General features: G+C 59.3%; 61 protein-coding genes (2 of these 61 running past the window's edge). 36 read left to right on the plus strand and 25 right to left on the minus strand.

Annotation, left to right across the window (positions count from 1 at the left end; translation table 11 throughout):
- Positions 1–1,592, plus strand: partial view of a DNA gyrase subunit A gene (gene gyrA, locus G359_RS14390; RefSeq protein ID WP_045836687.1) — the 3' portion only. Its footprint begins 1,144 nt before the window's first position; the window shows 1,592 of its 2,736 coding nt (coding positions 1,145–2,736); the start codon falls outside the window, past its left edge; it ends in the stop codon at positions 1,590–1,592.
- A gap of 72 nt (positions 1,593–1,664) precedes the next feature.
- Complete coding sequence (locus G359_RS14395; protein WP_045836688.1) at positions 1,665–2,681, plus strand: cation diffusion facilitator family transporter; 1,017 nt, start codon at positions 1,665–1,667, stop codon at positions 2,679–2,681.
- A gap of 436 nt (positions 2,682–3,117) precedes the next feature.
- Here the strand turns inward: G359_RS14395 and G359_RS14400 are convergent, their stop codons facing one another.
- Positions 3,118–3,639: a single-stranded DNA-binding protein gene (locus G359_RS14400; RefSeq protein WP_045836689.1), complete on the minus strand. Its 522-nt coding sequence runs from the start codon at positions 3,637–3,639 to the stop codon at positions 3,118–3,120.
- 448 nt (positions 3,640–4,087) lie between these two features.
- On the opposite strand from G359_RS14400, the gene G359_RS14405 reads away from it, so the two are divergent.
- From G359_RS14405 to G359_RS14415, 3 genes are all read left to right on the plus strand, one after another.
- Positions 4,088–4,456 carry a YkgJ family cysteine cluster protein gene (locus tag G359_RS14405; RefSeq protein WP_045836690.1) on the plus strand — a complete coding sequence of 123 codons (369 nt, stop codon included), beginning with the start codon at positions 4,088–4,090 and terminating at the stop codon, positions 4,454–4,456.
- A 183-nt stretch (positions 4,457–4,639) separates the two neighbouring features.
- Positions 4,640–5,488, plus strand: coding sequence for a glycosyltransferase family 17 protein (locus tag G359_RS19755; protein ID WP_052699395.1), 849 nt, complete (start codon positions 4,640–4,642; stop codon positions 5,486–5,488).
- A gap of 686 nt (positions 5,489–6,174) precedes the next feature.
- Positions 6,175–6,567: a GFA family protein gene (locus G359_RS14415; protein WP_045836691.1), complete on the plus strand. Its 393-nt coding sequence runs from the start codon at positions 6,175–6,177 to the stop codon at positions 6,565–6,567.
- A gap of 33 nt (positions 6,568–6,600) precedes the next feature.
- Here G359_RS14415 and G359_RS14420 read toward each other — a convergent pair whose 3' ends face one another.
- The gene (locus G359_RS14420) at positions 6,601–6,801 is read right to left on the minus strand and encodes a hypothetical protein (protein ID WP_045836692.1); all 201 of its coding nucleotides are present in this window, start codon (positions 6,799–6,801) and stop codon (positions 6,601–6,603) included.
- A gap of 297 nt (positions 6,802–7,098) precedes the next feature.
- Between G359_RS14420 and G359_RS14425 the strand changes: the two genes are divergently transcribed.
- Complete coding sequence (locus G359_RS14425; RefSeq protein ID WP_156150786.1) at positions 7,099–7,509, plus strand: hypothetical protein; 411 nt, start codon at positions 7,099–7,101, stop codon at positions 7,507–7,509.
- Here G359_RS14425 and G359_RS14430 read toward each other — a convergent pair.
- Complete coding sequence (locus G359_RS14430; protein WP_045836694.1) at positions 7,502–8,119, minus strand: hypothetical protein; 618 nt, start codon at positions 8,117–8,119, stop codon at positions 7,502–7,504. The two genes, G359_RS14425 and G359_RS14430, sit on opposite strands and share 8 nt — an antisense overlap.
- Positions 8,120–8,407: 288 nt before the next feature.
- Between G359_RS14430 and uvrA the strand changes: the two genes are divergently transcribed.
- From uvrA to G359_RS14460, 7 genes are all read left to right on the plus strand, one after another.
- Positions 8,408–11,374 carry an excinuclease ABC subunit UvrA gene (gene uvrA / locus G359_RS14435; protein ID WP_045836695.1) on the plus strand — a complete coding sequence of 989 codons (2,967 nt, stop codon included), beginning with the start codon at positions 8,408–8,410 and terminating at the stop codon, positions 11,372–11,374.
- A gap of 2 nt (positions 11,375–11,376) precedes the next feature.
- Positions 11,377–11,862, plus strand: coding sequence for a cupin domain-containing protein (locus G359_RS14440; RefSeq protein WP_045836696.1), 486 nt, complete (start codon positions 11,377–11,379; stop codon positions 11,860–11,862).
- Positions 11,846–11,995 (plus strand): hypothetical protein, encoded by a 150-nt coding sequence (locus G359_RS20570; protein WP_156150788.1) that lies wholly within the window; start codon positions 11,846–11,848, stop codon positions 11,993–11,995. Before G359_RS14440 ends, G359_RS20570 begins: the two co-directional genes overlap by 17 nt.
- Before the next feature lie 24 nt (positions 11,996–12,019).
- Entirely contained in the window at positions 12,020–12,181 is a 162-nt protein-coding gene (locus tag G359_RS20120; RefSeq protein WP_245280042.1) for an ester cyclase, read from the plus strand.
- 298 nt (positions 12,182–12,479) lie between these two features.
- Positions 12,480–12,878: a hypothetical protein gene (locus tag G359_RS14450; RefSeq protein ID WP_045836697.1), complete on the plus strand. Its 399-nt coding sequence runs from the start codon at positions 12,480–12,482 to the stop codon at positions 12,876–12,878.
- A complete protein-coding gene (locus G359_RS14455) occupies positions 12,847–13,881 on the plus strand; it encodes a toll/interleukin-1 receptor domain-containing protein (RefSeq protein WP_052699396.1) in 1,035 nt (344 codons plus the stop codon). The genes G359_RS14450 and G359_RS14455 overlap by 32 nt, the downstream gene beginning before the upstream one ends.
- 702 nt (positions 13,882–14,583) lie before the next feature.
- Positions 14,584–14,928, plus strand: a complete 345-nt coding sequence (locus G359_RS14460) for a zinc ribbon domain-containing protein YjdM (protein WP_045836698.1) — start codon at positions 14,584–14,586, stop codon at positions 14,926–14,928.
- Positions 14,929–15,229: 301 nt separating this feature from the next.
- On the opposite strand, the gene G359_RS14470 is transcribed toward G359_RS14460, so the two are convergent.
- Complete coding sequence (locus G359_RS14470; protein ID WP_245280043.1) at positions 15,230–15,511, minus strand: hypothetical protein; 282 nt, start codon at positions 15,509–15,511, stop codon at positions 15,230–15,232.
- A gap of 746 nt (positions 15,512–16,257) precedes the next feature.
- On the opposite strand from G359_RS14470, the gene G359_RS14480 reads away from it, so the two are divergent.
- From G359_RS14480 to G359_RS14490, 3 genes are all read left to right on the plus strand, one after another.
- Complete coding sequence (locus G359_RS14480) at positions 16,258–16,638, plus strand: heme-copper oxidase family protein (protein WP_045836701.1); 381 nt, start codon at positions 16,258–16,260, stop codon at positions 16,636–16,638.
- Positions 16,639–16,730: 92 nt separating this feature from the next.
- Positions 16,731–17,897 (plus strand): serine hydrolase domain-containing protein, encoded by a 1,167-nt coding sequence (locus G359_RS14485; RefSeq protein ID WP_045838048.1) that lies wholly within the window; start codon positions 16,731–16,733, stop codon positions 17,895–17,897.
- A 71-nt stretch (positions 17,898–17,968) separates the two neighbouring features.
- The gene (locus tag G359_RS14490; RefSeq protein ID WP_045836702.1) at positions 17,969–18,163 is read left to right on the plus strand and encodes a hypothetical protein; all 195 of its coding nucleotides are present in this window, start codon (positions 17,969–17,971) and stop codon (positions 18,161–18,163) included.
- A 76-nt stretch (positions 18,164–18,239) separates the two neighbouring features.
- Here G359_RS14490 and G359_RS14495 read toward each other — a convergent pair whose 3' ends face one another.
- Positions 18,240–18,527, minus strand: a complete 288-nt coding sequence (locus tag G359_RS14495; protein WP_045838049.1) for a hypothetical protein — start codon at positions 18,525–18,527, stop codon at positions 18,240–18,242.
- 218 nt (positions 18,528–18,745) lie between these two features.
- Between G359_RS14495 and G359_RS14500 the strand changes: the two genes are divergently transcribed.
- The 3 genes from G359_RS14500 (at position 18,746) to G359_RS14510 (ending at position 21,122) form a co-directional block, all read left to right on the plus strand.
- Positions 18,746–19,099, plus strand: coding sequence for a bactofilin family protein (locus tag G359_RS14500; RefSeq protein WP_045838050.1), 354 nt, complete (start codon positions 18,746–18,748; stop codon positions 19,097–19,099).
- A gap of 157 nt (positions 19,100–19,256) precedes the next feature.
- Positions 19,257–19,964, plus strand: coding sequence for a carbonic anhydrase family protein (locus G359_RS14505; RefSeq protein WP_082072948.1), 708 nt, complete (start codon positions 19,257–19,259; stop codon positions 19,962–19,964).
- A 312-nt stretch (positions 19,965–20,276) separates the two neighbouring features.
- Complete coding sequence (locus G359_RS14510; protein ID WP_045836703.1) at positions 20,277–21,122, plus strand: SDR family NAD(P)-dependent oxidoreductase; 846 nt, start codon at positions 20,277–20,279, stop codon at positions 21,120–21,122.
- A gap of 90 nt (positions 21,123–21,212) precedes the next feature.
- On the opposite strand, the gene G359_RS14515 is transcribed toward G359_RS14510, so the two are convergent.
- The 5 genes from G359_RS14515 to G359_RS14535 form a co-directional block, all read right to left on the minus strand.
- The gene (locus tag G359_RS14515; RefSeq protein WP_045836704.1) at positions 21,213–21,473 is read right to left on the minus strand and encodes a hypothetical protein; all 261 of its coding nucleotides are present in this window, start codon (positions 21,471–21,473) and stop codon (positions 21,213–21,215) included.
- A gap of 317 nt (positions 21,474–21,790) precedes the next feature.
- On the minus strand, positions 21,791–23,035 hold the full coding sequence (locus G359_RS14520; RefSeq protein WP_045836705.1) for a GGDEF domain-containing protein: 1,245 nt from the start codon (positions 23,033–23,035) through the stop codon (positions 21,791–21,793).
- Positions 23,036–23,361: 326 nt separating this feature from the next.
- Positions 23,362–24,633, minus strand: coding sequence for an MFS transporter (locus tag G359_RS14525; protein ID WP_045836706.1), 1,272 nt, complete (start codon positions 24,631–24,633; stop codon positions 23,362–23,364).
- Positions 24,634–24,680: 47 nt separating this feature from the next.
- On the minus strand, positions 24,681–24,965 hold the full coding sequence (locus tag G359_RS14530) for a hypothetical protein (RefSeq protein WP_045838052.1): 285 nt from the start codon (positions 24,963–24,965) through the stop codon (positions 24,681–24,683).
- A gap of 23 nt (positions 24,966–24,988) precedes the next feature.
- Complete coding sequence (locus tag G359_RS14535) at positions 24,989–25,576, minus strand: hypothetical protein (RefSeq protein WP_045836707.1); 588 nt, start codon at positions 25,574–25,576, stop codon at positions 24,989–24,991.
- 188 nt (positions 25,577–25,764) lie between these two features.
- Between G359_RS14535 and G359_RS21025 the strand changes: the two genes are divergently transcribed.
- Positions 25,765–25,896: a hypothetical protein gene (locus G359_RS21025; RefSeq protein ID WP_256363861.1), complete on the plus strand. Its 132-nt coding sequence runs from the start codon at positions 25,765–25,767 to the stop codon at positions 25,894–25,896.
- Between the two features lie 401 nt (positions 25,897–26,297).
- On the opposite strand, the gene G359_RS14540 is transcribed toward G359_RS21025, so the two are convergent.
- Positions 26,298–27,335, minus strand: a complete 1,038-nt coding sequence (locus G359_RS14540) for an energy transducer TonB family protein (protein ID WP_045836708.1) — start codon at positions 27,333–27,335, stop codon at positions 26,298–26,300.
- Positions 27,336–27,544: 209 nt separating this feature from the next.
- On the opposite strand from G359_RS14540, the gene G359_RS14545 reads away from it, so the two are divergent.
- Positions 27,545–28,366, plus strand: a complete 822-nt coding sequence (locus tag G359_RS14545) for a DUF72 domain-containing protein (RefSeq protein ID WP_045836709.1) — start codon at positions 27,545–27,547, stop codon at positions 28,364–28,366.
- Positions 28,367–28,391: 25 nt separating this feature from the next.
- Here G359_RS14545 and msrB read toward each other — a convergent pair whose 3' ends face one another.
- On the minus strand, positions 28,392–28,808 hold the full coding sequence (gene msrB / locus G359_RS14550; protein ID WP_045836710.1) for a peptide-methionine (R)-S-oxide reductase MsrB: 417 nt from the start codon (positions 28,806–28,808) through the stop codon (positions 28,392–28,394).
- Positions 28,809–29,405: 597 nt separating this feature from the next.
- Between msrB and G359_RS14555 the strand changes: the two genes are divergently transcribed.
- Entirely contained in the window at positions 29,406–29,690 is a 285-nt protein-coding gene (locus G359_RS14555) for a hypothetical protein (RefSeq protein ID WP_045836711.1), read from the plus strand.
- A gap of 102 nt (positions 29,691–29,792) precedes the next feature.
- Here the strand turns inward: G359_RS14555 and G359_RS14560 are convergent, their stop codons facing one another.
- Positions 29,793–30,224, minus strand: coding sequence for a hypothetical protein (locus G359_RS14560; protein ID WP_045836712.1), 432 nt, complete (start codon positions 30,222–30,224; stop codon positions 29,793–29,795).
- A 308-nt stretch (positions 30,225–30,532) separates the two neighbouring features.
- On the opposite strand from G359_RS14560, the gene G359_RS14565 reads away from it, so the two are divergent.
- A complete protein-coding gene (locus G359_RS14565) occupies positions 30,533–30,922 on the plus strand; it encodes a hypothetical protein (RefSeq protein WP_156150789.1) in 390 nt (129 codons plus the stop codon).
- A gap of 4 nt (positions 30,923–30,926) precedes the next feature.
- On the opposite strand, the gene G359_RS14570 is transcribed toward G359_RS14565, so the two are convergent.
- A complete protein-coding gene (locus tag G359_RS14570) occupies positions 30,927–31,208 on the minus strand; it encodes a hypothetical protein (protein ID WP_156150790.1) in 282 nt (93 codons plus the stop codon).
- Positions 31,209–31,391: 183 nt separating this feature from the next.
- Here G359_RS14570 and G359_RS14575 point away from each other — a divergent pair, with 183 nt between their 5' ends.
- Positions 31,392–31,802, plus strand: a complete 411-nt coding sequence (locus G359_RS14575) for a thioesterase family protein (protein ID WP_045836714.1) — start codon at positions 31,392–31,394, stop codon at positions 31,800–31,802.
- 81 nt (positions 31,803–31,883) lie between these two features.
- Entirely contained in the window at positions 31,884–33,104 is a 1,221-nt protein-coding gene (locus tag G359_RS14580; protein ID WP_045836715.1) for a DUF1134 domain-containing protein, read from the plus strand.
- Positions 33,105–33,198: 94 nt separating this feature from the next.
- Here G359_RS14580 and G359_RS14585 read toward each other — a convergent pair whose 3' ends face one another.
- The 3 genes from G359_RS14585 to G359_RS14595 all read right to left on the minus strand — a co-directional run bounded on the left by G359_RS14585 (position 33,199) and on the right by G359_RS14595 (position 37,501).
- Entirely contained in the window at positions 33,199–34,065 is an 867-nt protein-coding gene (locus G359_RS14585) for a L,D-transpeptidase (RefSeq protein WP_045836716.1), read from the minus strand.
- A 204-nt stretch (positions 34,066–34,269) separates the two neighbouring features.
- Positions 34,270–35,733 (minus strand): cryptochrome/photolyase family protein, encoded by a 1,464-nt coding sequence (locus tag G359_RS14590; RefSeq protein ID WP_045836717.1) that lies wholly within the window; start codon positions 35,731–35,733, stop codon positions 34,270–34,272.
- Between the two features lie 37 nt (positions 35,734–35,770).
- Positions 35,771–37,501 (minus strand): tetratricopeptide repeat protein, encoded by a 1,731-nt coding sequence (locus G359_RS14595; protein ID WP_045836718.1) that lies wholly within the window; start codon positions 37,499–37,501, stop codon positions 35,771–35,773.
- Positions 37,502–37,682: 181 nt separating this feature from the next.
- On the opposite strand from G359_RS14595, the gene G359_RS14600 reads away from it, so the two are divergent.
- Positions 37,683–38,243 (plus strand): thioesterase family protein, encoded by a 561-nt coding sequence (locus G359_RS14600; RefSeq protein WP_045836719.1) that lies wholly within the window; start codon positions 37,683–37,685, stop codon positions 38,241–38,243.
- Here G359_RS14600 and G359_RS14605 read toward each other — a convergent pair.
- Positions 38,240–39,808 (minus strand): NAD(P)H-hydrate dehydratase, encoded by a 1,569-nt coding sequence (locus G359_RS14605; RefSeq protein ID WP_045836720.1) that lies wholly within the window; start codon positions 39,806–39,808, stop codon positions 38,240–38,242. The two genes, G359_RS14600 and G359_RS14605, sit on opposite strands and share 4 nt — an antisense overlap.
- 304 nt (positions 39,809–40,112) lie before the next feature.
- On the opposite strand from G359_RS14605, the gene G359_RS14610 reads away from it, so the two are divergent.
- Both G359_RS14610 and glnA read left to right on the plus strand, forming a co-directional pair.
- Positions 40,113–40,451 carry a P-II family nitrogen regulator gene (locus tag G359_RS14610; RefSeq protein ID WP_045838054.1) on the plus strand — a complete coding sequence of 113 codons (339 nt, stop codon included), beginning with the start codon at positions 40,113–40,115 and terminating at the stop codon, positions 40,449–40,451.
- Between the two features lie 104 nt (positions 40,452–40,555).
- A complete protein-coding gene (glnA, locus tag G359_RS14615) occupies positions 40,556–41,965 on the plus strand; it encodes a type I glutamate--ammonia ligase (RefSeq protein WP_045836721.1) in 1,410 nt (469 codons plus the stop codon).
- A gap of 65 nt (positions 41,966–42,030) precedes the next feature.
- Here the strand turns inward: glnA and G359_RS14620 are convergent, their stop codons facing one another.
- Both G359_RS14620 and G359_RS14625 read right to left on the minus strand, forming a co-directional pair.
- Positions 42,031–42,339, minus strand: coding sequence for a hypothetical protein (locus G359_RS14620; protein WP_045836722.1), 309 nt, complete (start codon positions 42,337–42,339; stop codon positions 42,031–42,033).
- 79 nt (positions 42,340–42,418) lie between these two features.
- A complete protein-coding gene (locus G359_RS14625) occupies positions 42,419–43,606 on the minus strand; it encodes an MFS transporter (protein ID WP_045836723.1) in 1,188 nt (395 codons plus the stop codon).
- Between the two features lie 79 nt (positions 43,607–43,685).
- On the opposite strand from G359_RS14625, the gene G359_RS14630 reads away from it, so the two are divergent.
- Complete coding sequence (locus tag G359_RS14630; protein ID WP_052699398.1) at positions 43,686–44,399, plus strand: TetR/AcrR family transcriptional regulator C-terminal domain-containing protein; 714 nt, start codon at positions 43,686–43,688, stop codon at positions 44,397–44,399.
- On the opposite strand, the gene G359_RS14635 is transcribed toward G359_RS14630, so the two are convergent.
- Genes G359_RS14635 through G359_RS14645 form a run of 3 tightly spaced genes read right to left on the minus strand, consistent with a single transcriptional unit; the run spans position 44,390 to position 46,456 of the window.
- Complete coding sequence (locus tag G359_RS14635; protein WP_045836724.1) at positions 44,390–45,496, minus strand: pyridoxal phosphate-dependent aminotransferase; 1,107 nt, start codon at positions 45,494–45,496, stop codon at positions 44,390–44,392. The two genes, G359_RS14630 and G359_RS14635, sit on opposite strands and share 10 nt — an antisense overlap.
- Before the next feature lie 27 nt (positions 45,497–45,523).
- Positions 45,524–45,961, minus strand: coding sequence for a DUF1489 family protein (locus G359_RS14640; protein WP_045838056.1), 438 nt, complete (start codon positions 45,959–45,961; stop codon positions 45,524–45,526).
- Positions 45,962–46,015: 54 nt separating this feature from the next.
- Positions 46,016–46,456 (minus strand): hypothetical protein, encoded by a 441-nt coding sequence (locus tag G359_RS14645; RefSeq protein ID WP_045836725.1) that lies wholly within the window; start codon positions 46,454–46,456, stop codon positions 46,016–46,018.
- A 183-nt stretch (positions 46,457–46,639) separates the two neighbouring features.
- On the opposite strand from G359_RS14645, the gene G359_RS14650 reads away from it, so the two are divergent.
- The 5 genes from G359_RS14650 (at position 46,640) to G359_RS14670 (ending at position 50,890) form a co-directional block, all read left to right on the plus strand.
- Positions 46,640–47,089, plus strand: a complete 450-nt coding sequence (locus G359_RS14650) for a hypothetical protein (RefSeq protein ID WP_045836726.1) — start codon at positions 46,640–46,642, stop codon at positions 47,087–47,089.
- A 59-nt stretch (positions 47,090–47,148) separates the two neighbouring features.
- A complete protein-coding gene (locus G359_RS14655; RefSeq protein ID WP_045836727.1) occupies positions 47,149–47,640 on the plus strand; it encodes a methyltransferase family protein in 492 nt (163 codons plus the stop codon).
- A 12-nt stretch (positions 47,641–47,652) separates the two neighbouring features.
- Positions 47,653–48,354: a hypothetical protein gene (locus G359_RS14660; protein ID WP_045836728.1), complete on the plus strand. Its 702-nt coding sequence runs from the start codon at positions 47,653–47,655 to the stop codon at positions 48,352–48,354.
- Positions 48,355–48,448: 94 nt separating this feature from the next.
- Positions 48,449–49,786, plus strand: coding sequence for a hypothetical protein (locus G359_RS14665; protein ID WP_045838057.1), 1,338 nt, complete (start codon positions 48,449–48,451; stop codon positions 49,784–49,786).
- A gap of 81 nt (positions 49,787–49,867) precedes the next feature.
- Positions 49,868–50,890 (plus strand): DUF6232 family protein, encoded by a 1,023-nt coding sequence (locus G359_RS14670; RefSeq protein ID WP_245280044.1) that lies wholly within the window; start codon positions 49,868–49,870, stop codon positions 50,888–50,890.
- Positions 50,891–50,896: 6 nt separating this feature from the next.
- Here the strand turns inward: G359_RS14670 and G359_RS14675 are convergent, their stop codons facing one another.
- Positions 50,897–51,337 (minus strand): GNAT family N-acetyltransferase, encoded by a 441-nt coding sequence (locus G359_RS14675; RefSeq protein ID WP_045836729.1) that lies wholly within the window; start codon positions 51,335–51,337, stop codon positions 50,897–50,899.
- A 213-nt stretch (positions 51,338–51,550) separates the two neighbouring features.
- On the opposite strand from G359_RS14675, the gene G359_RS14680 reads away from it, so the two are divergent.
- On the plus strand, positions 51,551–52,663 hold the full coding sequence (locus G359_RS14680) for a polysaccharide deacetylase family protein (RefSeq protein ID WP_045836730.1): 1,113 nt from the start codon (positions 51,551–51,553) through the stop codon (positions 52,661–52,663).
- Positions 52,664–52,683: 20 nt separating this feature from the next.
- On the opposite strand, the gene G359_RS14685 is transcribed toward G359_RS14680, so the two are convergent.
- Positions 52,684–53,262, minus strand: coding sequence for a DUF1269 domain-containing protein (locus G359_RS14685; RefSeq protein WP_045836731.1), 579 nt, complete (start codon positions 53,260–53,262; stop codon positions 52,684–52,686).
- A gap of 293 nt (positions 53,263–53,555) precedes the next feature.
- Between G359_RS14685 and G359_RS14690 the strand changes: the two genes are divergently transcribed.
- Positions 53,556–54,440, plus strand: the 5' portion of a protein-coding gene (locus G359_RS14690) for a Do family serine endopeptidase (protein WP_045836732.1). It continues 651 nt past the right edge of the window; the window shows 885 of its 1,536 coding nt (coding positions 1–885); its start codon is at positions 53,556–53,558; its stop codon lies off the right edge, out of view.

Below are 54,440 nucleotides of genomic sequence, written 5' to 3' on the forward strand. Positions count from 1 at the left end.
CACGCGATCGCGCCCACGTCCTCGTCGGCTTGGCGATCGCCGTCGCCAACATCGACGAAGTCATCCGGCTCATCCGTTACTCGGCGTCTCCCGCCGAGGCGAAAGAGCAGTTGATGGCTCGCGATTGGCCCGCGAAGGACATGACTTCGCTGATCCTGCTCATCGCCGATCCGCGTCATACCGTTTCGTCCGAAGGCTCGTACCGCCTGTCGGAAGAGCAGGCGAAGGCCATCCTCGAATTGCGCCTTGCACGCCTCACCGCTCTCGGCCGCGACGAGATCGCCGATGAATTGAACAAGATCGCGACCGAGATCAGGGACTACCTGGAAATCCTCGCATCGCGCGCCCGCGTCGTCGAAATCGTCAAGGGCGAGCTCACATCGATCAGGGACGAATTCGCGACACCGCGCAAAACCGAGATCATGGACTTCGACGGCGACGTCGAGGACGAAGATCTGATCCAGCGCGAAGACTGCGTCGTCACCGTCAGCCATAAGGGCTACATCAAGCGCGTGCCGCTTGCTGCCTATCGCGCCCAGAAGCGCGGCGGCAAGGGACGTTCCGGCATGTCGACGCGTGAGGAGGATTTCGTCACGCAGCTCTTCGTAACGTCCACGCACACGCCCGTACTGTTCTTCTCATCGCGCGGCATGTGCTACCGCATGAAGGTCTGGCGCTTGCCACCGGCTTCTCCGCAGTCACCGGGCAAGGCACTGGTCAACCTGCTGCCGCTTGCGGAAGGCGAAGTCATCACCTCGATCCTGCCGCTGCCGGAAGATTCCTCCACCTGGGCCGATCTCGAGCTGATCTTCGCAACCCTCTCGGGCAACGTGCGCCGTAACGCGCTCACCGATTTCGAGAGCATCAATCGGAACGGCAAGATCGCAATGAAGCTCGACGAGGGCGACCGCATCGTACAGGTCGCAATCGCCAAGCCCGACCAGGATGTCTTGCTGACGAGCGCGGAAGGCCAGTGCATCCGCTTCCTCATCGGCGACGAGATCCGTCTCTTCAAGGGACGCGACTCGACCGGCGTCCGCGGCGTCAGGCTCGCAGACGGCGACGAAGTGATCTCAATGGCGATCCTCAACCACTTCGACGCGACGGCGGAAGAGCGGGCCGCGTATCTGAAGCAAGCGAGCGCGCTGCGCCGTTCCGACGAGGCCGAAGACGCCGAGACCGTGCCGGATGCCGACGCGGAGGAAGTGAACGCCGACGCCGTAACCCTCAGCCCCGAGCGCTTCACCGAGATGCAATCGGCCGAGCAGTTCGTGTTGACGGTCTCGAGCAGAGGCTTCGGCAAACGCTCGTCATCCTTCGAGTTCCGCACATCGGGACGCGGCGGCAAAGGCATCGTCGCGATGGTTGTCAACGATCGCAATGGGCGCCTACTCGCGTCGTTCCCGATCGGCGGAAACGATCAGATCATGCTCGTCACCGACGGCGGTCAGCTGATCCGTTGCCCGGTGCACGACATCCGCATCGCCGGACGCAACACGCAGGGCGTTCGCATCTTCAAAACCGACGCCGACGAAAAAGTCGTGTCCGTCGAGCGCATCCCTGAGGACGAGGAAGAAGTCGTCACCGAATAAGTGCCGATCATTCCCATCGCCCGATCGTAAAATGATCGGCTAACATCAACATACCTTCGCGGCGCTTCGTGCATGAAAGCCGCGGAGGCGGGGGACAGGAAAAGAGTGGAAACGGGCGGTTCTAAAAGCGTTATTTTCGTCGCCTTCGCGTGCAACCTCGGAATCGCGGTCGCAAAATTCCTCGCTGCGTTTTGGACCCAGTCCTCAGCGATGCTCTCTGAAGCGATCCACTCTCTCGTCGATACCTCGAACCAGCTGCTGCTCCTTCTCGGCATCAGCCGCGGGAACCTGCCGCCCGATGCCCAGCATCCGTTCGGACACGGCAAGGAAATCTACTTCTGGAGCTTCATCGTCGCGATGGTGCTCTTCTCTCTTGGTGCAGGCGTCGCGATCTACGAAGGCATCGAAAAAGTCCTTCATCCGCAGCCGCTGCAGCACGTATTCGTGCTGTACGTGGTGCTGCTCGTCGCCATGACGCTCGAAGGCTATTCAACCGTGAAGGCGGTCGGTGAATTCAACAGAAGACGCCAATCGTCCGGGCAGGGATTCATCACAGCGCTCCGCGCCTCGAAGGACCCGACGCTCTTCGCAATCGTGCTCGAAGACTTGGCGGCGATGGTCGGCTTGACGATTGCGCTTCTCGGGACCATGGCGGCCCATCTCGGCGGCTATGATTGGGCTGACGGCGTCGCCTCGATCCTGATCGGCTGCGTCCTGGCGTTTGTCGCGATCTTCATGTCGAGCGAAATTCGCTCGCTGATCGTCGGCGAAGCGGCGTCGCACCCCGTTCAAACCGGAATACGCAAAATCATCGAAGCAGAAACGGGCGCCGACAAACCGATCCGCAAAATAAACGAGATTCGCACGATGCACCTCGGCCCCCAGGACATCCTGGTGACGGCGAGCGTCGATTTCGATGATTGGGTGAGCGCCCGGACTGTCGAGGATGTGACGGCTCGACTGCAGAAGGCGATCAAATCACGCTACCCGGACGTGCATAATCTCTTCATTGAAGTGCAGTCCGAGCAGACGTTTGCGGCCAGCAAGAACGCGTCTCAGATCCAAGTCGTTGGCAGCGCCGCCCACTGATACGCAGAACGCTTGCGATTCCGCCAACGACCGTCCCTCTAGCCGAAACATTCGCCCGTCGCGGCCCGCGCCGCGGGGAATTAAATGGCCAGCCGATTAGAGACCCACACGCGCGCCAATTCAAAACACACCCGCGTGACGTAACGGCTCTTCAACGAGAGTTCGCCAGCCAATCGCCGGCGCCAACTGAAAACTGATGTCGCAGCAAGGCCGCGCATGGCGGCCAGCTCCGCGTAGCGGAGTCGCCGAGCCCAATTAGAATTCTGGCGTTGCCTCAAGGCCGCGCATGGCGGCCAGCTCCGCGTAGCGGAGTCGCCATGCGCAAACCAACAAAGCGTCGCCACGAGCAATCAGACTTCCGCACTTGGCGGCCGGCTCCCCGAACCATTTCCCGCTCGTGGCGGCCGGCTCGCGGAACGCGTGTCGCCACGAGCAATCAAAAAGGAATCTCGTCGTCGATGGCCTTGTCGAAGCCGCCCTTCGGACCACCGGTCTTGGCGACGCGACGCGGCTCGCTTGAACTCGAAGAACTTCCGAAGCCGCCATCCGAAGAACCGTAATCGGCGCCGCTCTCTTGCATCCCGACCGACGCCCCGCGTCCGCCGCCCGCGCCATCAAGCATGGTCAGCGTGCCGTTGAAGCCCTGAATGACAACTTCAGTCGAATACTTCTCGGCGCCGCTCTGATCGGTCCACTTGCGCGTCTGCAGCGCGCCTTCGATGTAGACCTTCGCGCCCTTCTTCACGTACTGCTCGATGACCTTGCAAAGCGGCTCGCTGAAGACGACGACGCGGTGCCACTCGGTCTTTTCCTTGCGCTCGCCCGTCGCCTTGTCGCGCCACGTATCGCTCGTCGCGACGCTCAAGTTGGCGATCGGACGCCCGTCCTGCGTGCGGCGGATCTCAGGGTCCTTGCCGACATTGCCAACCAGAATGACCTTATTGACCGACCCTGCCATTCGCTCGTCTCCTTACATGAATTGCGATGGCCACCTGATCGCAAGATGCGATGGCCGCCAGACCGCGATGCCGGCGGAGGTTTCACACGCTAGCACCAATTGAGTTGCATCAACAAACCGCTCGATCGAACGGAATCGCTGCGGCCAACCTAAAGCCTCGTCCGCCAGCCTTCTCCAACCATTTGACCTTTGTCCACGACCTTGGCGCAGCAGGCCGAGCTTGCGCCTCGGCGGATAGCCGTTCTCTAATTGTTCTATACATGCAATCGCCCGCCCTCCGCAAGTCCGTTCGAGCGCAGCCTGACGGTGGGACCGCAAAACACCACTGCTCCTCCGTCTCCAAATTGTTGTTGCGTCACCACGAATGTCGTCTTGACTGACGAGCAGCATCGTCTAGGCCGTTGTAGATAATAGCGCGAGCGCGCGCACTCGGAGCACCACGCCGCAAATGGCTCACTTCAATTGCCTCAACTGTCCGGGATATTGCTGTTCGTACCCGGTTATCGCGCTCAACAAGCGCGACGTCGAACGCCTCGCCAAGCATTTCACACTGAAATACGAAACGGCGAAGCGGCGCTTCACGCGCGAAGGCCACGGCCACAAATATCTGATGCGCCGCAAGGGCGATAAGATCTACGGCCGCATCTGCCAGTTCTTCGACACCAAGAAGCGCTGCTGCACGATCTATAAGGCGCGCCCGACAGCCTGCCGCGATTACCCCGGCCCCGGCCGCTGCGGCTACTATGATTTTCTGATGCACGAGCGCCGCTGCCAGAACGACCCGACGTTCGCCGCGATCACCAATCACAAAGATTGATGCACCTCGAACCGATCGTCACCGGTCGGTTTGTCGGCTGAGGGCGCCCGCTTGGAAGCCGCCCTCCCGTGACTTCTGCCCAGCCGAATAGGATGTGTACGCCGAAAAATATTGATCCGTACACGAAAGCGATGCTACCCCCGTTATATTCGCAATGAGTAATATTCCGGGGGGAATGCAGGAATGATCTACGACTGTTTCACCTTCTATAATGAACTCGATATTCTCGAAATCAGACTCCACGAGCTTTACGAAGTTGTTGATCGTTTCGTCCTCGTCGAAGCCAACTGGACCTTTCAAGGCAATCCGAAGCCTCTCTATTTCGCAGAAAACAAATCTGCCTTCAGCCGCTACGCCGATAAGATCATCTACGTCCGCGTAGACTTCCCCGACTGCAATCTGCAATCCCGTCTCACCACTGGCCCGCGCGATGCAATCTGGGCCCGGGAACATTTTCAACGGGAACAGATTTCGCAAGGCCTGAAGGACGCATCGCCCGAAGACCTGATTATTGTTGGAGACGTCGATGAGATCATATCGGCGGCGAAGCTACGCGAAGCCATCGCAAAGAGACGCCCCCGCGAACTGACAATTTTCGAGATGCCGATCTACACCGGTTCCGTCAACCGGCGCCTCACCGGCAGCATTTGGGAAAAAGGCCCAAGAATGATTGAATTCTCGGATTTTCCAGGCGCCCAACACCTTCGATTGACAAAGGTGGTCGCGGCCAAGCACTTGGGTAATACTTTTATCGGCCGTTTCTACACGAGATATCAGAACTACATACTACGCGGGATGGCTATTCGGCTTTGCGTCATTTCGGATAGTGGTTGGCACATGACGTCCATCGGTGATTGGACGAGGTATCGCGACAAAATTCTCGCATATTCCCACATGGATCGCGCCGACCGAGAAGACTTCAAGTATCGAGAGGCCTTCGAGCGGCGGTTGTCCGAAACGACAACGCCTGTAGACCTCGCCCAGCTTCCTAAATTTGTTCAGGAAAATTCGGAGCGCTTTGCGGTCTCGTGATCGCTGTCCCACCGCGCAGTCCCACCGCGCATTGCTGCCGGCTCGCGGGAACCTCCGCGCGTGGCGGCCAGCGCGGGGGAAAACGTCCTGCGCTTGCGGCCGGCTCCGCGACAGCGGAGTCGCAAGCGCCAACAAACATGCGCAAAAAAAACGAACCCCGCCGGATCCTCGGATCGCGCGCGGGGTTCTGACCTTCGATGGATAGCCCAGATTAAAACCGGACTTTGATTGAGGCTGTGGGACCGGCTAGGTCGCCACCCTCATAAAAAATTCAAATTGTTGGTGGGGACAGCTGATTGAGCGCGGCCAGTTCTCGAGAGCGCTCATTTAAGCTGCTGACCTCGCGAACAAGTCCCGAGGTCCCGATGATAACCCGGCGGAGTCATCTCATCTCCTTAACTCGGTTGCTCCGTCACGCCTACCGCCTCCCATGCCAGCTCACTTACACGCTCATGAACGGACGTGGCTCGCTTTCCAATCCGCAGCTCATCGGCCCATCGACCGAGACGCATTTACCGGAACCGTCAACGAGAGCGGTATCGTCACAATAGAAATGTGTGCCTCAAAACAGCTGTCGTCAACCCGTTACAAAGACGAAATCGATCACATTATCGCCCATCTCCATTTCGTCTGCTAAGAGCCGAGCTACGCAAGCGATCGAAAATCAGCAACGAAAGACGATAGTTATGACGGTACAAAAGACGGGCGGCTGCCTTTGCCAGAGCGTACGTTACGAAATTAACGGACCTCTCAATCCCATTCTGGCATGTCACTGCTCGCAATGCGCCAGAACGAGCGGCAACTTCGCGACCATGACGAGTACCGCCGCCGCCAACGTCACCATGTTGTCAGACGAAACGTTGCGCTGGTTTCAATCATCGGAAAACGTGAACCGCGGCTTCTGCTCGCGCTGCGGCAGCAATCTTTTTTGGAAGCAGACCGGCAGCCCCGACATCTACATTACCGCCGGCACGATCGATAAACCGACGGGCCTTAGAATTATCGGGCACATCTACGTCGCCTCTAAATCCGACTACTACGACATCACCGACGGCTTGCCGCAAAAAGACGAATGGTGATGTGAACAATCGGACAAGCCCAAGGACGACTCGCTAATCTCCTTCAACCGTCATCCCGGCGAAGGCCGGGATCCAGCCAACGTGCAGCGCATTCGCAATTGCTGTCCGCTCACAGCGAACGGGCTCGCTCTTCTCGACCGAGCCGCGGAAGATCGAAACCGTTTCCTTCACGCATTGCCGGCCCGACTGAACCACGCGCACGATGTCGTCACCCGCCTTGCCCTGGCAAAGCACGGCGGCGTCCTGCGCGACCTCAAACGGCGGTGCACAGAACTCGGCGGCCGTCTTGACCCAAGACGAAACTTAGGAGCAAACCTGAAAGCCATGCCTCTATTCCTAATCACGGGCCACAGCGGAACAGGTAAATCGACGCTCGCCGCCGAGTTGTCCCGGCGCGGATTCCGCGCGATCGACGCCGACATCGATTATACCCTTATGCAGTGGAGATGCCTGAAAACAAAGAAGGCCATCCCAATGCCGGAGCGCCCCTTCGATTTCAGCGAGCACGCGACTTTTTGGAATGAGGAGATAATGGAACGATGGCTTCGCTCATCGAAGCCGAGATTCATCTGCGGGATTAGCGGCAACGTAGAAACGTACCTGCCGCGCTTCGAGAAGATTTTTGTGCTTGAAGCATCCGAAGCCACGACGCGAGGACGCATCCTTTCCAGGGCCGACAACGCTTTCGGGAAAAACGCGCTGGAATGGAAAGCGATTGTCGCTACGCGGAAGAAATGGAACCCCTGGTATGCCCATAGGCACACGGTATTGAACGCCGAAAGTCCCGTTGACGATCTTGCCGAAAAGATCATCGAAACGCTTCCGGCATTGGCGCGTTTCGATGCTTATTTCAGGCGGTCGAAAGCCGCGTCGCTAGAATTCGCTTTCCTAGTTGCGCATGCTGCAACTACAGTTGCGGAACCTGCGTTTTGCCTCACCTGATCGGACACGCCTTGTCGCAAGGCACGGGCTCGCTCTTTTCAACCGAGCCGCGGAAGATCGAAACCGTCTCCTTCACGCACTGCCCGCCCGACTGAACCACACGCACGATGTTGTCGCCCGCCTTGCCCTGGCAAAGTACGGCTGCGTCCTGCGCGACGTCGAATGGCTTGTCGCCCAGCGCCTGCACCTCATCGGCGAGCGCGCTCGAAATCAGAAGGCTCGCGAAACCGCCTGCTTTGGAAGCCGGCTTCGGCAGCTGGGAAAACGCGATCCACTCGTAGTTGACTTGCCCGTCGGGACTGCGAACGCGGATCGAAATGTCGCCGGTCTTCGAGCAAGAGCCGACATCGACGCGCGCATTGCCTTGCGTCGAGAGCGACCGGTATTCGATCTTGCAGTCGAAATTCTTCTCGAGCAGCTCCGCCTGCGCCAAACGATGATCGACCTGGTTGAACGGCACGTCGTTCTTCCAGGAGAAATAGAGATTGCGCGCCGTCGGAACGGCGGCCGCAACGGAAACCGCAAGCACCAGCAGCTTGACGACCGAAACGGTCCGATTCACCGGATGCGCGGGGTGCGCAAAATTCAGCAGAGATGGAGCTTCGCTCATTGTGTTCCCTCCCGGTAGCGACGCTTGACTGGTTTCGGCGAGCCATATGATGGCGTCAAGGCTGAATGCTGACGGCTTGCTGACAGACCCGTGAACAGAAGCGCGCGGAGGGCGTTTGAAATGAAACCGGGCCGGGCCGCCCCACGAGGCTGGCAAGGTTGCAGATCGCGCCCTCCGGCACCTCAGAAAGCGAGCTAAAGCCTTGAAATCCCGACGCTCGCGCATCATCTGTGAGCGCTTGCTCCGGTCGCATTGCCGCCCCAGTCCCCCTCGGGTAGACCTTACCTCATGAAATCACCTGCGAAAAAGCCCGCCCCCCGCGCCGGGTCCGAATTGATGAAGACCATCCACGTGCGTGGCGCGCGTGAACACAACTTGAAAAACGTCGATCTCGAAATCCCGCGCGACGCGCTTGTCGTGTTCACGGGCCTTTCGGGCTCGGGCAAATCCTCCCTCGCCTTCGACACAATCTACGCCGAGGGACAACGCCGTTATGTCGAAAGCCTCTCGGCTTACGCCCGCCAATTCCTCGAGATGATGCAGAAGCCGGACGTCGATCACATCGACGGCCTGTCGCCCGCGATCTCCATCGAGCAGAAGACGACCTCAAAAAATCCCCGCTCGACCGTCGGCACGGTGACGGAGATCTACGACTACCTCCGCCTGCTGTTCGCCCGCGTCGGCGTTCCCTATTCCCCCGCGACCGGTCTCCCCATCGAGAGCCAGACCGTCGCGCAGATGGTCGATCGCGTGCTCGAGCTGCCAGAAGGCACGCGCCTTCTCATCCTCGCGCCAGTCGTGCGCGGCCGCAAAGGCGAATACAAAAAGGAAATCGCCGAGTGGCAGAAGAAGGGCTACCAGCGCCTCAAGATCAACGGCACCGTCTACGACATCGGCGACGCCCCGAAGCTCGACAAGAAGTACAAGCACGATATCGACGTCGTCGTCGACCGCATCGTCGTGAAGAAAGACTTAGGCGTTCGCCTCGCGGACTCCTTCGAGCAGTCGCTGAAATTATCGGACGGCCTCGCGATTGCGGAATACGTCGACAAGCCTTTGTCGAAAGCAGAGACCGAGGGCGCGAACAAATCGAAGAACGATACGCACGAGCGCATTCTCTTTTCTTCCCGCTTCGCCTGCCCCGTTTCCGGCTTCACGATCGACGAAATCGAGCCACGGCTCTTCTCGTTCAACGCGCCCGCGGGCGCCTGCCCCGTATGCGACGGCCTCGGCTCCGAGCTTCGCTTCGAGCCGGACCTCGTCGTGCCCGATGGATCGCTCTCCCTCGAAAAGGGCGCGATCTATCCATGGGCGAAAACCGGCGTCTCGTCTCCCTATTACGAGCAGACGCTCGAAAGCCTTGCCAAGCACTACAAGATTTCGATGAAGACGCCGTGGGAGCGCCTGCCGAAGCACGTGCAGCTCGCGATCCTCTTCGGCTCCGGCGACGAAGACATCGTCTTCACCTACTGGGACGGCAGCCGCAACTACTCAACCGAGAAGCCGTTCGAAGGCGTCATTGGCAACATCGCCCGCCGCTTCAAGGAAACGGATAGCGACTGGGTCCGCGAAGAGCTCTCGCGCTATCAGGCGGCGCACCCGTGCGAAGGCTGCGGCGGCTATCGACTGAAACCGCAGGCACTCGCCGTGAAAGTCGGCGGCAAGCATATCGGCGAGGTCTGCGATCTCTCGATCAAGAACGCCAACGACTGGTTCGCGGAAATCCCCAAGACCTTCACGAAGCAGCAGTCCGAAATCGCGACGCGCATCCTGAAGGAAATCCGCGACCGCCTGAAATTCCTGAACGACGTCGGCCTGACCTACCTCACGATGTCGCGCGCGTCCGGCACGCTGTCGGGCGGCGAAAGCCAGCGCATTCGTCTCGCCTCGCAAATCGGCTCCGGCCTGACAGGCGTCCTCTACGTCCTCGACGAGCCGTCGATCGGCCTGCATCAACGCGACAACGACCGCCTGCTCGACACGCTGAAGCACCTGCGCGACATCGGCAACACCGTCATCGTCGTCGAGCACGACGAGGACGCGATCATGCACGCCGATTACGTCGTCGACGTCGGCCCCGGCGCCGGCATCCACGGCGGCCGCGTCGTCGCTCAAGGCACCCCGCAAGACATCATGGACAACCCGGCGAGCCTCACCGGCGAATACCTCTCGGGCGTCCGCTACGTGCCGATCCCGAAAACGCGCCGCGCCCCCGACAAATCGAAATCGCTCACCGTCGTCGGCGCGCGCGAGAACAACCTGAAGAACGTCTCGGCCTCGATCCCCGTCGGCCTCTTCACCTGCATCACCGGCGTCTCGGGCGGCGGAAAATCGACGCTCCTGATCGACACGCTCTTCAAGGCCGTCGCGAGGAAGCTCAACAACGCCAAGGAGCACCCCGGCGAGCACGACAAGATCACCGGCATCGAGCACTTCGACAAGATCATCGACATCGACCAGTCGCCGATCGGACGCACGCCGCGCTCGAACCCCGCGACCTACACCGGCGCCTTCACGCCGATCCGCGAATGGTTCGCAGGCCTCCCCGAAGCGAAAACGCGCGGCTACGAGCCGGGCCGCTTCTCGTTCAACGTGAAAGGCGGACGCTGCGAAGTCTGCCAGGGCGACGGCGTCATCAAGATCGAGATGCACTTCCTGCCCGACGTCTACGTCACGTGCGAGGAATGCAAGGGCAAGCGCTACAATCGCGAGACGCTCGCCGTCACCTTCAAGGAGAAGTCCATCGCCGACGTGCTCGACATGACCGTCGAGGAAGGCGCCGAGTTCTTCAAGGCCGTGCCGTCGATACGCGACAAGCTCGAAACGCTCGCGCGCGTGGGCCTCGGTTACATCCACATCGGCCAACAGGCGACGACGCTATCGGGCGGCGAAGCGCAGCGCATCAAGCTGTCGAAGGAACTCTCGCGCAGAGCAACGGGACGCACGCTGTACATTCTCGACGAGCCGACGACGGGCCTTCACTTCCACGACGTCGCCAAGCTTCTCGAGGTGCTGCACGAACTGGCGGACGCGGGCAACACCGTCGTCGTGATCGAGCACAACCTCGAAGTCATCAAGACCGCCGACTGGGTCATCGACCTCGGCCCCGAAGGCGGCGACGGCGGCGGCACCATCGTCGCGGCCGGAACGCCCGAAGACGTCGCCAAGGTCAAGGAAAGCTATACGGGACAGTACCTGAAGCCGGTGCTGGCGCGGAAGCCGAAGCCCGCAAACAAGAAGCAGGCGGCGGAGTAGATATGGCCGACAGCAAGGCAAAGCCGCCTCTCGCAATCGCAGCCGATGCCGCTCCTCTCCGCACCAAGCCGTCGAACTATCCCGAGCCCTTCTTCAGCCGCATGGGAAAGCGCGAGAAGCGGCCGCTCGGCGACATCTTCGGCCTCAAGAACTTCGGCGTGAACCTGACGACGCTTCTCCCGGGCGGCGAGTCCGCGCTTCTGCATCGCCACAGCAAGCAGGACGAGTTCGTCTATATTCTCGAAGGCAGACCGACGCTCGTCACCGACCAGGGTGAGATCGAACTCGCGCCGGGCATATGCGCGGGCTTCCCCGCGGCAGGCATCGCCCATCATCTCGTCAACCGGACCGAGAGCGACGTCGTCTATCTCGAGATCGGTGACCGCACACCTGGCGACGAGGGCAGCTATCCCAACGACGACCTCAAGGCCTCGCTCGGCCCCGACGGCAAGTGGATCTTCACGCGGAAGGATGGGCGGCCCTATTGAAGGCGGCACCATCGTCGCCGCAGGCACGCCCGAAGACGTCGCCAAGACCAAGGAAAGCTACACGGGACAGTATCTCAAGCCGGTACTGGCGAGGAAGCCGAAGCCCACCACAAGGAAAGCAGCCGCGGACTAAATTTCCCTCCCCCTTGCGGGGAGGGTGGCGCGCAGCGCCGGGGGGGGGTCTCGCCTAGGCCTCAAGCCCAACGGCAAGAAGATCTCATTCTCCGAGCACGTATTCTACAAACTGCGCGACGGCCGGATCAGCGAAGTCCGCTCCCTCATCGACCGCGACGCGGTGGCTAGGCAGTTAGCGGAGTAGCTTCACGGAGCGGAGTCAGAATCCGCAAGAAAAGTAAGAAGCAGGCGGCAGAGTAGAAAAGTCGACACTTATCCACAGTTCCCGTAAATTTTTTTGGGCGAAAGCTCGAAACGGAATTCATCAGTACACATTCATATCGCCGCTCTCTTCGCTTGAGCGACGATATGAAGATTCGTTTTTTTGTCAATTGGGGTGCTTATTTGGGCCTGTAATCATTGAATTATTTTGTGGGCGTTGCCGCGCTTTTTGCTGTCTGAGCGATTTTGCCATTATCTAATCGTCCTGCAAACTCGCTTTCATGAAACGAGAACGCGTCAACCAAGCTCTCAAAATCGAGATGCAAATTGCCTCCACAAGAAGGCGACTCGCAGTGGCGATGACCACAGCAGCGAACTTGGAAAATCGTCTTCGACTACTCGAGGAACAGCAATTTAGGTTGAATGAAGAAAGTCAATTGCCACTCGGGCGATCGACGAGAAAAAACCAAAAAAAGTACACCGTCTGGTACAGCGTCCGCGAGGCTCTCAGGGACACTCTATCAGATGGCCTCACCACAGCCGAACTGCACCAAGCAGTTTGTGAAGAGCACCGAAACCTAAACATTATCACCTTTAGAGCCTATCTGCGCGAATTTCACTGCGTGAGACACTTACTCGATAAGAAACATGATCGCTGGCATCTGGCAAAGCACGCTTGAATGCCAAGACCCATCATTAGATCTTCAACTCGACAAACGGGGTAATATGTCTAAGGGACAAAAGATTTTCATATCATATTCCCACTTTGATGAGCATGCCTTGGAGCGATTCAACAAGCATCTCGCGATGCTAAAACGCGACGGCCTGATTTTAGAGTGGTTTGACCAGAAGATTCTGGCCGGGGGTGATATCGATTCAGAAATTTCCAAACATCTGGACGAATGCGAACTCTTCATTCCGCTGGTTAGCCCCGACTTCCTCGCATCTACTTACTGCTACGAAAATGAGATGACGCGAGCATTGGAGCGACATGATCGTGGCACTATGCGCGTTGTTCCGGTCATCATCCAGGCCTGTGAGTGGAAAGCATCTCCACTTAAAAAACTTAAAGCCTTACCAAGGGACGGCAAACCCATCGCCGATTGGAGGAACGAAAACAACGCTTGGCTGGATGTCGTCACCCAACTTCGCGACGTCGTTCATGAGCTGACAACAGCTCCGCGCAACGAACCTCGAAGTTCGCCTTCGCAAAAGGCAGAGCGAGCATCAAAATACAGAGTAAAACGTGATTTTGACGAAGTAGACAAACTGGAATTCCGACGGCGAGCGTTTTCAACGTTGCTCAAGTATTTTGCTGATGCCACCAAAGAAGTCGCCGAAGTCGAGAACATAAAGTCCCACTTCGCTTTAATTGGAGACGACGGCTTCACATGCACTGTCGTCAATCGTGCACGAAACCATGGCGTAGCTCACATCACAGTTTATTCAAATGGGCGACGCTTATCGTTTGGGGACATTGTCTATTCTTTCGCAGAGAGAGCAGATCGCAACTCCGCGCACGGCTGGTTTGAAATAGCGGCCGATGAGTACGAGTTATTTTTGGAGCGGAACGGCATGAACGGCATGCTGCGCGGAAGCGATACGGCGAGGCTCACTCCAGAACAGGCGGCTGCTGAATTATGGGATGAATTATTGGAAAAAACGGGAATTACTTATGCCTAGCACAATCCGCTTTCGTTGCAATAATTGTGGCCGTCGGTTTGAAACTGAGACCCTGACGGATGAAGAAAAAAGAAGGGCCGCTCGAGAGCAGCGACCGACTTATGCCGTGAGCTGTCCGGAATGTCGCCGGACCGATATCCGCCGCGGATGGGAATAAAAAATCTTATCCCCGCCCTCCGCACACGCAGCATAATCCCCTCACCCATCCGGCAAGGGCATCGCGCGAGGCGTCGCGCGGCGCTCGGGTGGGGCAGCCTCACCCGCTCGCGTCACGCGCGCGATGCGGACAAGGCGGAAGGCAGGTCCGCACGGGGTGAGAAACCCGTGTGCGGAACATCCCGCTTCATTAAGTGACCTGCCGGAACCCTGTTCTCAGGCTGTCACGGAGCGGACCGGTTCCGAGACTAAAATTGCGAAGACCCTACGCCGCGGAACCCGTCCGCTTCGTGCTTTTTTGATTGGCGCAACCGACTCGCGTTCCGCGAGCCGGCCGGTTGCGCACACCTGTTGCGTCATCCTTCGGTCCCCTCCGGGGAGCCAGCCGCCGTGCGCGTTTGTCGCTTCGCCGGTACGCCGCGCACCTGTTGCCTCATTCTCCGCAATTATGCACGAAAGAACCAACATCCGGGCGCGCCACGCCTCCGGGCTTCCGGCCGGCTCCCTGCAGAAGAGTCGCCGGGCGCAATCAAATAAAGGAACCTCATGAGCACGCTGCCACCCTGCCCAAAATGCTCCTCCGAATTCACCTACGAGGACCGCAACCTCTGCGTCTGCCCGGAGTGCGCGCACGAGTGGGATCCCCAATCGACCTCCGCGCGCGATGACGAGGACGCGAAGGTCTACCGCGACTCGGCGGGCAACACATTGCAAGACGGCGATACGATCATCGTCATCAAGGATCTGAAGCTGAAGGGCTCAAGCAAGGTCGTGAAAATGGGCACCAAGGTGAAGAACATCCGCCTTGTCGACAGCGATCACGACATCGACTGCAAGATCGAGGGCATCGGCCCCATGAGTCTCAAGTCCGAATTCGTCAAGAAGGCGTAGTCCTGCATAACGCTTTTGGCGCTTCTCGCGCTCCGCTTCCTTTTTTGTTTGCACACAGCGACTCCCCTCAGGCGAGCCGGCCGCCGTGTGCGTATGCGCGTGCGGCCGTTGGCGCACGCGTGCTGCTTCTCCCTTCGCAACATCAAACGCGCGGGGCGGCCGGCTCGACGAAGGAGAATAGCCCGGCGCCATCCGGCCGGCTCCGCAAAGCGGAGTCGGATGGCGCCAACAAAAAAACTCAAAAAGAAAAGCAGCGAACCGAAGTCCGCTGCTTGATCACTCCCGCTGCCATCAACTTCGATCAGTAGTCGGGTCCGTAATAGCCACCCGGACCGACGTAGATGCGGACGCCCGGACCGCGGTCATAATAGCCGTAATCGTCTCCGCGATAGCCGCGCCACGAATCGTCGTTTCCGCCATACCGGCGAAGATGTTCGCGATCCTGGCGGTTGAGATATCGGCCCTGGCGCTCCTTGGCGCGCGCGCCTTCCACACCAGCGATCGAATCCGCCTGCGCCATTGGCGCGACGAACGCCACGATCAACGCGGCTCCCGCCGCAGCCGTCCAATTCCTTTTCATCATCGGTCTCCCAATCGTCTCTCTCAAACTCACGGGTTAAACAGACGTCCTTGCCTGCATAGGGTGCCAACGCCATGCACGCGCGCCTGTTCCAACCCACCGGGCGGCGGAAAGACACACCCGGCGGAAGGGATTCGCGACGATTGAGCATGAAGCCATTCAGGCAGCAGAATAATCCCCGCCTCAGACTCAGCCGCTACAATCAGAAATGTGTACGCGTATCGTCTGGACCACGGCGAGGTCAGAACAGGGAACTTCGGCTCATTTGCCGAAGCCCCCAAGTCATCAGGCGACGGATGTAACTCCGCCGCCTGCTTTCGCGTCGCAATGCGCTGCGGTTTCGAATTGTATGGTCCGCAATAGCCGTTTTACTGGCCCACGCGATTCATGCGCCGATTGCCCTCGGGCCCGACGATGTGCCGCGATGGGCCGCCGTAGTGGCGCATAAAATCGCGTTGACGGGGGTTCAGTCGTTCTCCAGTCCGAGCCTTCGCGCGTGCGCCCTCAACACCCGACACCGACTGCGCATTTGCAATCGGCAGAGCGAACAACGCCACAGCTAGCGCGGCTCCTGAAGCGGCCATCCAGTTCCATTTCATCACTGAACTCCTTGTTCTATCTCCGGGCGGCGGGTAATCAGAGATTAATCAGCGGCCGGATGCGTTCGCGTATCGCAGGCAAACTCGATCTCTCCATCACCGTTCCAACGAAACGAACAGCAGTAGACGGACCACACAGGGGGAAACATCATGAAAGGTTTGGCGAGCCGATTCTTCGCGTCCGCGCTCATTTACGCCGTGCTCGGAATGTCGCTCGGCGTCATAATGGGCATGACGCATGATCACACGCAGATGCCGACGCACGCGCACATTCTCGTCATCGGCTGGGTGAGCTTCGCGTTATTCGGATTTTTTTATCACCTCTTCCCCGCAGCCGCCCTGACCCGCATCGCCACCGCGCAATTCTGGCTGGCCGAAGTGAGCCTGCTGACCATGGTCGCCGGCCTGTTGCTGATCTTTTCCGGCCGTCCGGAACTCGGCGAACCGTTCGCGGGCGTTGGTTCGATCGGCGTGCTTTTGTCGACGATCCTTTTCGCGATCAACGCCTGGCCGACAGTTCGGAGCAGCTGACGCGCGGTGGTTAACCATCGCTCAACCACATCCGTAGCGGATCGCACGTCATTCGGGCGATCCGAGATATCGTTATGGAAAACGGGTGTTCCATGCGTGTGCTCTTCGCCTTCCTCACCATGCTCGCGATCTTGGATTTCCCGGCGACCGTCCGCGCCGAGGACAGCCTGAACGCGCTCCTCGATCCGATCCGGACGAAATACCAGCTCCCCGCCATCGCGGCCGCCGTTATGAAAGATGGAAAGCTCGTCGCCGACGGCGCCGTCGGCGTCCGCGTTGCAGGCCAAGATATTCCGGTAACGATCGACGACCCCTTCCATCTCGGCTCCGACACGAAAGCGATGACGGCGACGCTCGCGGGCATGATGGTCGAGGAAGGCAAGCTTCGCTGGGATTCGACAATCCAGGAGGTGCTCGGCCCCATCCTTCCCGGCTTGCGTCCCAAGTTCGGCGCCATCACGCTCCGCGAGCTTCTCTCACACACAAGCGGTTTGCCGGCCGACAACGAAGAGATCGGCCGGCTCTATTTCAATCCCGACGCCGCCGACCATCCGCTGACAGACTGGCGACTGCGGATGATTTCAAACTGGGGCTCGAAACACGACCCGACCTTTGCGAATGCCGGAAAGTTCCAATACGCGAACCTCGGCTACATCATAGCCGGCGCGATGATCGAGAAGGCCTCGGGCAAGCCCTGGGAACGGTTGATGTTCGAGCGCATCTTCGTGCCGCTCGAACTTAAGTCCGCCGGCCTCGGCGCGCAGGCGACCTTCGGCGAGTACGACGCCCCCGTGGGTCACCGCATCGACGACAAGGGCAAGGTCACGCCCTTCCCGTGGGGCGAATCCGCCGATCTGCCGGGCTCCCTCGGACCGGCAGGCCTCGCACACATGAGCATCAAGGATTTCGCGACCTGGGCCGCATGGAACGCAGGCGAAGGCAAGCGTGGCCCCGCGCTCGTGAAGCCGGAAACGCTAAAGATCATTCACAAACCCGTCATCGATATGCAGATCAAGGACCCCAAACCTGGAACGCCGAAGACAGGTTCTTACGCGCTCGGCTGGGGGCTATCGAAATTTGATTGGTCGGATAAACCGCTGTTGACGCACAACGGCTCGAACGGCATGAACTTCGCGTCGATTCTGCTCGACGTCGATCATGATCTGGCGATCGTCGTGACGACCAATATCGCCGGCCCCCACGCCGATCCTGCTACACTCGATGTGATGAAGGCGCTCTATGCGAAGTATGCGCAGTGACGGAGGACTAGGACGGTAATCTCGGCGCAAGGCCTGCACTGCAAATTCAGAAAAAAGTCGGATCGATCTCCATGTACCACCTTCCCTTCTGGCAGCGGCTGATCATCACCATCGTCGCGATGCTGGCGGCGAGCTATCTCATCTCTCTCGGGTGGCAACAGCTGTTCGACTTTCCGCTCCCGATCTATCTCGGCGGCGTCATCGGCGGCCTGACGGCATTGCCTGTGTGGGATTTCCTGAAACGGATTAGACCGACCGGAGTGTGAGCAATTCCGCCGGCATCCCATCTGATGCGCGGAGGCCTCGGCATGGCATGATGACGAGGCCTCGCGATAACAATCTTTAATCGCGGAGTACCGACCGGATCTGGTCCTCGTACTGCTTCACCGCCTCGAGCGCCCGCGCCTTCATCACGGGATCCGAACCGGCATGCGAGGTGAAGCCCTCGATAGCCGCGCGTGCGTTGGTCACGATCGTTGTGGCGGACGCCTGGGGGTTCATCTCGCGGCTGGCAATCTTCTGCAGCAACTGGGTGAGGATGACACCCGTGGCAAGCGATAGGCCCGAGAGCTCGGCGACTTCGCGCTTCAAACCCGCGATTGCCTCTTTCGTGTCGATGTTGTCCGCCATGTCTCTCAAAGCTCCTTCACTACCGAATTCGGGGTTGCCTAATACGATTGCCCATAGGCGCGCAAGCCCACGTTCGCGGCAGGCTCCGCCCAGCAGCGTCGCGGTCGCCGAAAAAGAACGCGTGATGAACCTAGCCCCGTTCGCCAGCCCGAAATTTGCCACCAATGTTTCCAAAATTGCTGTCGCGGGAATGGGGCATCAGCTATGGGGCGATATCAATGATCGAGCGAAAGCCGGCAAGCATCGGCCGGACGCTTTCCATCCCGCGCAGCGCGACAATCGAAGGTGGCGTAGACTATCCAGGCCCCGTGGTCATCGAGGGAACCGTCCTCGGCGACGTTAATTGTCTTTCGCTCATCGTCGCAGAACGAGGCGTGATCGAAGGTACGATCAAGTCCGAGGAAGTGACCGTCATGGGCGAGGTCACCGGGGAAATATTTGCCAACCAGCTGACACTCAAGGCCGCGTGCTTGGTGAACGCGGATATTGTGCACAAACGGCTTTTGCTGGAAGACGGCTCGTTCTTCGAGGGCAAATCGCGCCGTCACACAGATCCGCTACAATTGCTATAGCGCGCAAAGAACTGCTCACCACCCTGCTTTGATTCTGCGGTTGCCATCAACAAAGTCTGCACTGGCGGGCGAATCCCGTGCATATACGCATGGGACAGGGACGCACTTCTATGTCTATGGTTCCGGCGCAGTCCCTTCGAACCGACGGAGGAAAGCTATGCTCTCACGGCGCCATTTTTGCTGCAGCGGTGCGATCGCCGCGAGTCTGTTCACCGTTGATCGGGCCCTTGCCGCCGACCAGTGCGAGGCATTTACGCGAACCGAACAGTCCGCGCTCACACCCGATGAGGCCCTGGCGAAGCTAAAAGAAGGAAATGAGCGCTTCATCGCTGGGAAGTCGCTCAATTGCGATCTCATGGCGCAAGTTCATGCCACAGCGCACGGACAGTATCCGTCCTCGATCGTGATCGGCTGCATCGATTCCCGCGTTCCGCCAGAACTGGTGTTCGATCAGCGCATCGGCGATATCTTTAGCGCGCGCGTCGCGGGCAACGTCGTCAACGACGACATCATAGGAAGCTCGGAGTTCGCGACCAAACTCGCTGGAGCGAAACTCATCGTCGTACTTGGCCACAGTGAATGCGGCGCCGTGAAAGGCGCGATCGACGGAGCCAAGCTCGGCTTGCTGACGGAGCTTCTCGCGAAGATCAAACCCGCCGTGGAAGCGAATAAGAATGCGCCCGGCGAGCACACCGCAAAGAACCACGAGTTCGTACAAGAAGTGGCAACCACGAACGCTAGGCTCGGAGCCGAAGATCTGACAAAGAAGAGCAGCGTGCTCTCCGATCTCGTGGCCGATAAGAAATTGAAGATCGTGTCAGCAATGCACGATATCGCCACAGGCCGCGTCACGTTCCTGGACTAATCGCCGGGCCACCCAAATGCCCCCGACCGGCTAACTGACCGCGTGCACGAATGGCAGGCGGCTTTGTCGCAAGCCATGCGCGACCAGAATCACCTCCGGCCCGGGGAGCCGGCCGCATCACATCGAACCTGCGAGCCGGCGGGTTCACAGACGAGATGCTTCGCGACCGGCACCGCGAGCCAGAAGCCGATGCCTCCCACTGAAGCACCGCCATGCCCGGCTCTCTGTTCCCTGGGGAACAGCGCGGCCTCGCCCACATGAAGCCCGTGGCGTAATATTGCCGGAAACAGCATCTGCAGCGGAGGTTTCATAATGCCAACGGTTCTCATCACTGGAACATCGTCCGGCTTCGGCCTCGTGACAGCTGTCGAGCTTGCAAAACGCGGCTGGGACGTCATCGCCACAATGCGGGATGTCGCTAAGCGAAAGCCACTCGATCTCGAATTGGCGGCTGCGGGCGTGAGCTCGAAGGTCCGCGTCGAACAGCTCGATGTGACGGATGCTGCATCGATCGATCGTGCGGTGGCGAGCCTCGATCTTCCCAATCATCCGCTCGACGCCGTCATCCACAATGCCGGCGTCGCCGTTGGCGGAGCGTTCGAGGATTTGGACGATGAGCACGTCCGTCGCGTCATGGAGGTCAATTTTTTCGGAGTGTTGGCGCTGACGAAGCGCTTGCTCCCCTCATTCCGCGCCCAGAGGCGGGGTCGCATCGTCATCATGTCGAGCGAAGCGGCCTTCGCCGGCCTGCCCGGTAACTCACCGTACGGCGCCGCGAAGTGGGCAATCGAAGGCTGGGCGGAATCGCTTGCCTACGAGGTCGAGCACTTCAACATCGATATCATTCTGATCGAGCCCGGCGCATATCGCACGAACATCTGGGAAAGTTCGCCGCGGGTGTTACCGAAGACGAGCGCCTATTATCCGCTTCTTCGTCACCTCGAGGTGACGGTCGACGCGCACGTCGCCAAAACAGCACGCGATCCCATCGAGGTCGCCAAAGCCGTCGCGAATGCTCTCGAATCCCCGCGGCCCCGATTTCGAAATCCGGTGGGACCGACGGCCAAGATCATGCACTTCACGCGCGGCAAACTGCCAAGCACCACGGTGCGGAAATTCTTTAGCCGATTTTTCTCACTGAATAAGGTTCGCTGGTAACCGCGTCCGGTGATTTAAGCATCGGGCACCAGCCGGAGCCGCCGCCCGCGTCGAGCAGGCGGCGGTTAGTTCGAAACGAGCTGACGCTGACTACTTCCGTTCGCGCTTGTATTGCTCGATGTCGGCTTGCGTGACCTCGGTCGATTTTCCGAGCGCCTGAATGCAGCCATCAGTCAGCATTTTGCGGTGCTCGCGCATGCACTGTCTTGCCGGTTCCGTGCCAACCTTGTGCTGGCTGCAATAGGCTGCGTAATCCGAAGAGCACGCATCCTTGACGGCTTGACTGACCGCGAAAGCACAACCCGACGACAAGCCAAGCGTCAACGCCGCCAGAATTGCGACCTTCTGCATATTGAATCATCCTTCAATGCTTTTCCCCTGACGCAACGCAAATGACCTGACGTTGTTCCGCGGTCAAGGGCGACAAACTGAAACGCAACAGGGCAAGAAGGATGTGAAAATAAACGACCGCGCTTAGCGCAGATCTGCAAACTTTTCTTGCATGAAGAATGCGCGCACGTTGCCCGAAGCTACACGAACCGCACAAGATATGTGCTCTCACGCATTAAAAGATGACACCTTCATCACGCGATCCGCGAGCGCACGCCGTGATCAAATTTTATACGATTTGAAAGTCTGGCGCTTCCGCGTCTCAATCTCGCGCGGCATCATTTCATGCGAAACTTACGGTCTGTCATATCGACGACGTCCGCGATCGGCAGTCGTGGTGAGACCTGATTGCGCCCGTTGCGTTTCGCCGCATAGAGCGCCGAGTCGGCTGCCGAAATGATGGCTCCCACCCGCACCTCCCGGCTTACGATGGCGGACGCCACGCCCATGCTCACGGTCACCACTTCGCCGAGCGCCAGCGCCGGATGAGGAATGGCAGCATCCTCGATGGCGCACCGGATACGCTCTGAAATTTTGATTGCGGTCGGCAGGTCTATTCCGCGTAGGACCAGGATGAACTCCTCGCCGCCGAATCGGAACGCCGCGTCGACATGATCTCGAAGTTCGCTTTGTATGATGCCGGCAACCCGCTTGAGGCAGACGTCGCCCGCCTGATGACCCGCGGTGTCGTTGAACGCCTTGAAATGGTCGATGTCGAGCAGCACGATAGCCAGCTCTTCACCAATAGCCTTGCACTGATTGCAGACCTCGATCACCTCATCGAGCGAGCGGCGATTGCGAAGTCCGGTCAACGGATCGCGGCGACTTTCGACGTCGAGATCGCGTCGCTGCAATCGCCCGCGCAGGGATAGGAGGAAGTTCATCCGCATCTCGCGCTCAAGCACATACGATGCGAAGATCGATAGGATGACGGCACAGCCGAAAACGGCGTTCGCCGAAACCTGAAATTCAAAGGGATAGGCGGGCAGCATTGCCAAGCCCACGGCGTGCATCGCGACGCATCCGAGGCAAGCCGCCACCGCGTACCAGAAACGTACACGCTGCACCATCGTGATGAAAAGCACGATGAGAATGATAATCTGGCGCTGAGCATCATGATGCGGACTATGGCCGATCAGCATCAAATAGAGGTTGCTTCCTCCGCCCAGGATGACCGCGCCGGCCGCCACCAGAAATTCGCGAACGGCAACAGGCGGGTTCAAAAACAGAGCCGCAATCAACAAAAATCCAATTGGCGTAATGATGCCGAGACGCAGCCCCACCGCCGTTTGAAAGGTATCGGGCGCGGTCAGCCAGTCCGATATCAAGAACAGATTGTAGAGAACAATGCCGAACAGCCCGCCGATCGCGAGCTGTCGGCACCGATCAGCGCCGACCTCGCGCTCGAATGCAGCCTCGAGTCGCCGGGGGAACATCAATAAGGGAAAGCCGGAGTCAATCGTCCTCTCGACAATCGTCGAGTCGATCCCGGCAGGTATTGTTTCGACGGTCACTCGGTCCATCATACGCAGTTCTGCTCAGTTTGCAGCTTGAGCAAAAGCAACGTTAAGGCCGGGCCCCTTAATAGGAGGTACACAGAATAGCTGATCAGAAGAGTCGAAATTTGTCAGTTATGAACATTTCCTAGAACCGGCCTCCATGTTGAGGACCGCTCAAAAAGGAAATGCCAGCCAACTGTTAGAAAATGCCGTTTCTTTTCAGATGACTAGAGCATCCGCAGTTTCTGAAGAAATCCGGATACATCGGCCAAGTTTCGATTAAGAAAACCAAAAGCGATTACCCAACCCTGCAGCGGATTTTTAGAAGAATGATTGCAGGATGCTTAATGTCATTCATGAACGACTGCTTCATCGAGCATCGCAGCGCGCGTCCGTCCTGGTCTAGAGCGGAGGCCCGGCTTGACCAGTAGAAGCAGAAGGCCCGCCACGAGGATCATTCCGCTCGCAGCCTGAAAGGTCGCGCTGAACGGTATGTGCTGCTCCTTCAAACGGCCGCCGACATAAGTCATGACGCCGCCGGCCGTCGTACCTGCAAAATTCAACAGACCGTACGCGGTCGCCCGGAAGCGAAAATCGACGACCGTGCATGTTGCCGGCATCAGGTTGGCATCGAGAAATCCCTGCGACATGCCCGCAACGACGATGCACCCGAGAATGATCGGGACGTATTCAACGGCTCCCATAAGAAACAGACAAGGCGAAGCGATGATAAACCCAATCGCTGGCACCAGAGCGCGCGCCCGCACATTCCATCCCGCCCACCAGTCCGAGACATTGCTCGCGATCAGCATTCCGAGAAACGCCGCGCCGTTGAACGTCATCGGGCCGTAAACCCCGGCCCACGCCGGATCGACGCCGAGTTCGGACCGGAAGAACTCCGCGAGCCAGTTCCGAACCGGCCAATAGGCGGCGCCGTCCAGCACGTTCATCGCGAGCAGCAGGAGAAAGCCCGGCGTCGATAAGAGTGACGCGAACGCGGACGCCCCCGTCGAAGGAGCGTTGACATCCTCCCGAGCAGCTGAAGCCTCGACCTCTACCCGAGACGGAAAAATAATCGTCAGCAGAAGCGCGTAGGCGACTCCGATACCGCCGATGATGAGAAAGACCGGGCGCCATCCGAACGCTTCGGCCATGAAGCCGCCGAGACCTCCGAGCACCGAACCCGCGTAGACCCCACTCAAATGCAAGCCCGTTGCCCGGCTGCGCGTCGGTCCGCGATGATATTCGACGATCAACGCGACCGCCGCCGGCATATAGAAGGCTTCACTAACGCCAAGGGTCGCGCGCGCAGCAAGCATGCCCCAGAATGAGGTGACGAGACCGCTCGCAAAGGTGGCGACGGACCAGACGACGAGACTGGCCAAAATGACCTTCTTCTTGCCGACGCGATCAGCGACGTACCCGGCGAGCGGGGAGCAGAAGCCGTAAACCCAAAGGAAAACCGACGACAAGAGGCCGAATTTCTCGTCACCGAGATGGAGATCGGCCTTGATGTGACCAGGCATCGTAACGACGAGTTGCCGGTCGAGATAATTGAGCAGCGCGACAGCCCACAGCAAGCCGACAATCGCCCACGCCGTGCGGCTCGCTTTTGTCGTCATTCCCCGTCGCGCCCCGATCCCCGTCGCGACTTACGCCGAAGCGAGCCTCACCGCAACCGGTAGCAATTGTGAAAGACGCGCGGAGATCGCGTGACGTCGTAACCGGCCAGGCATTGAACGAGATAATTTTCGTTGGGTTTCTTGAACAGGATGAAGGTCGAACGGTTGTCGGAGTTGCTGGCGTAGCCCGCGATCTGCCAGCCCGCTGTCATCAGCTGCTCGATCGATCCGGCGGATTCATCCGAGATCGCATCGGCGTCGGCAGCAGCGACGGAAACAACCGACGAGATCGAAATACCAGCAATGAAAACGGCGAACGCGCGAGTGAACATCGCATGATCTCCCGGCATAGAGTTCAGCTGCCGGAAGTGAGCGCCTCATGAGAACGCAGTCTCCGGCAATCCGATGATACCATGTTGAAGCCGAGTAGTCCCGCTACCGTGACCTGCCACGGAAGCAACAGGACAACACCGCCATCGTAATAATTCGTCGCCGGCAACAGCAGACCGAGCAAAGCTCCGGTCACGACCAAGCTGGCGCAAGCAAGCTTCGTTCTTAACGACGGCACGTAGACAGCTGCCCCCGCCCAGGTGATACCCGCTCCCACCAAGCCCGCAACGAAGCCCGCGAAATATGATTTCAAAAAACTCGGCCCTGTCGCCTCAAATAGCGGTCCGTCGATCTGGATCGCGACGTTGACCGCCGCTTCCCACGCAACCCACGTCGTCAAAATGACCGTGATCGCACTGCCGGGAGAAACGTTTCCAAATCGCCAAACTCCGAGACCAACAACGAGGCCGAACCACAATCCGGTCAAAACCAGATAGAGGCCCGGTTGTGGCGCGGCCCCATAGTTGCCGCCAACGATTTGGCTGCCGAGAAGCGCCGACAGCGCTCCGCAGACGGCGAGAACGAACGCGGGATGGCGGAGAAGCGCTGACATTTAAGAGCACTCGCCGAGATGACATCGATCGGATTAAAGCGCGTCGCGATGGCTAGAGAATGTTCGAGAAAAGGCCGTGCGCTGTCTATTCAGCGAACTTGGTAACCAGGGAACAACCTTAATCGACTAGACGTTACTCGCCTACGCTCATTCATTCCTGCCTAATCAGTCACACCGGGAGAAGTCCAATGAAAGTCGCTGCTCTTGGAATATGCATTGCCGCGTTGATGCTCGGAGCCTGCCGTCGTGAAACGCCGGAATACACACCGATGAAGCTCGGTGGACCAGCATCGGTTTCTCAAGACGCTACGCAGCGCTAACACATCACTTCCTGCAGTAATTTCACGTTCAATTCGTAGTTCAGCATCAATAAAGTGCAGCGCCGGCGCCACGCATTGCGCGTATCGTCAGCGCTGCTTCACTTTGGCAATTGAGACAGCACCCGAGTCGAACGTACGCTTGTTTCAACGTCTGAAAAAACTTTTCGGGGTCACGCACAAGTTGGGATCGAGCGGCAGATCAGCTGCCGCATCGGTGGACGATTTGGAGCGATCATGACGGAAAAGACCGACGCTATCTTTGCCATTGCTCTCCTCATCTTGACGATCGTCGGTTTGGCTATCTCATCAGCCGCGCACGCTGACGAGGCGCGCTTCCTTACATATCTTCACTGATCAAATTTTATTACGGCGCTCGAGCGCGACCCGGTTAGTCGCCCGTATCAGTCGTAGATATACGTGACCATGAACGTGCGGTCGGCAAGATTGGAACCGGCCGGCGGTATCGGATAGCTCGTCTGCTTGGCGGCGAACACCACGTCCTGATTGAGCGACGGATCCTTCGCGCCTGAGAGCAACTTGACCTCGACGACATTGCCGCTTTCCGAAAGCAGAATTCTCACCGTGACGCGGCCAAGCGCGTTGGTGAGCTGCGGCATGGTCTGCTGTAGCGCACGGATCACCGCCCGCGCGAAAGCGTCATTAAGGCCGGATCGCGTAATACCGGGCGGCCGTTGAAACGCAGCCCCGCCGCCTCCACCGAACGACGGCGCCACCGGTGCCGAAAGATCGAGAGCCGCAAGATTCTGCTTTTTCGCCTTCGCCGGTGGCTTGGGCGCAGGCTTGGCGGCCTTCTTCGTCTCAGGCTTCGGTTCAGTCTTGGTCTCGGGCTTCGCCTCAGGATTGGGCTTCGGCTTGTCCTGGCTCTGCATCTTCGACGGATCTTCATTCTCAAGCGAGAACAGATCCGGAGGATTGCTGTCCGGGCTCGTATCGTCGAGCTTGGCGACCGCCTGCTCCGGCTTCACAGGGTCGGGCTCCGCCGTCTCCTCCGGAACGGGAGGCGTCTCGGGCTGGGGCTTCTCCTGGGCTTGCGGAGGCGGCGGCTGGGGTTCGGACTGAGGCTCTTGCTTGGCCTCTTCCGGCTTCGGCGTAGGAACAGGCTGCGGCGGCGGCTTCGCCTCCTGCGTCGGAGCAGGTGGGCCGGGCGGTGGCGTGACCGGCTCATCCGCCATCGCGCGATCTTTGAGATCGGACTCTGTCACCAGCGAAACGCTGATCGCATCGTCGGCGCCAGTCTCGCTGCCTAGACGCTTTGGATTGCCGTGCGTGATGGCGCTTATGAAAAACGAAGCGTGGAATATCACTGCACACGCAAGCGCGATGTAGAAATTCCGCTCGCGGTTCGACGTGCCCGCGCCCCAGCGCGCGAAGCCCGCAACAGAAAGACCAGCCGTTGTTCCCACGTCTTCGGCAGTCATATTTCTATGTTCGATCCCAACGGTAGCTAATTTCAATTCTTGCCCCGGCCCGAACCAGAGATGATAGTTGATCGGCGGAAAAACGCCGAGATGGCATGTAAGCGATTATCTGTGATGCGCCCTGAGGTCGCGGGAAAAAGACCGTCGCATTCAAACTAGGCGATTCGCTGAAGCTGGTGATTGGAGCTCTCGCATCATGAAGGCGCCCTATGTCCCGTAAAAAGAAGGAAACTGGGGGGGAAATCCGCGCCGGCATCGGCGGTTGGACATTCGAACCCTGGCGCGGCGTTTTCTATCCCGACGGCCTTCCCCATGCAAAAGAGCTGGAATACGCTAGCCACCATCTTGCCACGATTGAGGTCAACGGCACCTACTATCGAACGCAGACGCCGTCGACGTTTGAGAGCTGGGCGAAGCAAAGTCCCGATAATTTTGTCTTTTCCTTGAAAGGTCCGCGCTTCACGACGAACCGTCGCGTCCTGGCGGAAGCGGGAGATTCCATCCAGCGCTTTATCGATTCGGGCATAACCGAACTCGGATCAAAGCTTGGTCCCCTGCTTTGGCAATTCGCGCCGACGAAAAAGTTCGACGAAGCGGACTTCGGCGCTTTCCTCGATCTCCTACCCGCGAAGGTCGGGGGGCACGAGTTGAAGCATGCAGTCGAACCGCGTCATCCGTCTTTTTGCACACCGGAGTTCATAAAACTCGCGCGGAAGGAGTCCGTCGCCATCGTCTTCGCCGATCACGCGACTTACCCTGCAATCGCCGACGTCACGAGCGACTTCGTATACGCGCGGCTGCAGACCGGTAACGACTCGATCCCAACGGCATACAAGCCGAAGGTACTCGACCAATGGGCCGAACGCGCGAAAGCTTGGGCCTCCGGCGGCGCGCCTCCCGATCTTCCGATCATCGACGCGAGCGCAAAGCCCACGCATTCGCCGCGCGATGTCTTCATCTACTTCATTCACGAAGGCAAAGTGCGCGCTCCGGCTGCCGCAATGGCGTTTCAGGAGCGCGTCTCAGGCTGAGAGCCTGATCGCGGGTCAACGGCGGCTACTTCTTAGCCGCCGCGTCTCCGTCTTCATCGAGATTAAGACAGACGGAGTTGATGCAATAGCGTTTCCCGCTCTCCGTCGGGCCATCATCGAAAACGTGGCCGAGATGCGAGCCGCAGCGCGCACACGTGATCTCAGTGCGAACCATGCCGTGCGTGGTGTCGGTATGATATTCGACCGCCCCCGGAAGCGCCTCGTCGAAGGACGGCCAGCCAGTTCCGGAATCGAACTTTGCATCGGATGAAAACAGCGGGTTGCCGCAAGCCGCGCACGTGAACGTGCCGTCGCTATCGACCTCGAGATATTCGCCCGTGAACGGCCGTTCCGTGCCCTTCTCGCGTAGCACGCGATACTGCTCAGGCGTCAATCGCTTGCGCCACTCGGACTCGTCCACCGGCATCGATTTCTTTTCCATGCGCCCTATATCCGTCAACTGCTGTTGAGCTGCAAGTGGATACGCTGCGGCGTCGGCAATCGTTACCTGCGGGCGCGCCAGTCGGGCCTACGAAGATAGAAAGGTCTCGGCGGAGGTGCTCGCTCGTAGCAAAATCGCGAATAGCAGCCGCTCGGCCATCCCCATCGATCCATCAGATCCGCATTCTCGGGCGTCAACCGCCCCGCACGATATTCGGCACGAGCATGCTCGACGTCGAATATTGAATCCCCAGCCGCGGCAGCATTGGAGAGCATCACGGCTAGCAGAAAAGGAGCAGCGATGCGCAGTGCAGTCCTCATAACCCATTCCTTGTTCCGAGATGTTCAGCGGCCGGCGTAACAGCCCAGAAGCTAGCTCGCTCGGCTAAGCTCTGCTCCGACAAGCCGAAACGTGGTGAGCAATGAGTTTCGATGGCGCGACGAAATCATCAGAAATGGCATAAGCCCTGGCTGTTCCACGCGCACTCGATGCCTCGCCATTGCCACGTTGGTGGAGCGAATCTGGTAAACAGGGAGAATAAATCCGGGGCTCCGTGGCGACGCCGTGCCCCTTCGCCGAAACAATGAGGAGCACATCATGTCGGACCGGACCCAACTCGCTATTGGCCGCAATTCGATATCCGTACCTCGCATGACGAAAAGGCTCGTTGAAGCCGTCATCGCAACAGGACTGACTTCGCTCGTCGCATTCGTCATCTTGGTCTTGAACAACGTGCTGACCAACAGGGGCGGATGGCTCGAAGGCTTCGACGTTTGGCGCGCCTTCATGCGTCAGCCCGCGATCCTTGGAACGATGTTTCTGACGGCGCTTGTCACAGTCATGTTTCTGACATGGCAGCGCGATCGCCTCACGAAGCGCTGAACTGGCTTACTCTATTTCGTGAAATAAAAAAAAACGGCGAGATGAAAATCTCGCCGTTGCCGTTTCAGGAGAGTCGTTCGTGGAGAGGCGCTGCAGCGCTGACTATTTCTTCAGCGAAGCGTTGCACTGGCTGTAATAGCCGCCACCCTTCTGGATCCACTTGAGACCGCCGTTGGCGTTATTGGCCTTGTTGGCTCTGTATTGATCGAGGCAGGTGTGCATACGAGCCTTGCCTGCCGTCTCCTTGGAATATTTCGAATCGACCGCCTTCGGGAAAACGGCCCCGCCGGAAGGCGCCGCGGTCTCGGTTTTGGCCGCGGGCTTTTCCTCGGTCGTGGCAGGTGCCGCCGTATCAGCACCGGCGCACTCTTTCTTCCGGAATTCGTTCCAGGTCTCGCCGTTCAAAGTGCCGGCAGACTTCGCTGCCTGGTACTTCACGCTGCATTCTTTGGTCGAAAGTGCAAAGCTCGGTCCGGCGCCCACGGCAGCAAACGCCGCGAACACAGCTGCCGATACGAGAAAGCGTGAGGTCATCTGAAGTCTCCTTGGACGGCGATGAATAAACCGGCCCACTACAAATCGATATCCCTGACCAGCAGCAAGCACAAAGACAGGGGTTGCGCTTTCAGCAACGCGGGTACGGTATAAGCTTTCGATGATGCTGCGGAAATGCGGATTCGGGTCTACTTACTAAAAAGTATAGGCATGACGCACACTTTCAGACGAAGGGGAAAGGCCAAGCCCGTTCCAGACACCATTGAATTGCTGATACAATGATATCGGAGGAAGCAATGAACCTTGGGCGCTATAGAGGCCTGAGATCCATAATCGGTGTAATTACAATGAGCCTGTGCTGGGGTGCAGCGGCGGCCGATGCTCCTGAGGATATCGTCGCCACGACGCGTGCAGCCGTTGCGAGCGCCCGTCTGACACCTCGGGACACTGGATCTCGCTACGGCCAGGCATTGGGCGCCGTCGAACTCTGCACCGGCGCCAAAGTCACGGACAAGGCGTCGACGCTTCCCGCCCTCTATTCGGGCGAAGAACTCGACATATTCAACGCTCAGCAAAAAAAGATCTACGACGCCTGGATCAGGGTGAAGCATTGCGTCCGCGAGGATGACCCGAACCAGTGCAAGGTCATTATCGATGAAAGCTGCGCGGCAGCCTTGACGGAAATCGGCCCTAAAGGAACGGCCTTCCCCGGATTGTTGGAATTCAACCGGCCTTGAGAAGCTATCGCCTGAAAAGCAGCGCCACGCTCTCGACGACCGCCCAAAACATCAGAACAGCTGCCAATACCGGGAACGTGATTTTGCCCAGCCCGGCCGTCAGGAACAGGGTCGACAACAATGGCCCAAGATCAAACCCGAACGCGGCGCAGGCATTCCTGGCTGCATCGTTAATCTCACAACCGGCAACTAACGCCCCGAGAGCCGCCACAATGATGCCGGCGAACGGCACCAGCGCCAGCACCATCGAAAATGCGATCATGAACCAGCGAAAGCGATAGAGCACACGTCCCCCAGAGACCAAGCCGGACCTTTCTCAAGTCCTGCCTACCTTGGTTGCTCGAGTGTTCGATGTGCATCGACTTACACCATCGAGGTTAACGCCGAACACAAACCGTCACCCATCCTCCCTATTGATCAATGGGATTTCGCGCCTTAAGGCCTGCGGACGAACACGAACAGGACGAAAATGGTTGATTTATCATCGCTGAGGGTAGGACTAGAGGGATCGGCAAGCGCCCTTGTCACGGAGGAGCGCCTCGCGACGAATGTCGGCAGCGGAAACGTGCCCGTGTTTGCGAGCCCGATGCTTCTTGCCTTGATGGAAGCCGCAGCAGTCGACTGCCTTGATGGTCATCTGCCGGAGGATTACCAGAGCCTGGGCGTCCAGCTCAACGTGGCGCATACTGCCCCCACTCCGATCGGCTTCACCGTTACGGCCAAAGCAACGTTGAAGGCGATCGAGGGACGCAAGGTGACGTTCGATGTCGTCGCCAACGACGGCACCGAACAGATTGGATCGGGTGTCCACACACGTATTATCGTCGACACGCCCCGTTTCATGGCCCGCCTCGCCGCCAAATCTCTGCCACGACGTTAGAGGAAGGCTGCGGCATGCGCCTCGGCCCGTACGACTCGCTTTCAGTACGCCATAAGGCAACATCACCGGAGTGACAGGGTAATGCGATTGTTGCCAGCTCTCTTTGCTCTCGCCGCGTCGCTGACTATCGCCGCAGCAGCCGCGGCAGCTGAGTCCTGCACCACGAAGGATTTTGCGGCTGCAATCGACCAGTCCGGAGCCAGCCTCAGAGCGCTGACGCTTGAAGCCCAACCAAAGCTTCAAGAGCGCATGCAGCGCTATCGGGCTGCTCTCAAGCTCAGCGATACCGACTACGAGGACGCAGCCCTCAACGCGATCCAGGATTCCGCACTTGAGGAGCTCGATAGGAAGAGCAGTGCTCTGCTGTTGAGGGTCGATTCCCTCGGCCGCGTACCCGATGGCGTGCAGCCCGATTGCGCCAAGCTCGAAGAATTGCGAGCCGCCGCGACCGAGCTCAATGGCGTCATCAAGGGCAAGTCCGACCTCATGCTGAAGCGTCTCGACGAGAAGATCGCCGAGGCTGAACGCAACGCTGGGCCCCCCAAGCCCATCGCATCAACGGCGCCTCCAAAGCCGGCTCCGCAACCCTCAAGCCAGCCAGCAGCCCAAGCTCCGAGCCAAAATCCGGCATCGAGTGCTCCGAAGCCCAAAAAGACCGTGCAGCCCGAGGTCGTGACGAAGGCGCCCCTCCCGCCGGCACATGGCTGGGACGCAAGCACCAAACACGATGAGGCAGTCGCACCACCGGTCGTCGCGATGAAGGAGCCGGATCAGGGTTCGCAGCCCTTCCCTGCTCCTCCGCCCCTACCCGCGCCCGAAGGCTACACGATCGATGAAATCCGCAACGCGACGCAGGGGTTCTTCGGAACCGTTTCGACAAACCTGGCGAGCGTCATCGAGCATGCGTTCAAGCAGTTCGGACGTCCGACTGCCTACGTGCTTGGGATTGAGGGCGGCGGCGCCTTCCTGGCCGGCCTTCGCTTCGGCCAGGGCAGCCTCTTCATGCGTTCGCAACCCGGCGTCAAAAAAGTCTATTGGCACGGACCTTCCCTCGGCACCGACTTCGGCGCTTCGGGATCTCGAACACTGTTCCTCATCTACAATATGGATGATCCGGCGGCGCTCTATCGCAATTTCACCGGCATCGACGGCTCGGCTTATTTCGTCGGCGGCGTCGGTCTGACTGTACTCAAAGGCGGACCGGTTATCATGGCGCCCATCCGTTCCGGCGTCGGAATGCGTCTCGGTGCCAACCTCGGGTATCTGGGCTTCACGGAAAAGCCGACCTGGAATCCGTTCTGAAACCCGGCCCCGAAAACGGCAAATAAAAAAGGCCCGGAAACACCGGGCCTTTCTTTTTCTCAGGAATTGCCTTCGACGATAATCGTCGCGTCGCTCAATTGGCATATCCGTAGGTGTAGTAATATTTCTTCGGACGGGGCGGTACTTTGTAGACGTAATCGCCGTTCTTCCTCCGGTAGACCTTTGTCGGCACGCCGTCGATCATGACGTAGCCAGCCGCCTTGAGATCTTTCTTTTTGAGCGGCCGGGTGTCGTAGGCTGAATCATCACTTCCCCAGCTGTTGCCCCAAAACCAATTGCTCGAGCCGCTGCTTGCAACGTCCTCATCCCTGCGCTGATCGCGATCCCGCCGGCTGGCAATGGCACCACCATCACGCCAATTCGGACGCCCATGAACGCTGACGCGCGTCATCGTCAGCCCATGACTCTGCACAAGATTGTAAAAGGTTTTCGCATTCGCAGGCGCAAGACGGATACAGCCGTGCGACGCGGGACTTCCAAGCGCCGCCAGATGATAGGTCCCATGCACAGCGACGCCGCCATTGATGAAAACAGCATGCGGCATCGGCGCATTATCGTATTTGCGCGAGTACCACATTTTGGATGTCCATTGCGGATGGAAATTTCCCGTGGGCGTCGGATATTGTGACGTGCCCGATGAGATCACCCAGCTGTAACGCGGCTCGCCGTTGACGGAAACGGACATCGTCTGGCGGCTCAAATCAATCGACGCCGTCAGCGTCGGCGGCGGCAGCGGTTTCGGTTTGGCGGCAACCGGCGCAGGTTTCTCCGTGGCCGCTTCGGGAGTGGACTTACTCGCGTCCCCGAAAAACGTCGTTGTGCCCGATTGGCTCTCGGTGGCGGGGCCCGCCGCCTTGGTTTCGTTGTCTGACGGCGCAGCGAGCACCGAAACCGAATGAACGGCAGCGAAAATCGCCACCAACGCAAATGCCCGCAACATCACAGCTCCCCACGCAATACGCGATCGCTTCTTCCCACTACGATAATATCCCGAAAGATGCCGAAACGTTAAGAAAATCACGATTGAATGTCTTGGAATCAAGCCGCCGAATTCAAATAGATTACGAAATCGTTTCTTATATCGAGTTGAGCATTTCGCCCCAATGCTCGGGCGAGTCCCAACAGCTTGAATGCATTCTCTTAATTAGGATCGCTTCGCTAATTTGGAAGTGCCCTTTATTTGCTCATATGCCTGAAGAGCGCGGCCGCGCGCGTGCCCATGATCGATGATGGGCCTGGGATATGACTTTCCGAGCACAACTCCAGACTGTGCCAATTCGGCGGCGGACAGAGTCCAAGGCGCATGAATTGCCTTCGCCGGTAATTTCGCGAGTTCCGGAACCCACTTCCGAACGTAGTCACCGTTCGGATCAAATTTCTGACCCTGCAAAATTGGATTGAAAATCCGAAAATAAGGCGCCGCATCGGCGCCACAACCGGCGACCCACTGCCAGCTCGCGGAGTTGTTCGCGAGATCGGCATCGACAAGCGTGTCCCAAAACCATGCTTCACCTTTGGTCCATGGGATGAGCAAATGCTTGACGAGAAACGACGCGGTGATCATCCGCGCCCGGTTGTGCATATAGCCCGTCACCCACAATTCCCGCATCCCGGCATCGACAATCGGATAGCCGGTCTTTCCGCGCTGCCATGCCTTCAATTGCGCCGGCTCATCTCGCCAGGGAAACGCCGCAAACTCGGGACGGAGCGGCGCCTCGGGCAATTTCGGAAACTGCATGAGCAGCGAATATGAAAACTCGCGCCAGGCGAGTTCTTTCATGAACGTCTCGATCGATTGATCGAGCACGCCCTTCCCCTTGGCGGCGTCGGTCGCAGCCCGCCAGCAGGCAGCCAGTGAAATCTCTCCGAACGCCAGATGCGGCGACAGTCGCGAAGTTCCCTCCCTGTCGAGCCGATCACGATCGCCTTTATAGGCCGCGAGGTGCTTTTTGAACTTCGTGAGGCGGACCCGCGCCCCGCCTTCACCCGGCTCCCAAGTCTCGCCGAGACCGCCTGACCAGTCAGGCTTTGTGGGCGAGAGCTCCCAATCGCGGAGGTCGTCGGATTTCGGCAAGCGCTGCGGCGACTTTATCTGATCCGGTGCATCAGATGCTCGATGCAGCTCGAGATCCTTGACGAATGCTCGCCAGAATGGCGTGAAAACCTGATAGGCGCCGTTCGCATTGGTTCGCACGTCCTCAGGCTCGCGAAGCAACCGGCCGCCGTAACGCTTGAACGCAACGCCCATCTCATCGAAATGCAACTTCAGTTGGCCTTCGAGTGCAACTGCCCAAGGCTCGTAGCTTCGCGTGAAATAGATCGCCGTCGCGCCCGTCTCTTCGACAAACCGCGGCAACTCACGAAGAATGGCGCCACGACGCAGAATGAGCCGCCCGCCGTGATCGGCGATGTCGCGGCCTAAAGCGTCCAGACTTTTCGCCAGCCACCACCGCGACGCACCGCCGAGCCCCCAATCCCCCGGCGTTTCGTCGTCCAGAATGTAAAGCGGAACGACAGGCGCGCCGCTTGCAACGGCCGCACTCAATGCCGAGTGATCGCGCAGGCGAAAGTCGTTGCGAAACCAGACAATGACAGGTGCACTGCTCATTCAGCCGCGCAACCTCGTGCTGACGACCACACCTGCATCAATTCCCGAACAAGAGATCGAATATGGACTTCGGCTTTGATCGGCGTTGCGAACGCTGCTCAGACTTTGGCGTAGGGTCGAAGCCGAATGGCTGGTCCCATGAACCGGCCGTACCTGCCTGACCGGCGCCGTAGGGTCGCCGCTGTCCAACGACCGCGACGTTGACGGGGCGAAGCTGATATTGGTCCGTGGCGCCGTCGACGCTTGCAACGAGCAGACTGTCACCATCCCATGTCCAGGTCGCCACCCGGTTACCCTGCTTATGGGGTTCGATCGCGATGACTTTTGCCTGAGCGATATCGACGAGCGCTGCAAGCTCCGCGTCCTCGAACCCGCCGCCCTTTACCGGCACGCGTCCACCCGAAAAGCGCAATATCCCGTAAGCCGCGTACGGCGGTGGCCGGACTTCCCAATCAAGGAGTTTCGGCAGCCCTTCGCCCGTCATCTCCAGCGGAACACGGATCTGCGGGTACTCATCGCTCGTGGCCACGTAATCTTTGCCGTGCTGCACGACGTGCCATTTGCCGAGATCGAGAGAGGGGACCGCTTTGTCGTCGGCATCATCGGCAGACGCGCCGAGCCTCTTCAAGGCGTCACTTGCGAAGCGCCAGCTCGGACGCAACTGCAGAACGCGGCGAAGATCCGTTATCGCCGTATCGGCCTGTCCGGTGGCTTCCTCGATTTCGCCCCGCGCCCAAAGCGCTTCCGGCGAGTTCGCGTCGAGCTTGATCGCCGTTTGCACGTCCTTGGCGCCGATATCCGGCTGACCGCTCTGCTTGTACACGAACGCCCGAAACGCGAATGCAACCGGCGAGCGCGGATCGAGCTCTATCGCGCGGTTGAGATCGGCATAGGCATCATCCGATGCTTCAGCGATCCCATTGGAGAGACCGCGTCCCTCGTATGCTGCGCTCGATTTGGCATCGAGTTCGATGGCGCGCGAGAAATCCTTGATCGCCGACGCGGTATTGCCGCCGAGCAGATATGCATAACCACGAACGACATAAAGCTCGCTGTTGCTCACGTCGAAGGCGACGGCACGGGAAAGATCTTCGATCGCCTCTTCACTTTGCCCGACTGCCAAGCGCGCCTCCGCGCGATTGCGATAGGCGGAGGCGAAGCGCGCATCAGCATTCACCGCGCGCGAAAAATCGCGTATCGCCGCATGCGGTTTTCCAACTGTGAGATAAGCAAGACCCCGGCCCGAAAGCGGTGGCGCACTGGCCGGCATCAACTCGATCGCCTTGGTGAAATCGAGGATGGCATCGCGCGTCTTGCCGGCCTTCATCCGTGCATTGCCCCGGTTCGAATAGGCCGCAGCGTAACCGGGCGCCAGCACGATGGCGCGGTCAAAATCCTTCGTTGCCTCGCTGTATTGCCCCAGCGCCAAAAGCAGGTTGCCCCGATTGTTGTAGGCGACCGGATATTCCGGAAAAAGTTCGACCGCGCGATTGTAGTCTTCAAGCGCCAGCTTCGTTTCACCGAGGCGCACGTTCGCGACACCGCGATCATTGAGGATCGTCGCGCGCCGATCGTTGGCAAGCCCCGTGTCCTTCAGCGCTTCGGTATAAGTTGCAACCGCTTTTGCGACGTCGCCGCGAACGAGTTGAGCCGCGCCTTCTTCGACCTGCGACGGCACCGAAACGCCATCGGCGGCAAATGCCTGCCCCATCGCGATCGACCAGGCCAAAGCAATGAACACCGGCGCTGCGTAAAAGCCCCTTATCATTATCTGAGCAAAATCCTTTTGGGTGGCCTTAGACCGCGATTCACATCTTACACAACCTAAGGTGCCATTGTGACCCTTGGGCGGGCAACGGACAAATCCGGCAGCGGCCGTCCGTCCAGTTGACGCATACGTAAAAGCTGCCCTAGGAGGCCAGAGAAGACTTGCTCCGGAGACCCGCGACATGAACCTTTGGCTCAGGCTCATATGGGTTCTGCTGACGGCTAAGGGCCGCGGCCACCTCGACGTGCCCCGCGAAACATCCGTGCTTCCGTTTCGCGTCTGGCCGCACGACCTCGACATCTCCCTGCATATGAACAACGGCCGCTATCTGACATTGATGGACCTCGGCCGTCTGGATTTCATGGTGCGCTCCGGACTCTGGCGCGAAGTGCTGCGCCATCGATGGACGCCCATTGCGAGCGCCATCACCGTCCGCTTTCAGCGCGAGCTCCGCACGTTTCAGAAGCTCCGGCTCGAAACGCGCCTCCTCTGCTGGGATGCAGCGCTCGTCGTAATGGAACAGAAGTTCGTCATCGACGGCGGAACGCGCGACGGACAAGCCGCGGCACGAGCCCTATTCAAAGGCGGCCTCTACGATCGAAAAGAAAAGAAGTTCGTCGAAATTTCCCGCTTGATGGCACTCCTCGGCGTTTCCGAAGTCAGTCCTCCTTCCACGCCCGAGGTCGAGGCGTTTTTGCATGCCGACGATCAACTCAAGCAGGCGGGTCGCGTTTCGACCTAGGGTCGGCCCGCTGGCTTCGTGGCTTGATGAAGTTTCTGCAGAACGCCCGGCAAAAGGTCGGGCAGATCTTCGGCAATCAACCCGATACCGAAAGCGGCGGCACATTCCCCGTGCAGCCATACCGCCGCCGACGCCGCTTCGAATGCCGGCACTCGCTGCGCGAGTAGCCCGGTGACGAAACCGGCGAGGACGTCTCCCGATCCGGCCGTCGCGAGCCACGCCGGAGCGTTTGAATTGATGATGGCCCGTCCGTCGGGCGCAGCGACGACCGTATCCGAACCTTTGAGAAGAATGACGGCGCCCGATTGCGCCGCTGCCGTCCGCGCACGCTCGACCTTGGAGCCGGGAAGCTCGCCGAAGAGTCGTCTGAATTCGCCCTCGTGCGGCGTCATCACAACCGGCGCTTGACGCTCCTTAATCGCTGCGAAAAGCGTGGATGGCTGAGCCGGTCCCCGATCGCCATTGCGGGCAAGAAACCCCATGCTGGCCTCGCCCCGATCCCCGTCGTCCTCAGGATCAGCGAACGACGTCAACGCGTCGGCGTCGAGCACGACTGAAGCCGAAGACTCTAGAATGGCCAGAACATCGGCCGCCGTGTCCGAACCCACAGACGCACCCGGACCGATCAGAACCGCATTGCGGCGCTGATCGCGCAGGAATTCCGAAAGCGCCTTGGCGCCTGAAACGGACCGCACCATGATCGACGTGATCTGCGTCGCGATGATCGCCGTCGCGGTCGCGTTGCCAACCAGGGTGACAACGCCTGCCCCGACCCTCAGAGCGCCGCGTGCACCAAGCCGCGCCGCCCCGGTTTGAAGCGCCGGACCCGACACAACGACCGCATGTCCACGATCGTATTTATGACCACCGTCCTTCGGCCAATTGAGATGGGAGATCCAAAGCAAGGGCCCGTTCTCATGCAGGCGGGGCTTCAAGGTTTCGAGCACTTTCTCCGGGATGCCGATATCTGCAACCGTCACCTCACCGCAAAGCTCTCGCCCCGGCATCAACAGATGGCCGGGCTTCTTCCGGAAGAACGTCACCGTCCGGCGCGCATGGATCGCGACGCCCCTCACCTCGCCGCTTGCCCCATCGAGGCCGCTCGGCACGTCGACGGCAAGCACCGGCAGCCCGCTGGCATTCACCGCCTCGACCAACTCGGCCGCTTCCCCCTCGAGTGGACGCGAAAGCCCGGCCCCAAACAGCGCGTCGATAACGAGGTGCATGCTCTGCAGTGCGTCGGGCGTCGCCGGCCGGATGGGCAACGGCCAGCGGCGAGCCATTTCCGCGGCATCGCCCTTGAGCGCCGACTTTTCACCGAGAAGGAACACCCGCACGTCGAAGCCATGATCGCGCAACAGTCGAGCCGCCACGAAGCCGTCGCCGCCGTTGTTGCCGGGCCCGCACAGAACGGCAATGCGCGTATCCGGCCCGCGTGTCATGAGGGTCGCGACGTCCGCGACCGCTTTTCCCGCGCGCGCCATCAGGTCGAGGCTTGCTACATTCTCAACCGCCGCTAATCGATCAGCTTCCGCCGTTTCCGCGGGGGTCAGCAATTCATTCATGTCATGTTCCTGATGCGAGCTTGAGGGCAAGATGGGGTCGCTGGGACCCTGCCTGCAAATTCAGCGACTGATGGCCTGCGATCGAATTGGGCAAAGGACTCGCCGGAAATTTATACATCCGGCACGAATTTTAGGCTTATTAGGCGCACGGCGACGACCTCCGAAGCCGCGACCACACGCTAAGTCGATGACATAATTGGTGTTTTTATAGAACGCCACTAATGGCACGGCCTCTGCTAGCCTTGGGGCCACTGGGCAAGCGTGGGTTTCAAACGACATGCTGTCCACGATTCAAGGGGCGAAAATGAAAAAGATTGAAGCGATTATAAAGCCCTTCAAGCTCGATGAAGTAAAAGAAGCGCTACAAGAGATCGGCTTGCAAGGCATCACCGTCATTGAGGCTAAAGGGTTCGGCCGTCAGAAAGGCCACACCGAGCTTTATCGAGGTGCCGAATACGTCGTCGATTTCCTGCCGAAGGTGAAGATTGAGGTGGTTTTGAGCGACGACATGCTGGACAAGGCAGTCGAGTCCATCCAAAAGGCCGCGAAGACAGGCCGCATCGGCGACGGTAAAATCTTTATCTCGTCAATCGAAGACGCTATTCGCATCCGCACCGGTGAATCCGGCCGAGATGCTATCTGACACGATAGCACTATAAAAAAACTGACCGCGCCTGACATGGCCTCGCTGGGCCAACGATCCGGCATGCGTGTGTAAAAAACGAAACGTCTAGACAGGGAGTGTCTATGAAAAACGCGAGTGACGTCCTGAAGTTTATCAAGGACAAGGAAGCCAAGTTCGTGGACTTTCGCTTCACGGACACCAAGGGCAAGATGCAGCACGTCACCGCCGACGTCAGTTGCGTCGACGACAGTATCTTCACCGACGGTTACGCCTTCGACGGCTCGTCGATCGCCGGATGGAAGTCGATCGAAGCGTCCGACATGACGCTGATGCCGGATCCGGCAACGGCGCATATCGATCCCTTCTTCGCGCAGACGACCGTCGCGATTTTCTGCGACGTGCTCGAGCCCTCGACCGGCCAGCCCTATGAGCGCGACCCGCGCTCGGTCGCCAAGAAGGCCGAAGCCTACATGATGTCGCTTGGGATTGGCGACAAAGTCTACTTCGGTCCGGAAGCCGAATTCTTCATCTTTGATGACGTGCGGTTCTCGACCGACATGTACTCGGTCGGCTTCGAGATCGACTCGAGCGAACTGCCCTCGAATACGGGCGCAGACGTCGAGACGGGCAACCTCGGCCATCGCCCCCGCGTGAAGGGCGGCTACTTCCCCGTTCCTCCGATCGATAGCGCCCAGGACATCCGTTCTGAGATGCTCTCGGTTCTGTCCGAGATGGGCGTCGCCGTCGAAAAGCATCACCACGAAGTTGCCGCCGCTCAGCACGAGCTCGGCGTCAAGTTCGGCCCGATGATCACGATGGCCGACCATATGCAGATCTACAAGTACGTCGTGCACAACGTTGCGCAGGCCTACGGCAAGACGGCGACGTTCATGCCGAAGCCCGTCTATGGCGACAACGGCTCGGGCATGCACGTCCACCAGTCGATCTGGAAAGGCAGCACCCCGATGTTCGCCGGCGACAAGTACGCCGACCTCTCGCAGATGTGCCTCTACTACATCGGCGGCATCCTGAAACACGCGAAGGCCATCAACGCCTTCACCAACCCGCTGACCAACTCCTACAAGCGTTTGGTTCCGGGCTTCGAGGCGCCGGTGCTGCTCGCTTACTCGGCGCGCAACCGTTCCGCGTCGTGCCGCATTCCGCACGTCACGAGCCCGAAGGCAAAGCGCATCGAAGTCCGCTTCCCGGATCCCGGCGCGAACCCCTACCTCGCCTTCACGGCGATGCTGATGGCCGGCCTCGACGGCATTCAGAACAAGATCGATCCCGGCCCGGCGATGGACAAGAACCTCTACGACTTGCCACCGGCCGAACTTGCCAAGATCCCGACTGTCGCCGCTTCGCTGCGCGAAGCTCTCGACAGCCTCGACAAGGATCGCGACTTCCTGAAAGCCGGCGGCGTTATGAACGACGACATGATCGACGCCTACATCGCTCTGCGCATGGAAGAAAACATGCGCTACGAGATGACGCCGCATCCCGTCGAGTACGACATGTACTACTCGGTCTGAGGCTCTCTCAGCGATTTGAAATACGAAGAGGCGGCTCGAAAGGGCCGCCTTTTTCTATTATCCGCTCAATAGAAGAACAGCACTCCGCCGCAGACGGCGATCAGCGCGTAATAAAAGAACTTCTGCTCGCGAACGAGGAACCACGTGACGATGCGGCGTGGAATGTCGGACCAGTTGCAGCGGCCGACCGCCCCCAGCGTCAAGCCGAGCACCAAGCCAATGATGAGCGAGTTAAACTCCAGACCCTGCGTCACAGAGCGAACGCTTTCGGGCACATGATCTGAAAACCACGGCATCAGGGCAAAGAAGGCAGCCGCCGTCATCGCGCCGAACGCGAGCACGGAGAAGAACGACAGGATGGACCGCACGATCATGGTCGATCTCGGAATAAATCCGCTACGCTGAACCTTGCACGAGGCTAGCGCCGAGACGCAAATAAACCGTTAACCATGATCAAGCCTGCGCACGAGCGCGGCGGCGCTCGATCCGATCGAAGATAAGCAAGGCCGGACCGGTTATAGCCATTGTCACGATCACGATCGCGACGAAACCCTGAACGGCATTATCCGTCATCGCGATGCCGGCGAAGAGCGGACCGACCAGACCGCCGCACTGATACATGATGATAAATGCGGCGTTCGCGGCAGCCAGATCGGCGCCGCTTACACGTTCCCCGATGATCGCGAGCCCCAGCGCGTAGAACCCAAGAATGACACCACCGATGAGAAACGCCGTCACCAGTCCGGCGACCGTATCATTCAGTGCAAACGGCAGCGCGAGTGCCAGCGCGATGAAAATGACCACGAATGCGACCATCATGGTGAATCGGGACATGAGGTCCGACAGCCAGCCGATGGGATATTGAAGCACGATCCCCCCCAAAGTCGTGACGGTCAGCATCGTGAGCGCAAGTTGCTCGGACCATCCGCCGGCGAGCGCTACGTTGGGGATCAACGAAAGAATGGTGATCTCCGAAAAGCCACCGATAAAAGCGCCAACCATTGCCACCGGAGACATTCGAAGGGCCGAGGCAACGTTGACCGAACTGCCGTGAGTTGTCGGGGGAGCAAGCCGCCGCCCGAGCACGATCGGCAATCCGGAGAGGCCCGTCACGATGGCAGCTGCGAGGAACGGCCATGGCCAAACCAGGCCGAGCGCCTGGAGCAAAATCGGCCCCACCGCGTAGCCCGTAAAAAAGACCATGGCGTAGACTGCGATGACACGCCCGCGCGTCTCCTCACGCGCGACTGCATTGATCCACGTCTCTCCCGCAAGCCACGGCATCGCGAACCCGGCGCTCATCAGAACGCGGATTGCAATCCAGGCCCAAGGCGATTGAAAAAGCCCCAGCGCCACGAATCCCAAGCCGCCGATGAGGCATCCAAGCGCGATCGCCCGGACCGATCCAAGTTTTGCAATCACCCGAGGCGCGATCGGAAGCGCCAAAAGAATAGCAAATGGCGGCGCCGCGCCTGCCAGTCCGATCATCCAGCTCGGCTGGCCCCACATCTCGAAGGTCAGCGAGATCAGCGGAAAGCCTATGCCGAAGGAAATGCCGGTGCCGAATGACGTCGACAAGACGGCCGCAAGGCTCAATAGCCTCTGACGCGCCGTGAACTCCCCATCGATGGTAGACGCCATTCCCTCGCCGCCCTACTTATTTCAACAGTGTTGGAATAGTGCTTGACTTGCCGATCCGCAAGGGCAAATTTCAACAGTGATGAAAACGAAACCCACCCGCGGCAAAAGAGGTCTTATCGAAGCGGACCTCGTCCAGGCTTCACTCATGGAAGTTGAGCGCGGTGGCCTCGACGGTTTCGGTCTTCGTTGTGCGGCAAGAGCCATTGGCTGCGACGTCGCGACATTGAGCTATCGCTTCGGCTCCAAGGAAGGCCTGGAGCGCGCCATCGCCGATCGGTTGCACCATGAGGTCGCGCGCCCTAAGCCGCACATGAAGTGGCAGGATCGTCTCTCGGAAATGGCAAGGGCGTACAGGAAGATCGCGAAGCGATATCCCAACGCATTCCGTTTGTTGCTCCGCTTCTGGAGCACCGGACCGCGCGAACTGCAACTCGGCGAAGAATGGCACCGGGCTCTGTTGGATGCGGGCCTGCGCGAAGCCGATGTCCCGGCGGTCGGATTTGCGACTTATGCAGCCATACTCGGTGTGTGCGCGGGAGAAATCGACGGCTTGCTCAACAAGCCCGGCGCCGAAGCTCTACGTGAAATTGAAGGGCAGAGCGATCTGCCGCTCACAAAGAAGTTGTTGCCGATCTTTGCCGATCTCGGTGACGACGAAGTTTTCGATGCCGCGATCAAAATCCTCATTTCAGGGATCGAAGTTGAGGCTGCGAAGCAGAGCCGGCCGCGACAGAAGCCACTGCCTCGGAGCGCGACGAGTCGGCGCGTCACGCGTGCCGATCGTCAGGCATGAACCGAGGCCAGTACGTCAGCTAACGCAGAAGCGAAAATATCGAGGTCCTCGTCCTTTCCGTACGAAACGCGGATGAATTGTTCCAGTCCCTTCGCGACCGGCTTTCTCACGAAAACATCTCGCTCCAAAAGGCCCGCTAGCACGCGTGCCGCGAACGCGCCATCCGCTCCGCAGTCGATGGCGACGAAGCTCGCGGCAGACGAAAGCGATGAAAGACCATTCGCCTCGGCGATAGCGCCGATCCGACTTCGCGACGCTGCAATTTGCGCGACTGCCCGCTTCAGGTAATCCTGATCGAGAAGCGCCGCGCGCGCGCCAAGCTGCCCGACGCGATTGATACCGTAGTGATTGCGAACCTTGTCGAACGCCTCGATGGTGCTCCGCTCGCCAATCGCATACCCGATACGGGCCCCCGCGAGTCCGTAAGCCTTCGAGAACGTGCGATAGCGGATCACTTGAGCGTTCGACACGTCGATCGGCGGGGACGTCGCCTCTGGCGCCGTGTCGCAATAGGCTTCATCGAGAATGAGGAGTGCCTCGGGCGGAAGCTCGGCAATGAATGCGGCGATATCGCTGGCGCCCCACCACGTTCCCATCGGACTGTTCGGATTGGATACGTAGATGAGGGCAGCACCGGTCGCTTTCGCCGTGTCGATAAGCCGGGGCACGTCCTCACGAAACGAACGCATCGGAACGGCATGCACCTTCCCGCCATGCGCGAGAACGTGAAAATTGAAAGTCGGATAAGCGCCGTCCGTCGTCACGACACCGCTGCCCGGCGTCAGAAACAATGAGCAGGTGAGGCCGAGAAGTCCGTCGATGCCTTCGCCAACCACGACGCACTCGATCGGCACCTGATGATAGGCAGCGATCGCCGAGCGCAGCTCATAGCTTTCGGGATCGGAATATTTCCAATTCTCGGCCGCCGCATCGCGCATGGCCGCCACCGCAAGCGGCGAAGCACCAAAAACGCTTTCATTCGCCCCAATCCGCGCCCGAAAGGGCCTGCCCCGTGCGCGCTCCATCGCTTCGGGCCCAACGAAAGGAACGAGCTTCGGCAGGGCTGCAACCGTCGGCGTGAAGGGAGGGCGGGACATGAATGGCTCTGGAATAGCTGTTGAATTTCAAATCAGACCCAAGTCGGCAAGCTTCTTACGCATATCCGCCGGCATGGATGCAATCTGATCGCTTTTGCCCGCCGCAAGATCGGGAGGCGCGTCGTCCGCACCGAGATACCGCCATCCTTGGAAGGCGCGCCGAGGCGTCGGACGCACAGGGACAAGCCCCGGCGAAATGAGGAGAAGACAGCAGGGCGTGCCATCGTCCTTGGTGCCGTCTTCAAAGCCGACGAGCTCCTGCCGAACGAGAATTACGCCCTTGATGACCCAATAGATCGACCCCCCGTCGAGCAGTTCGGCCTGTCGCTTCGGCGACTGGAACGTCCGGTGATAAACGCAGCGCTTACCGTCCCGCAGCTTATACGGACGATGTTCGGTCTGCCAGGCTGCAAGATCTTCGATCGTGCTAGCGCCGACGCAGAGCTTGACGAGGTGCAATGTCATGGCAGGGTTTTGCATCAGCACCGGGGGAACGGCAACCGGCCTGTCCACATCCGATCAAGGCTTGGCGACACAGCTTCCAGCATATTGGGCAAAAACCGGCTGCCCAAAAAGGCCAAAGTGCCGTGAATGCACCGCCGGAAACTTTCCGGTCGCAGGGTCCCGGTCATAAATCGTCGTGAGATTGAGAAAACCCTCGTTGACGACCTCGAGGAAATGGTTGGCGTTGATCGCCCGCACGATTTTGAGATTGGCGGCCGTGTGCCCGTCAAGAATAAGAGACGCCGACTGATGGTCGAGATCGATGCCGCCGATCTCAAATGTCAGATCCGAAGGTGGAGCGGACTGGTACTTCCCTTGATCGTAGGTCCAAGAGTAACCCTTGTCGAAATCGCACATGACATGGGTTGGCATGTTGTCCTGGGCAGAAGCCGATAGGCTCGCCAGAAGCACCCCCGAAAAAGCCGCGATTACTGCCCACAACCGGCAATTCAACATTTGCAAAATCCCGTCTCGCAAGAAGTCCCCCAACCGCGTTCAGATACGCCGTAAAAACCTACCAGCAGAATTTAAAGCCGCCGTCTTCGATACCCGCGGCCAGTTCGACCGTACTCGCGGTTTGCCTTTAGACTGCCGCGGATATGTTATGGGTTGCGAATGTAACACTTACGGCGAGTGGCCATGCGATCAACAGCTCTAATCACCCTGCTCTGTTTGGCGACAGCCCTGCCGTCTGCCGCCTACGCAAAGAAGTCGAAACCCGACACGCCGGACGACAAGCTCAATTGCAAACAGATTTCCGGGCGGATGCAAGTGCGCATTCTGCAACTCCGCGGATTCGACGATCGGAAGCAGGCATCGAGCCTCTCCCGCGGCATACAGGCAGGCATGGCGGCGACGTTCGGTAATCTGTCGCACGGTGTCGACCCTCAGGGCGAGCACGCCGCGGAAATTCAGTCGCTGCAGGCTTACAACCAGCGCCTCGTGGCACTGGGTTGCAAAAGCTACGACCTCGAGAAGGAACTGAACGAAAAAGATCCGCACGAAACGCCGGCGCCGACCATCCCGGCTCCGAAAAAGAAGAAGGTGCCAGCCGCTCCGCCCGCAGCAACGGCCAAACCCGTCCCCTGATGGAGCGGTGAGCTTCGCATCGGGCTGACCGCGAGGACATTTGGCGATAAGCTAGCCGAATGACCGATCGCAACCCTGCCTCATCAGCTATCGCGCCCGCCACGATCGTCCCTTGGCCGCCGCTTTTATTGGCCGGCGTCGTCATGATCGCATGGGCGCTCACGGTAATGGCGCCCTTGCCGTGGCCGGGGACCGATGACGCGCCGGCCCACTGGCTGGGCCTGAGCTTCGGCATTCTTGGACTTCTGCTGATCGTCTTCGCGTTGAAAACCCTCGTCGCGCATCGAACGACAATTCTGCCGAACAAGACCCCGACGGCGCTTGTCACGACCGGCCCCTATGTCAGGTTTCGCAATCCAATTTACCTTGGCGAAGTCCTCCTGCTCCTTTATGGAGCGGAAATCACCAAATCGATCTGGTTCGCCGTCGCAGCAGCGGTGTTCGCTGTCCTTGTGACGGCGCTGCAAATCATCCCAGAGGAACGCCACCTGGAAGCGATCTTTGGCGACGCGTATACAAACTATAAGTCCCGCTCACGGCGTTGGATTTGATATTTCACCGCCATGAGTAACGATCTCGCCGAAAAGGAACGTGAGTTTATAGCCGGGCTTGCGGAGGACACGGGCCGCGACCTCGCGGGCTGGATGGCCGCAATCGCCGAAACCGGCCTCAACCAACGCAATGACATTATCGATTGGCTCAGACACCAGGGCTTCCAGTTCGCATGGGCCTCGTGGCTCGAGCGCATCCATCACAACGACGGCCGGCTCATCTATGCTGAGAACGGCGACCGCGCGCCCGCCCCCGTTCGCCGCCCTTCCCCCTCTCTGAGAGAACAAAGCGACGAGCCCCCTGCCCGCGCGCGGCCTTTTCGCGATTGGAAACCTCAACCACCGCCTTCACCAGCGCCCGCCGCAGCAATGACCGGCGACCCAATTCAACATCTCTTGAGCGAAGCCAAAGGATTGAGGCCGCTTGCCGATCATGTGCTCCGCGAGGTTCTCCGCGCCGTCCCGGGCACTGAATTCGCAGCCACAGGCATCTTTATCATGATGTCCGCGCCCAACCGCTTCGCAGCGCTGCATGCTGGACCAAGGAAACTTCGGCTCTACGCAAACTTCGGAACGGCCGGCGCCAAGCGCAGCAAGCCCGCCGAACCGGCCAACAAAGCCGCCCCGCCGTTCCGCGAGATGCTTGAGCTGGACGACGTCCGCCTGATCGACGAGGACTTCCAGCGGCTGATCCGTGCCGCAGCTGCTCGATAGGATTGTCAGCATCCGTTTAGATTGCATCTACCGTGAACGATCGGCACCATTGATTTGCCGGAATTTTCGCGCCATTGCGGCTGTGGAGGCGTCGATGTCGGCAAAGCAGGGACCCGCAAGGGCTCGATATCTCGCAATTATTTTGATGGTGGCGTTGTCGAGCGGCGCGGATGCGCAGACCGCCAAGCGCGACGCCATAGGCGACTGGCTGAAAAAGATCGAAGGCAAGACTGCCTCGGAAGCTCCCGCAACCGCGCTCGATCCGACCAAAAAACCTTCAAAGCCCGACGATACGCCTCCGGCCGAAATCGCCGATCCGCGCGACGGCGATCCGCAATACGAACAAGCCAAGGCGCTGATGACCGCCATCGACGCGATCCTGAGAGATGCGGCGACGACGCGCGTCGGAGCGAGCAAGCTGCCCAGCCGCGACGAGTACATCATTCCACCCTTTTGGAAGGAGACGCGCGAAGATCGCAACGCCAAGGTCCGCGATCTCCTGGACGCTGCATTGGCGATCGTCACCAATGCGCCGGTCGTCGAGGTGCAAAAGCGCGTCGAAGTGCTTCGTCACAACATCCGCGAACTCGAGGATGCGAACGTGAAGCTGAAGGAGAAGCAGCTCGTCGCACCGAAAGACGCAACGCTGCCCGGAATCCTGAACGACACGATCGCCTCGATCGAGGACCAGATTACCGAAAACAAGAAGCGTATCGAAGCCAACCGCACCGAGATCAAAAATCAGAAAGCCGAGATCGCTTCGGCTTTGAAAAATTCCGGCATCGACCTCGCCCCGGAGCAAGTCGATCTGTTGCTCGACAGCGTGCTCTCCGGCGATCTCGTTCGCCTCGTCGCCGTTTTCAACGCGGCGAAAACGATTGATGGTCAGCTGGCCAAGCTGATCGGAACGACCGGCGACAATATGGAAGCGGCCCGGCGTTATTTCGCCATGCACGCCGCGCTGTTCGCAATGCTGGTCCAGGCGCAAGACGCGACGATCACCAAAATCGACACACAGTACCTTCCCAAACTCGACGCCATCATCGCCGACATAGCCGCCGCCCGCACGCGAACGGCAGAACTGATGAAGGCCGAAAACCGGCCCGACCAGCAGCGCGCTCTCGAGTCCAATCGCGCAAGCCAGCAAGTCGCGGACGAAGCGGCAAAGGCCTACCGGCGCTATCTGCAGCAACAGCGCGAACAAATAGCCGGCGCTCGGCTCAAGGCGACGCACGATCTGAAAATTGCAGACAACACCTACGATACGGTCGAAGCGAGCGTGCAGCTTCGAAATTTGATTCGAGAGAGTTCGACATCGTTCGAGGCGATTCAAAAACTCGAAGCGCCAAGCTTCGATCAAATCTTCAAAAGCGACGAGTTGCGTAGGGAATTCGAGGATTTGACGCGCAAGCTTGACGTTCCGGCAAGCTGAAAACCCTGTGTAACTAGCCGCTGAGGCTTCTGTTTCCGTGCCGCATCGACTATGTTTCGGCTCGGACTATTACGTTGTCCCATGATCAGGCATGCGATGGTATTTTCGGGGCAAATCAGAGAGAGCGCAGCGGCGACACGGACGTTCGCGCAGCTCCGTATCGACAGACGTGTGCTGTCGACACCAACACGCACCATCGCGATTTCCAATATTTCGACCGTCAGTGTCGGAACGCACGTCACGGCGAGACCGACAGGGCTCTTCTGGCTGCTAGCCGCTTTTTTCCTCGTGATGGCCTTGGGTTCGATGCGGCCGGACTTCTCCTGGGGTCCTCTGGCGCCGACGGGCGCGACGGTCGTTCTCGGGTTCATCGCTCTCGGATTCGCCGGGCTCGCGGTTCGCCCCGAAGACAAAACGCACTATCTGCTGATCTCATCGAGCGATGGCATCATCTCCCGATTTACCGCTCCCGATCGGTCCATTCTCGAAGAAGTCCGCAGCATTCTCACCGAGAAGATCAACCGCAACGACGAGTCGATGACGTTCAACGTCAACTTCGAGCGCGGTCAGATCGAAAATGTCGGGCCTTCCCACGCGGGCGGCCAGCCGGCCAACCAACCTCATGTCACGACCGGCGGACATCCAGCGCAGCCGGGGAGTAGCGGCGGCCTGCAGGATCGTATTTCGCAATCCGCGGCTCAAAGACCGCGACCGTCGCCAGGACCGGCGGAGCACCCGGGCCCGGCAGCCGCTCCTCGTCAATCACAGCCGCAGGCCCACCCGCAACCGCAGCCCCAACGAGCCCAGCCAGCACTTTCACCGGCTGTGAACGGGTCGGCAGCATCCATCGCGACGGCCGATGGCTTTGTCGATTACACGGGCGTCCTTCCCGCGATCGTTGAAATGCATCGCTTCTATGCGCGCCAGACCGGCACGCAACATCTCGAACAGCGGCTGTCGGAACTCGAGTTGCTCATGCGTGCGGGAACACCGACGTCGGCGCAGAAAGTTCGGCTGCGGGAACTATCGGGTGAGATGTCCCAGATTCTCGGGGCCTACCCGCAGGCCGTCGAACTCTTCGATCACATCAACGGCCTCGTCTGACGCAAGTCACCGCCGGTACTGGACGAACTCCGTTAGTTGACCGACGCTATCGTAAAGCTTGCGGGCAGTCGCGTTGTCATCTTGGGTTGCCCAATACGTCCGGTTCACACCGCGCCGGTCGGCTTCCGCATAGGTCGCCTCGATGAGCGCGCGCCCCACGCCCTGCCCGCGCGCCTCCGAAGCAACAAAGAGATCCTCGAGATAGCAGTACCAAGTCGGCGACCACGTCGATCGATGGAAGATGAGAGCCGCGATCCCAAGCGCTTGCCCGGCGTCATCGCGAGCGATCAGCGCCATCATGTTGTCCTCTTGCCCAAGAAGACGCTGCCACGTCTGCGCGATGACCTCCTCAGGCACGCTCGCCTTGTAGAAGGCGATATAATCGCGAAAAAGCGCCAGCCACTCTTGTTCGTCGCTCGCCACAATTGGCCTGACGTTAACTGTCATCTGCCGCCTTCCCTCTGAAATTCCGGGTGTTTCTATGAAGCACCAAGCGCGTCATGTCAGCCGTGCTTGCCACCCCCGACAAGCAGTCCCGCCCGCCATCGCGGCTATTCAGTAACAGGCGCGATCCGATCGAAGCCCGGTAATGCCCATTCCTTGAACATTCATATGCTCGCCCGTACAAGTCCGGCTCGGTTCTAAGGACGAAGCGAAGATATGCGGCAGCTTTCCATTTACATCGCGGCGTTGGTGTCATTGTTTGCGCTTGCAGCGTACGACCCGCTTTCGGCTGAGATTGAAGCCGGCGGCTCGGTTAATGTGGACGCCTGCTCCGGCGATCCCACGCGCCTCGGCGTATCGCGCGTCGTCGAAATAGATTCGGCTGGCGGCCCCAATGTCGGCGGCGACATGCGCGGCGCCCAGCAGCTGCTCAACGATGGCGAAGTCGTCCTGACGTTTGACGATGGCCCGATGCGGTCCGTGACGAAGCCCATTCTCAAGGCGCTTGCAGACCAATGCACCAAAGCCACCTTCTTCATGGTCGGCCAAATGGCGCTGGCCGATGCCGCGATGGTGCGCGAAGTTGCAGCCGCCGGTCACACCGTCGCCACGCATACCTGGTCGCACAAAAACATCCGCGCCATCTCGCTGGCCAAATCCCAGCAGGAGATCGAGGCTGCGATCTCGACCGTATCGCAGGCCAAGGGAACGCCCGTCGCGCCCCTCTTCCGCTTTCCGTATCTGAATTCGACGAAACAGACTGAGAGCTATCTCAAGGGCCGGAATATCGCGGCCATCTGGATCGACGTCGATTCAAAGGATTATATGACGCGCAGCCCGAAAGTTGCACTGCAGCGCATCCTTGCGCAGCTCGCGGCAACCAAGAAGGGCATCATCTTGATGCACGACATTCACGCTTGGACCGCTGCAATGGTCCCTGACCTCTTGAAGGAACTTCACGACCGCGGCTTCAAAGTCGTCCACTTCGTACCGAAGGGCCAGATCGAGACGATCGCCTCCTACGACGAAGCCGCCCAAAAGGCTCTCGCTGCCAAGGCTGCAAAGAAAGCCGCAAATCCAATCGCGACGCGCTCGATTGTCTGGCCAATGTCACCAGCTCCAACGCCGTTGGAGGAGACTGACGTCGCCGCGGTGGCTGTTCCAGGGGCCAAGCACAAGGCAAACCGCTATAAGAAAGTTTCGACCAAGCCTTCGATTACCGATGGTCTAACGGGCGAAACTTCGGAAACTCCCGCGCAGGCCGCAAAAAACAAAAAGGCGGTCAAGCCGAAGGAACCGGAATCGGTCTGGCCCTCCTTCTTCAACTGATCCGACGGCGAAGCTAACTCTCAAGACGTCAGATTTGGGTTTGCACCGGCCGGCGGAGAGGTCCCCGGCGGTGGCGGAGTTGTCGTCGAACTCTCTGGAAGCGGAGGCGGAGGCACGTGAGCCGAAATCGCCTCTCGCAATGCTTGCTCCTTCGTATGATCGAGCGACGTCTGCAGTAGCTCGCCCCCGGTCCCCCTGATTGCTTCCAGAACCTTGTCTTCCGTCATTTTCCTGATCTCGACGAAAAGAGCAGCGCTTCCCGGCGTCAGCTTGGACGCAAGGTTCTTCATGAAGTCGTCGTTGATCCCGTAGTCTGAGAGCGCGCCGCCCAGCGCGCCCGAGGCAGCGCCGACCGCCGCGCCGAGAAGCGGCATTAGAAAGATCAAGCCAACCAGCGTTCCCCAAAAGCCGCCGGATATCGCCCCGGCTGCCGTCGTATTCATCAGCTGATTGAGCTTCACCCTGCCGTCTTCACGCCTGACCGCGATTACGGCATCGCCGATCTCGATCAGGTACTCATTTTGAAGTTGGAGCAACTTCGTGCGCATTTCTTCGGCTTTCGCCTCGTTCGGATAGACGATGACCACGAGATCGGACATGGGGCGTATCTCCAGCGTTGAAGGCCAGGATGATTTTGCCCCGAACGATCCAACTCCTTTGCCAAAGAAATAGATCAAATTGGAGAATGTAGGCCGGCGCCAGTTCACCCGTTAATCATCGTGTTGGTCTGGACGGTGGGCCATTTCGGTACCGCAGACGCCGTCCTCACTCCGCTTTGCTTTCCTATTTTTAAGGCGTTGGACGGCTTCCGGAAAGCTTGGCTCCGCCAAACTGCCTTCATCCCCCCGATGCGCAGCATGCGCACGTCCCGCATTGATCAGGAACGACGAAGATGGATGACACGACGGCAAGCCGCCCGAAGTCAACGGGCACAATCACTTCGCATAAACGGACACTGGCAGCCTGCGCTGCAATCATCGCCGCGCTCGGCACGACGGCAGTCCTTGCCAACAACAGCAACCTTCCCGGCTCGTCTATGGTGACGCCCGTCGCCGATCTGAGCGCCACCACTCAGGACAGCCGGAGCGAGCCAGGTTTCGCGGACCTTGTCGACCGCGTGAAACCAGCCGTCGTTTCGGTGTTTGTGAAAGCAGACCAGATTGACGAAGTCGCTGACGCGACGGACGGATCGTCGGACGGACAAGAGGGTGACAACCCGCTTCAGGGCTTGCCTTTCGACTTCCGTCAATTCGGTCCTCAATCGAATAACGGCAACACCAAGCCTCAGCACCATCTCATGCAGGCGCAGGGCTCCGGCTTCTTCATTTCTGCCGACGGTTATTTGATTACGAACAATCACGTCGTCGATCACGCCAAGAGCGTTGAGGTCACGATGGGGGATGGAAAACGCTATAAGGCCAAGGTGGCCGGCACCGATCCGAAGACGGACATCGCCCTCCTGAAAGTCGAGGGATCGTCCGACTTCCCGTTCGTGCGCTTCGCGTCTTCGACGCCGCGCATCGGCGACTGGGTCGTCGCGATGGGCAACCCGTTTGGTCTCGGCGGCACTGTCACGGCTGGCATCGTATCGGCCAATGGCCGCGACATCGGAGCCGGTCCTTATGATGATTTCATTCAGATCGACGCCCCGATCAACAAAGGCAATTCGGGCGGCCCGACGTTCAATCAAAAGGGCGAAGTCGTTGGCGTGAACACCGCCATCTTCTCTCCGTCCGGCGGCTCGGTCGGGATTGCGTTCGACATTCCAGCCGAAACT

The sequence above is a fragment of the Hyphomicrobium sp. 99 genome (assembly GCF_000384335.2).
In the GTDB taxonomy this organism is placed as follows: Bacteria; Pseudomonadota; Alphaproteobacteria; order Rhizobiales; family Hyphomicrobiaceae; genus Hyphomicrobium_B.

What these genes read in the sequence shown, in the direction of transcription:
- G359_RS14395 (WP_045836688.1), top strand. Translation starts at nt 1,665, where the DNA reads ATGAAAGCCGCGGAGGCGGGGGACAGGAAAAGAGTGGAAACGGGCGGT.
- G359_RS14510 (WP_045836703.1), top strand. Translation starts at nt 20,277, where the DNA reads ATGCCAACGGTTCTCATCACTGGAACATCGTCCGGCTTCGGCCTCGTG.
- G359_RS14450 (WP_045836697.1), top strand. Translation starts at nt 12,480, where the DNA reads ATGAAACGAGAACGCGTCAACCAAGCTCTCAAAATCGAGATGCAAATT.
- G359_RS14490 (WP_045836702.1), top strand. Translation starts at nt 17,969, where the DNA reads ATGTACCACCTTCCCTTCTGGCAGCGGCTGATCATCACCATCGTCGCG.
- G359_RS14495 (WP_045838049.1), bottom strand. Translation starts at nt 18,527, where the DNA reads ATGGCGGACAACATCGACACGAAAGAGGCAATCGCGGGTTTGAAGCGC.
- G359_RS14685 (WP_045836731.1), bottom strand. Translation starts at nt 53,262, where the DNA reads ATGTCCGATCTCGTGGTCATCGTCTATCCGAACGAGGCGAAAGCCGAA.
- G359_RS14605 (WP_045836720.1), bottom strand. Translation starts at nt 39,808, where the DNA reads ATGAATGAATTGCTGACCCCCGCGGAAACGGCGGAAGCTGATCGATTA.
- G359_RS14500 (WP_045838050.1), top strand. Translation starts at nt 18,746, where the DNA reads ATGATCGAGCGAAAGCCGGCAAGCATCGGCCGGACGCTTTCCATCCCG.
- G359_RS14530 (WP_045838052.1), bottom strand. Translation starts at nt 24,965, where the DNA reads ATGTTCACTCGCGCGTTCGCCGTTTTCATTGCTGGTATTTCGATCTCG.
- uvrA (WP_045836695.1), top strand. Translation starts at nt 8,408, where the DNA reads ATGAAATCACCTGCGAAAAAGCCCGCCCCCCGCGCCGGGTCCGAATTG.
- G359_RS14590 (WP_045836717.1), bottom strand. Translation starts at nt 35,733, where the DNA reads ATGAGCAGTGCACCTGTCATTGTCTGGTTTCGCAACGACTTTCGCCTG.
- G359_RS14470 (WP_245280043.1), bottom strand. Translation starts at nt 15,511, where the DNA reads ATGATGAAAAGGAATTGGACGGCTGCGGCGGGAGCCGCGTTGATCGTG.
- G359_RS14595 (WP_045836718.1), bottom strand. Translation starts at nt 37,501, where the DNA reads ATGATAAGGGGCTTTTACGCAGCGCCGGTGTTCATTGCTTTGGCCTGG.
- G359_RS21025 (WP_256363861.1), top strand. Translation starts at nt 25,765, where the DNA reads ATGAAAGTCGCTGCTCTTGGAATATGCATTGCCGCGTTGATGCTCGGA.
- glnA (WP_045836721.1), top strand. Translation starts at nt 40,556, where the DNA reads ATGAAAAACGCGAGTGACGTCCTGAAGTTTATCAAGGACAAGGAAGCC.
- G359_RS14600 (WP_045836719.1), top strand. Translation starts at nt 37,683, where the DNA reads ATGAACCTTTGGCTCAGGCTCATATGGGTTCTGCTGACGGCTAAGGGC.
- G359_RS14555 (WP_045836711.1), top strand. Translation starts at nt 29,406, where the DNA reads ATGTCGGACCGGACCCAACTCGCTATTGGCCGCAATTCGATATCCGTA.
- G359_RS19755 (WP_052699395.1), top strand. Translation starts at nt 4,640, where the DNA reads ATGATCTACGACTGTTTCACCTTCTATAATGAACTCGATATTCTCGAA.
- G359_RS14675 (WP_045836729.1), bottom strand. Translation starts at nt 51,337, where the DNA reads ATGACAGTTAACGTCAGGCCAATTGTGGCGAGCGACGAACAAGAGTGG.
- G359_RS14440 (WP_045836696.1), top strand. Translation starts at nt 11,377, where the DNA reads ATGGCCGACAGCAAGGCAAAGCCGCCTCTCGCAATCGCAGCCGATGCC.
- G359_RS14515 (WP_045836704.1), bottom strand. Translation starts at nt 21,473, where the DNA reads ATGCAGAAGGTCGCAATTCTGGCGGCGTTGACGCTTGGCTTGTCGTCG.
- G359_RS14645 (WP_045836725.1), bottom strand. Translation starts at nt 46,456, where the DNA reads ATGTTGAATTGCCGGTTGTGGGCAGTAATCGCGGCTTTTTCGGGGGTG.
- G359_RS14610 (WP_045838054.1), top strand. Translation starts at nt 40,113, where the DNA reads ATGAAAAAGATTGAAGCGATTATAAAGCCCTTCAAGCTCGATGAAGTA.
- G359_RS14650 (WP_045836726.1), top strand. Translation starts at nt 46,640, where the DNA reads ATGCGATCAACAGCTCTAATCACCCTGCTCTGTTTGGCGACAGCCCTG.
- msrB (WP_045836710.1), bottom strand. Translation starts at nt 28,808, where the DNA reads ATGGAAAAGAAATCGATGCCGGTGGACGAGTCCGAGTGGCGCAAGCGA.
- G359_RS14405 (WP_045836690.1), top strand. Translation starts at nt 4,088, where the DNA reads ATGGCTCACTTCAATTGCCTCAACTGTCCGGGATATTGCTGTTCGTAC.
- G359_RS14680 (WP_045836730.1), top strand. Translation starts at nt 51,551, where the DNA reads ATGCGGCAGCTTTCCATTTACATCGCGGCGTTGGTGTCATTGTTTGCG.
- G359_RS14535 (WP_045836707.1), bottom strand. Translation starts at nt 25,576, where the DNA reads ATGTCAGCGCTTCTCCGCCATCCCGCGTTCGTTCTCGCCGTCTGCGGA.
- G359_RS14525 (WP_045836706.1), bottom strand. Translation starts at nt 24,633, where the DNA reads ATGACGACAAAAGCGAGCCGCACGGCGTGGGCGATTGTCGGCTTGCTG.
- G359_RS14400 (WP_045836689.1), bottom strand. Translation starts at nt 3,639, where the DNA reads ATGGCAGGGTCGGTCAATAAGGTCATTCTGGTTGGCAATGTCGGCAAG.
- G359_RS14415 (WP_045836691.1), top strand. Translation starts at nt 6,175, where the DNA reads ATGACGGTACAAAAGACGGGCGGCTGCCTTTGCCAGAGCGTACGTTAC.
- G359_RS14665 (WP_045838057.1), top strand. Translation starts at nt 48,449, where the DNA reads ATGTCGGCAAAGCAGGGACCCGCAAGGGCTCGATATCTCGCAATTATT.
- G359_RS14580 (WP_045836715.1), top strand. Translation starts at nt 31,884, where the DNA reads ATGCGATTGTTGCCAGCTCTCTTTGCTCTCGCCGCGTCGCTGACTATC.
- G359_RS14660 (WP_045836728.1), top strand. Translation starts at nt 47,653, where the DNA reads ATGAGTAACGATCTCGCCGAAAAGGAACGTGAGTTTATAGCCGGGCTT.
- G359_RS14485 (WP_045838048.1), top strand. Translation starts at nt 16,731, where the DNA reads ATGCGTGTGCTCTTCGCCTTCCTCACCATGCTCGCGATCTTGGATTTC.
- G359_RS14630 (WP_052699398.1), top strand. Translation starts at nt 43,686, where the DNA reads ATGAAAACGAAACCCACCCGCGGCAAAAGAGGTCTTATCGAAGCGGAC.
- G359_RS14540 (WP_045836708.1), bottom strand. Translation starts at nt 27,335, where the DNA reads ATGACTGCCGAAGACGTGGGAACAACGGCTGGTCTTTCTGTTGCGGGC.
- G359_RS14480 (WP_045836701.1), top strand. Translation starts at nt 16,258, where the DNA reads ATGAAAGGTTTGGCGAGCCGATTCTTCGCGTCCGCGCTCATTTACGCC.
- G359_RS14430 (WP_045836694.1), bottom strand. Translation starts at nt 8,119, where the DNA reads ATGAGCGAAGCTCCATCTCTGCTGAATTTTGCGCACCCCGCGCATCCG.
- G359_RS14575 (WP_045836714.1), top strand. Translation starts at nt 31,392, where the DNA reads ATGGTTGATTTATCATCGCTGAGGGTAGGACTAGAGGGATCGGCAAGC.
- G359_RS14560 (WP_045836712.1), bottom strand. Translation starts at nt 30,224, where the DNA reads ATGACCTCACGCTTTCTCGTATCGGCAGCTGTGTTCGCGGCGTTTGCT.
- G359_RS14545 (WP_045836709.1), top strand. Translation starts at nt 27,545, where the DNA reads ATGTCCCGTAAAAAGAAGGAAACTGGGGGGGAAATCCGCGCCGGCATC.
- G359_RS14585 (WP_045836716.1), bottom strand. Translation starts at nt 34,065, where the DNA reads ATGTTGCGGGCATTTGCGTTGGTGGCGATTTTCGCTGCCGTTCATTCG.
- G359_RS14460 (WP_045836698.1), top strand. Translation starts at nt 14,584, where the DNA reads ATGAGCACGCTGCCACCCTGCCCAAAATGCTCCTCCGAATTCACCTAC.
- G359_RS14670 (WP_245280044.1), top strand. Translation starts at nt 49,868, where the DNA reads ATGATCAGGCATGCGATGGTATTTTCGGGGCAAATCAGAGAGAGCGCA.
- G359_RS14635 (WP_045836724.1), bottom strand. Translation starts at nt 45,496, where the DNA reads ATGTCCCGCCCTCCCTTCACGCCGACGGTTGCAGCCCTGCCGAAGCTC.
- G359_RS14565 (WP_156150789.1), top strand. Translation starts at nt 30,533, where the DNA reads ATGAGCCTGTGCTGGGGTGCAGCGGCGGCCGATGCTCCTGAGGATATC.
- G359_RS14620 (WP_045836722.1), bottom strand. Translation starts at nt 42,339, where the DNA reads ATGATCGTGCGGTCCATCCTGTCGTTCTTCTCCGTGCTCGCGTTCGGC.
- G359_RS14520 (WP_045836705.1), bottom strand. Translation starts at nt 23,035, where the DNA reads ATGGACCGAGTGACCGTCGAAACAATACCTGCCGGGATCGACTCGACG.
- G359_RS20570 (WP_156150788.1), top strand. Translation starts at nt 11,846, where the DNA reads ATGGGCGGCCCTATTGAAGGCGGCACCATCGTCGCCGCAGGCACGCCC.
- G359_RS14425 (WP_156150786.1), top strand. Translation starts at nt 7,099, where the DNA reads ATGGAACGATGGCTTCGCTCATCGAAGCCGAGATTCATCTGCGGGATT.
- G359_RS14640 (WP_045838056.1), bottom strand. Translation starts at nt 45,961, where the DNA reads ATGACATTGCACCTCGTCAAGCTCTGCGTCGGCGCTAGCACGATCGAA.
- G359_RS14655 (WP_045836727.1), top strand. Translation starts at nt 47,149, where the DNA reads ATGACCGATCGCAACCCTGCCTCATCAGCTATCGCGCCCGCCACGATC.
- G359_RS14625 (WP_045836723.1), bottom strand. Translation starts at nt 43,606, where the DNA reads ATGGCGTCTACCATCGATGGGGAGTTCACGGCGCGTCAGAGGCTATTG.
- G359_RS14455 (WP_052699396.1), top strand. Translation starts at nt 12,847, where the DNA reads ATGATCGCTGGCATCTGGCAAAGCACGCTTGAATGCCAAGACCCATCA.
- G359_RS14505 (WP_082072948.1), top strand. Translation starts at nt 19,257, where the DNA reads ATGCTCTCACGGCGCCATTTTTGCTGCAGCGGTGCGATCGCCGCGAGT.